Here is a 57,671-nt window from a genome sequence, read left to right on the forward strand (position 1 = left end):
GATCTGGCGAAAGCCGCTGCCGACCTGATTACGAAGCGGATCACCGACGTCCTGAAAACGCAGGACCGGTTTACGATTGCGTTGTCGGGCGGAAGCACACCGAAGGCACTGCATGAGCTGCTGGCGAAAGCGCCTTATGTCGAACAGATACCCTGGGCGCAGTTGCACGTATTTTGGGGCGATGAGCGCTATGTGCCCATCGACGACGAGCAAAGCAATGCCGGCATGGCTTACGACACCTTATTGGGGCACGTGTACACACCCGAAGAGCAGATTCACGTCTGGAAAACGGAGCTGGAGCCGGCCGAAGCCGCTGCTGACTACGACCGTGTGCTACACGAGTACTTCGGCGACACCGGCCCGACGTTCGACCTGGTGCTGCTGGGCATGGGTGACGATGGACACACCTTGTCGTTATTTCCCGGTACGGAGGTCGTTCATGAGCAAACGGCCTGGACGGCAGCTTATTTCCTGACAAAACAGGATATGTACCGACTGACGCTGACAGCACCCATCGTGAACCGGGCGAAGTGCGTACTCTTTCTGGTAGCAGGGCCGAAAAAGGCCGCACCGCTGAAGGAAGTACTCGAAGGCGATTATAACCCGGACGTGTATCCATCGCAGCAGATCAAGCCGACCGACGGCGAACTGATCTGGCTCGTCGACGAGAAAGCCGCTGCTGATCTTGAGTAACTAATATTTAAAAATAGATAATTTTAAGTAACCTGTCTGCTCCGCCGGTGTCATAATAGCTGGCAGAGCAGACTTTTCTTTTGTACTATTTTATTGTCATATAGAAAGATTATTCGGACCGACATTACCACACGATCATTATTTTTGAAGATTCTAAAATACACACATGTTCATAACGAATATATTGATACGACAGTTAATCGTTTTTTTGCTTTTAGTAACTACATGCGCTTCAATTACAGTTACCGCTCAATCCATTTCTGCCGATCGATACCGCATTGATGCAACGAATAAACTGATCCTTTGCAATAAATTGCCTGCCACCACGGGTACAAAGCCTCTATCGGTTACACTTGATCAGGTATATACCTTTCCCGATAGCATCACTGCCCTGAAACGGGGTGTCTTTTATTCCGTTGATCGTAATGGCGTTAGCTACTCGCTGATGTTCACGTCGCTACCCATGATAAACGTTCAGACGCGGGGAAGAGACATCGTGAGCAGCCCGGCTATCATGACGAAGCTGACAATCGCTGACACGACAGGTAAGACCCGACTAAAATGGTCAGCGGTATCGATTCGGGGGGCATATACCAGCACATTACCCAAAAAATCGTATAAAGTCGTCTTCTACACGGACTCAACGGGGAAAAGCACAAAAGACACTGCCCTGTTTGGTATGCGGGAAGATAGCGAATGGCTGTTGCTGGCCATGTATACTGAACCACTGCGCGTCAACAATGTAACGTCGTATGCACTTTGGCTGAAGATGCACAAACTCTACTATGCCAGTCAGGAGGCCGATGCCGTACCGGGCATTCGTACACGCTACGTCGACGTCTTTTTGAATGGCGTTTATACGGGTCTGTATCTGCTGACTGAACCGATAGACCGGAAACAGCTGAAGCTGAAAAAGACGAGCAGCAATGGTATGGTGCGCGGTGAACTGTATAAATCAGTGGATTGGACGGACGCAACCCTCTTCACGGGTGTGCCGTCGCTCAGTGATGCCAACCGCGACACCTGGGCTGGCTACGAACTCAAGTATCCCAACGATACAACGTTCTGGACGAATCTGTATGGGCTGACCAACTTTGTCGTCAACAGTACCGATGAGCAGTTTAAAAGCGGCCTGAATGCGCGCTGGCAGACCGATAACCTGATCGATTACTTTCTGTTTCTTAACTTGGTCAGGGCCGCTGATAACCGGGGGAAAAACCTGTACATCGCCCGTTATAAAGAGGACGAACCGTATATCTATGTTCCCTGGGACCTCGATGGTACGCTGGGCAACATGTGGGCTGGTTACCGGGACGACGTGACAACATATATCCTGAGCAATGGCTTGTATGAGAAGTTATTGCGGGTCAATCCCGGTTCGTTTAAAGAGCGCGCAAAAACGCGGTGGTTCGCTTTGCGGAAGAATATCTTCGACGCAGCAGCGCTCAAAGGCAGTTTAACTACAAATGTGCAGCGGCTGGTAAACGATGGAGCCTACAGCCGGGAGGGCCGGCTGTGGCCGACGCCAGATATAGCCGATGAAACTACATACGCCACAAACTGGATCGATCGACGATTAGCGTATCTGGATGGCTATTTTACTGAATTTCCTGATGTATGTTCAAACCAGGTGGCTCCGACGATCATGGCTACTTCGTCGACCGTCACGCAGGGACAGTCAGTTACGCTGACAGCCATCGGCTGTGCCTACACAACTACCTGGAATACCGGAGCGACAGGCAATACGCTTGTAACAGCTCCTGCACAGACTACTTCCTATACGGCCGTTTGTGTGCAAACGACGGCCACAAATTGTAAAAGCCCTGCGTCGACTCCTTTATTGGTTACAGTAGTGCCTGGCGATAGCACAACCGCTATGGCCGATCTATCGGTTATGCAATACAGCGATGCATCCGTTATGGCTATTGGGCAACGCGCTCGGCTTACGATCGGGCTGACTAATGACGGGCCGGCCACAGCCCGAAATGTCCGGTTGCAAAATAGGTTGCCGGCTGGTATTGGCTTCCTGTCGGTGGTAGAAGGCAGCGTAACGGTTAGTAACTCTGTCGTTGATATGGCCGTTGATAGTGTTAAAGCGGGGCAGACAATCTTGTTCACCTATGACGTGCAGCCGACTGTTGCCGCCACCTACAGAAACGCAGTGCAGGTACTAAGTAGCGGTACCCTTGATCCCGACAGTGAGCCTGGGAGCGGAACCGGTGATGGCGAAGATGACATGGCGTTGACGAGCATTCGAACAGCCGGAGAAAGTGCGTCGGTCAATGAATCGCCAAACCCATACCAGCATGCGTTGCCTGCGGTACAATCGAACCAGCCCAAACCAGACTCGGCTTCGGCAGATTTAAGCCTAAGACTGGCTGCTGATCGACTATACTGCCCCGTAAACGGACAGATAACGCTTACGATAGAGGTACACAACCGTGGTGGACTAGGGGCTACCGGCGTCGTTACTGAACTGACGTTACCCGACGGTCTTTCGTTTGTTAGCGGAGATGGCTTCGTTGCTGCTGGCAATAAATTAACCAACGCAGCTGTGTCGTTAGCCGCAGGAGAGAAACGTCAGCTCTCCTGCGTTGTGCAAGCCGCTGATGTAGGCCATAAGACAATAGCCGCCCAGATTCTTCAGGCAGATCAGCACGATCCCGATTCGACTCCGGGAAATGGTACTGCCAACGGTGAAGATGATGAAGATCAACTAAGCATTCGCGTTATGACTGGCGCAAATGCTTTGAACTAACTACCCTGGACTCGTCCATTTTTTGCTTGAGGTCGAATGTGATGGTCGGGAAGAACAGCGTAATCTGGTTGGCAGAAAACGCTTTTTTGATTGCTTTCATGCCTTCGCTGGACGCGGCCATAGGGCTTGTTTTGATCGGGTCGATCCAGAACCAGACGACAAACTGAATCGAATTGTCGCCAAAGGCTTTATAGTATAGATCGACGGGGCGTTCGGGCAGGACAAACGGCAATTGTCGAACAGCCTGCTGCGCCACTTGCTGTGTGCGGTCCAGGTCGTCGAGGTACGATACGTTGGCAGCCAGCTCGATTCGGCGCTGCCCGATCCGCGAGTAGTTGGTGATCGGTTTCTGGAAAACGTCTTTACTGGGAATCTCGACCGTTTGCCCCTGCCCGTTGTCGATCACGACCGACCGTAGTTTGATGTCGATAACCTTACCGGTATAGCCGTTCGTTTCAACGGTGTCGCCAACCTGAATCGGGCGGGCCAGCGCGATCATGGCCCCTGAAATGAAATTGGCCGTCAGGTCCTGAAAGGCGAACCCGACGGCGAGGGCCAGAATACCAGCCCCCGTCAGCAGGGAGGCCACCGTTTTGTCGAGTCCCAGTACGCCGAGTGCGATAAACAGGCCGACGGCCATTAGCAGGACCCGGGCCAGGGCACCCGCCAGGTTGATGAGGGAAACGTTGTGGCTGACCCGGTTCAAACCCCGTACACCCCAGCGGCTTACCCAGCGGGAGAGAAACGAAAAAACGATAAGAATGAGAATCGCCAGGCCGAGGTTGGGGATGAGTTTGATACCCGCCCGGCTCCAGTGCACTAGTTCTGCGTAAATCAGATCCGCAGCTTGTGAAAAATCCATAAGTAGTGAGGATGTACTGTCGAAGTAACCGACAGGCACTGGCTAGTGTTTTCCCCGAAAAGCAAGCCTGACTGGTCAGATTCGTACCAGAGTCGGGCAGGATTTGGTAGGCCGGGCGGCAACTTCGTCGTAATTTTGCGCGTTGACAAACTAAGTACCAACGTAGCTGTTATGACCACCACGTCGCCCGTTTACCTCGATAATGCTGCCACTACCAAACTCGATCCGGCCGTGCTGGAGGCCATGTTGCCCCTGATGACGGAGCAGTTTGGCAACCCTTCGTCGATTCACAGCCACGGGCGACAGGTCAGGACGGCGATCGAGAAAGCGCGCAAGACGGTGGCGTCGCTGCTCAACACCTCACCCGCTGAAATTTTCTTTACGTCAGGGGGGACCGAAGCCGACAACACGGCCATTCGGAGCAGTATCGACACCTTCGGACTGACCCACGCCATCACCTCGCCCCTCGAACACCATGCCGTCCTGCACACGCTGCAACATCTGGCGCAGGCAGGTACCATCCGGCTTAGTATGGTCGATATCGATGAGCAGGGGCACATCGACCTGAATCACCTGGAGAAACTCCTGCGCGAACACCGGATTGCGGGTGGTCCCTCGGCCCGGTCGCTGGTGTCGCTCATGCACGGTAACAACGAGATTGCCAACCTGCTGCCCATCGAACGGGTAGGGGAGTTGTGCCGCGCCTATGATGCTATCTTTCATTCGGATACGGTGCAGACGATGGGCCACTTCCGACACGATCTGCAAACCCTGCCGGTCGATTTTATCGTGGGGGCCGGTCACAAATTCCACGGTCCGAAAGGAGTTGGTTTTCTGTACGTCAACGCCGACACGAAAATTCACCCGTTCATCTACGGTGGCGCGCAGGAGCGTAACATGCGGGGGGGAACGGAGAACGTCTACGGCATCGTCGGCCTTGCTAAAGCCCTTGAGATTGCTTACGCTGAAATGGACCAGCATAAGCAGCACATCACCAGTCTGAAACGGCGCATGATCGAACGACTGCGCGAGGGACTGCCCGGCGTGTCGTTCAACGGCGACTCGGCCAATATCGACAGTAGCCTGTACACGGTATTGAACGTCAGCCTGCCGGCGTCGGAGTTGAACGACATGCTGCTGTTCAACCTCGATATCGCCCGAATTTCAGCCTCGGGTGGCTCGGCCTGTTCGAGCGGGTCCAATGTCGGGTCGCACGTGCTGGCTGCGCTGCCGGGCATCGATGCGAGTCGGGGCTACGTACGGTTCTCGTTCGGTAAATACAACACCACCGCCGAAATAGACTACGCTGTCGATACCCTGGTTGGCCTTTACCAGAAAGAACTGACGCTGTAACGGCCATCAGCCGCATCGCGTGTTGACTTCATTGGCAAATTGGCTTATATTGAACTGACAAGAACCGGGAAACAATGATCGCGACAAAATCGGGCGTGCAGGTGAAGAAGCCGCGTTTGACCGTACCCGAATACCTCATCTACGAAATATTGGACGGTAAGCCGATTCATTACAAAGGCTATCGGGAGGTATTGGCAGGCACAAAAACGTATGCAGAGATAATGGGATCGAGCACTTTGCAGTCATTTGTAATAGCATATATACAACGCTTGCTATTTACCCAATTGAGCGACGATACGTTCACTATTTTGTCGAGCGAAACAGGTATTCATCTTGATAAGCGCAGTAATCTAGCTGGCGATATTCTTATTTTCGACAACGCCACGTTGCCGATCGATGCTATCGATGAATTTTACGCGCAGGTACCGCCACGTGTTGTCATCGAAGTCGACATTACCGCCGATCCTACTGACATTGATACGGATAGCTATATTTTCCAGAAGACCCAGAAGTTGCTGAATTTTGGCGTCGAGAAAGTAATCTGGGTTACGACGCAGGCTAAGAAAGTCACTGTAGCCACACAAGACGCCGACTGGCAAATCAAGGACTGGCATAAAGACATTGACGTACTGAACGGCGTCCGTTTCAATATCGGGGCCTATCTCACGAAAAAAGGCTCTTCCTTCGCCTAAATGCTTGTCGGGTGGAATGCCAGCGTGCTGCTCTTATCTCACCAGACGGGACAGGCAGTAGCTGATACTTGCTCGATAGTCAGGCTCTCATGATTTAGTTTGCACTTTGGTCGTTGGTCGATACGAGAAGTATCCCAGTCAGGCAAAGCGAAAGTAATTTTCCTGCTCGTTCGACAAGTCAATCCCGATTTGACAGCAGGCTGATGGGATAATGAGCAAACTTACGATCGTCTGATAAAACCGTAAAGCCTGTGCTGGCTGCCTGAGCAATGATAATGCGGTCAAAAGGGTCGCGATGTTCTTCTACCAACTGAATTTCGTAAAATCGCTGGGCGTGGTCAGTCGTGATAGCTAGGACCTGCACTTGCAAATCGCTCAATGCTTGATCGATAAATGTTGATAATGGAGCCGTGGCCTTGATTTCCTTGGGCTTTGTTTCAAATAGCTGAGCGATCTCAATCAACGAAATCGCACTGATATACTTGGGGCTGCTACCCATGATTATCCGAGTTATTTTTCGGCTAATTTTCTCGGGTTTGCTGTAGGCGTTAAGGAAGATATGCGCATCCAGTAGATAACCCTTCATTCCTTCAAATCGTCATCAAACAGCGTATCCGACATAAAGAGTACAGCCTTACCGGTACCCATCTTGACTTTGGGTTTTCCGTCAGGTCGAGTGGTGGTCTGCTTTTTAGTAGCGACAGGCTTGTTATCCTGTACGGTATGGTTTGTACGGGTTTGCATGTGGATACGTTTACTGGGCAAAAATGTAACGAAAAAGCCAATAACTTAGTGCGTCTGTACGGGAATCTCTCCGTTGGCAGGCAGCAGCTGTCATCGTTATCGTTGGGCCACTTGGCTAAACAGACGTGTAAAGATTGATACTACTCAGCTTTTGGGGGATTCTACGTGTTACTTACCTTAACTGACTATGCTGCCTGTTGCCTTACTTCTGTCGGTAATTTTTGGTGCCATTGGCTTTATCGTAACGAAAGACAATGCGTCGTATCTGTTATCGGGGTATAACACGATGACTGAGCAGGAGCGGCAGGCCGTCGACATTACGGCGTACCTGCGGTTTTTCAGGCGGTTTCATTTCGTTCTGGCGGTATCATTATTGGCTGGTGCCTGTCTGTTACACTTGCTCAATGCCAACTGGGCCAGTCAGTTTGTGACGCTGTTTCCGCTGGTAGCTTACAGCTATTTCTCCGTTAAAACGGCTTCGTTTTACAGGGCAGTAGCAAAGTCAGCGTGGTCTACAAACTTGTTTGTAGGGGTGCTGGTCGTCGCGTCCATCAGCGTATTGAAGCTCAGCACGACCGCCTACGAAAGTAACCGACTGGTGCTGCATCAGCATCAACTGGAGATCACGGGCGATTACGGATTTAGCCTGAACCGACAGGCTGTTTACCGACAGCGGGTGGTGAATGAATTGCCTCCGATCGCGTATCGGGCCAACGGTTTTTCCGGCGGTGACTACGCCAAAGGACGTTTCAAGGTAAAAGGCGGTAAGTCCGTCTTTCTCTTCGTCAACAAAACGAAGCGCCCGTACCTGCTGCTTGAGACGGCCAAAGGCGATGTGTACTACAACCACGATACGCTGAATATGCAAACGGTGAGCGATGAGGTCGGGCGATGGCTGGTCGCGAAGCAATAAGATACGATAAGTGGAGCAACAACTGTAGCTGTAGTCGACTGAAACAGTGTATCAACAAACTGGGCCGGACACAATGTCCGGCCCAGTTTGTTAGTGAGAAAACCAACTGTCGGGTATGTCCTGCGGGGCGGAGCCGTTCAGACTGTATTTGAGTTTGAGCGTGAAGCCGCCACCCCCTTCGATAAAGTCGGCGGAGAACGGATGAGCGCCTTTGCTGAGGGCTACCTGCCCGCTTTTTTCGATGGGGAAATGGTTACCGTCATTGTCAACGACGAGCCGGTCGGCGATGTGCAGCACACCCCCGTCGTCGCAGGTGTAGAAGAAGCTGTAGACGCCGGTTTCTGGCACAGTCAGGTAACCCCGGTATTGCAGGCCGAAGCTGGGGGCGTTGACCGAGGACGGTACCAGAAGGTTAGTCGTCGTGAACGTGCTGTCGGCGGTCAGCGGCTGCATCTCGGCAACTTTGCGGAACGCTTTCTTGAAATAACGGACCTGTAACCCCGCTTTCGGAGCACTTACCGTAACCGGATTGGCATAAGCCTGTTGCTGGTAGCGCAGCGTATACACGTCGCCCCGCACCCCCGATGGCGTAAAGGCGGCTACGCTGACCGTCTGCGGTTTGTCGATCACCAGACCGTCGGGTAGGGTGGGCGACGTGGCCTGCGGTTGGTTGCCGTCGGTTGTGTAGCGGAGAATGTAGCTGTCGAGTGGTTTGCGAATACGGAGCGTGGCCTTGTCAACAAACACGTTTTCTTCGGCGAAGCCCGACAGGTCGGGCAGGCGGTAGTGAATGCCCAGTTGCTCCATCCGCAGAAGGTGGGGCAACAGCCGTTGCTGAAACGACGGATAGTCTTTCTTGCCTGTCCAGACGACTTCGGACAGCGCCGTCATGCGGGGCATGGTCATGTAGTCGACGCGGTTTTCCGTGGGAATGTATTCGGTCCAGGTGTTGGCCTGTGCGCCCAGAAACTGGTTGGCCCGTTGCGGGGTAACGCCCTCCGGTACGACCGCCAGCTTGTACACATTTTCGACCGACTGACTACCCGGCGGGCTGTCGAAGTAGAGCGTGCTGACGGGCGTCATGACGACGTCGTTCCCGTTGCGGGCCGCTTTCTGTGGCGCATCCTTGACCCAGCTGCGCCAGTACATGACGGCCGTCGACGGCTTCAGCCCCCCTTCGAGCGCATCGTCCCAGACCATGAGTTTCTTGCCTTTCGACTGCACAAAGCGCTCCATGCGGTGCACGAAGTAGCTTTGCAACTCCTCGACGTTTTTAATGCCTTCGCGCTTCATTAGCTCCTGACAGGCCGGTGTCTGCGACCAGGTCGACTTCTCGACTTCGTCGGCACCGATGTGCACGTACGGACTGGGAAACAGCGCAATTACTTCACTCAGCACCGTTTCCATAAACGTGTACGTCGGTTCGTTGCAGGGGCAGATGGGTACCGAAAACGTTTTGCCCCAACCCGATTGGCCGGTGCAGCTCAGCATCGGATAGGCGTTGATGGCCGCACTCAGGTGACCCGGCATATCGATTTCGGGGATGATCTCCACGTGTCGGGCGGCAGCGTACGCAATCAGGTCACGCATCTGGGCCTGCGTGTAGAAGCCACCGTACTGCGTTTTACCGTTCTGCTGCCGTAGGAATTGCTTGGGTAGATCGAAATCGGGGTTGGTCTGGGCGCGCTTCAGCACCACCGAATCCTGGTTGTTGTAGGTACGCCAGGCCCCTTCGCTCGTCAGCTTGGGGTACGCTTTGATCTCCAGTCGCCAGCCCTGATCGTCGGTGAGGTGGAGGTGGAATTTGTTGAATTTGTACAGCGCCAGCCGGTCGATGAACTCGCGTAGGTAGTCGATGGAAAAGAAATGGCGCGACACGTCGAGGTGCATGCCCCGCCAGTTGTAGGCAGGCTGATCCTGAATCGTAACAGCGGGTAGTGGTAGCGATGCAACGGTTGTGCCCGGCTTCTCCACGCTGACGGGCAGCAGTTGCCGGATCGTCTGTACGGCGCGGAACATCCCCACCGGCTGCGCGGCTTTCAGCGTCACCTGCTGCGGGGTAATGGTCAATGCGTACCCTTCGGCCGCCGTGACAGACGGGTCGTGCTGTAGTACGATTCGGGGGCCGCTACCCATGGTAGGCAGCGTTTTGCCCAGTCCACTTTCGAGTAGGGTTCGTAGTTGGCCCGCTTCGTTGCTGAAGCGTTTATCGGCGGAGACGACGGGGGTTTTCGCGGTGACGGTAAACTGACCTGTTGCCGGACGAAGCGCGGTCGGGTACGGAATGAGTGGGTAACGGGGCGACGTATCCTGCGCGTTGAGGCTAAGGGCTGTGAGCAGAATCGCGACTACAGTGATGATGGGTTTTTGCATGCTAACTCGTTTTGATGCGTTAGGTGGGAGGGAAGAGCCGTTACTCGGCGGTAACGGAGACGGCCTTGTCGGTTTTTCGGACCAGCCGGATCGTTGCCGGGAACGCCAGCCCGGGATCGTTCCGGCTGATGATTGTTTGCCGTACTGTACGGAGTGTGCGGTTGACTTTTCCGGTAAAAATCGGTTTCCCGGCGTACAGGACCGTTACGGGTTTGTCGAGGTTCATCATTCGGTCGTTCAGCCGGATTAGCAGCGTGTCGTAGTCGTTTTTCTCGATGCGGACCGTATTGCCGCTGTAAGCCGCGATGACTTCCCGGTTGGTCTTCGCCTGATCGGCCGGAACAGCCAGCCAGTAAAAGTCAGAGTGCGTCACGTCGTCCTGCTTCCAGACAACCTTGGTTGGGATGGGGTTGCGCCGGAACTGCATCATCCACGGCACGGCAACCGTATCTTCCCGCTGCATCCAGTGACTGCGTCCTTCGTGAAGCTGTACCAGGTGTTTGTAGCCGCCGGGGTCGGCAGCTTGCAGACTGTCGAGCAGTCGGCCCCAGCGTTCGGCAATTTTGTTGCGGTCGTACGCCTTGTCGAGCGCGCCCATATGCAGCGCGAAGCCGATGTTACGCAGGTTGACGGGCGTTACTTCGTTGGGGTGACCCGCCATCATGGATGCGGCCGCCCAGCGATCGGCCATGCGGGGAGCCAGCTGATACACGCCATCGCCCCCGGCCGAATAGCCCATGACGTACACCTTGTCGGGATTGACACCTTCCGCCAGCACAGCTGCCCGGATCAGTTCGTCGAACAGGCTGTCGATGTGCGCTTCGTGCCAGAGATTCCAGGTGTTGGTCGGGGCGCGGGGCGCTACGTAGACGCCTTCGGCCGGTTTGTACAGCCCGATCTGGTTTTTCCACTGTTGATCGTTGACATTGGCTGGTGCGTTCCCGCCCCCGTGCATCGAAATAAACAGACTGCGACCGTCGGCCGGTTTTGCGCCGAAGATGCGGTACTCGAATTTCAGGACCTGGTCGCCCTGCGTAATCGCTTTGTCGGTCCAGCATTGGCGAAGCCGGTCGGCCTGCTGCCGCTGTTGATCGGCTAACAGCAGCGTCGTTGCTTCCTCCGCGTCGCGTTTCGACAGCGGTTTCTGAACGACTGCCTTCGGCAGCGCCGGGCGTTTGTCGGCGGGCTGGGCCAGCCAGTTTTTCAGCGTGGCGACCGACTGTGCCTGCCCGGTCGCAACGGTAACCGCGACTGTTAGCAGGGCGTATAATGTCTGTTTCATGGCGGATCGGTCGGGCTTAATTGGCTGCGTTAGGCTGGTTGTTGACGGTGTAATTGGCGGGCGTCAGTTTCCAGCTGTTGTCGAAGAACCCGGCCATCCGCACACCCTGACTGCCCGTACGAACCATGTCCAGCCCGAAAATCATGAAATCCGGAAATCCACTGGCACCGGCAAAATACTGGTTGGCCGATGCCGCCCGCATGCCCTTGAGTCCCGTTCCGCCCACAACCGCGACGGAGGCCGTAGCTGATCCGTTGATAGGCCACACGAAGTAAGCCGCCAGATCGTCGCCCTGCCATTGCTGATCGCCCGCCCGGACCTGATTCCGTTCGAGCTGAATCGGGCAGTCGGCCAGCAGCGTTTTCCAGGCGGCATTGGTCGTCGCGTTGCCGAACAGTACTACCCCCCGGTTGGCGTATTTCGCCGGCGAATACTCCGTATCGGCGATGATGTCGACGGCCCCGTTGCCCCGGTAATACCAGGTTTCAGCATCGAAACGCGCCTTCTGCCAGGTCCAGTCGTTTTCATCTTTCGTGCCACGCGTACCGTAGACGAACACCATCCGGTTGGTAAACGCATCCTTGAACGTACCGTTCCGGTGGGGGCCTTTCTGGGTAAGCGCAGGACGTTGAACAGGACGCCAGCGGTTGCCATCGCGTCGGACATACAGCGTGTCGTGGGCACTACCGGTCGTGTGCGTCAGCGCGGGCTGACCGTCCAGCGTAATCGACACCGGCGCGTTCGGGCCAAATTCGTCCAGCGCCAGCTTCAGCAGGGCCACGTTCGTCGTCGTGCCGGTAATGGCTTTTCCGTCCCGCTTGAGTTGCATACGGCTGTAGACCAGCGGCCGCTCCTGCTGTTCGATAGCCGCCCAGCGGAACGACGACGAGATGCCGGGGTTGGCCGTGGTGAAATCGATGGTATTCACCGCCGAGTCGGGCAGGATGGTATGCCATTTGAAAAAGTCGAACAAGGGCTTCCAGTCGACGCTGTGATCGCCGAACCAGTGACTGCCACCGGGGTACTCGTAGTAGCTCATGTCGGGCTGCGACTCGCCCAGCAGTTTGCGCATCTGACGGGCGTAGGTTACGGGCACGGTCCGGTCGGCGTCGCCGTGAAAAACGTAGACACCCAGCGGTTTATAGTTACTCGTCAGCTTCAGCACGTCGCTCTGATTGCCCGACCGGAGCAGCATCTGTTCCAGCGGGTTGCTGCTGCTATCGGGAATAACGCCGTCGGCCGAGCCATATTCTTTCAACGTCGGGTAACCGGCGCAGGGCGCGATAGCGGCCCACTTGTCGGGGTATGTCGCGCCGAGAAACCAGGTGCCGTGTCCACCCATCGAGTGGCCGGTCAGGTACACGTGCTGCGGATCGGGTTTGAACTGATTTTTGGCAAGGGCCAGTACTTCCAGCGCATCGAGTCGACCCCAGTCTTCCCAGTTGAAGCCACGCGGCCGCCGGTTGGTCGCGGCTACCAGATTGCCCCAGTCTTTGGCTTTGTAGGCCCGTGCCTGTCCGCTCGCTTCAACGCCCGCACCATGCACCGACAGAAACAGTGCCGACGGTCCGTTGCCGGGCGACGACTGGGGCGTGACGGCGTAATATTGCAGGCTACCGTCGATCTGACTGACGAAGGTGCGGCTGTACGATTTGTCCGGGGCCACGCTCTCCACCGATACGCTGCCCTGATCCAGTGTTTTGCCGTTTTGGGTAAGTGTCAATTCACAGGCTTGCGGCCCTATGTTGCTGACGCCACTGCCATCGAACGTAAAAGTGACCTTCCGACTCGACAGCGCAGGGATAGCCGGCAACGGAGTGGTTTGCTGCCTGCCCGCCAGCCGACTGCTCAGTTGCAGGCCGGTCAGCGGTTTGGTCGATGTGTTGAGCACAACTACCGCACCCTGTAGCGCCGTGTTGGCTTCCCCCGTTCGAATGCTTGGCAGGGTTGGGTCGTCGGTGCGGAGCAGGGCCGGCTGGTTCGGAAAAGACAGGTTCGCCGATACCGAAACGCCCCGCACGTAGAGTTCGTTGAGCCCTTTCTTCAGCCGGACGGGGATGTGCAGGTAGCCCATGCTGTAGGCGTCGCCCATGTGCAGTTCGCCGTTGACGTACACGTTGCTGTTGCCCCGAATGTTCAGCAGCGCAACCTGCTCGCGCGGAGAGTCGTAGGTCAGGTAGGTATAGCCACCCCCGCCACCGATGCCGCCCCGCAGGCTACCGGCCACGACGCCCGGTCCGGCGGGTGCTCCGCCGTTGCCCCGGACGTTACCACGCAGTCGGAGTCGTTTCAGGCTGTCGGCGGTCACGGGAACCCACCGGATCTCGCGTCCCTGCTCATCGGTACCGAACACGGCTCCTTCGGCGGGTTTCTTCAACGCGTTGGTATACAGCTGATACGCCAGCGGGTCGGTGTAAATCGCTTCGCGTCCGTAGCGACTGCCGGTCAGGGCTACCAGCCCCTCCGTGAAGGTGTAGGCGGTGGGCGAGGTACTGGATGGACGAACCTGCGCCTGTGAATAAATGGTGCCGGAAAGGCCGAGAAGTAACGGAAGATAACGTTGTATCATACGGGTTGAGGAGGGTAATTCGAATGTATAGCCTGAGTGTGTAGCTTGGCGAGTAGGTGTAGCCTGGACGTCCACGTCCGGGTGGACGCGATAGCGGCCAGAAAGCTGCCGCCTTGAGTAATTGGCCTGACGGCCACCCGGACCTGGAGGTCCAGGCTACACTTACGCGCCAGGCTACACTTACTTCGTCAGCACACCCAATTCGGCGATAGATACCGTGGGTGAACTGTCTTCGGTCGTTTCCAGCGCGTCGAATTTCAGGTAACGGGCGGTTTGGGGCGCAGCGAACCGGACGGTTTGCAGCACGGGGCTGTTGTTGATGTTGCTGAACGCGCCCTGACTGACCGGTGCCGACCAGGTGTTGCCATCTTGGCTCACCGACACAGCGTAGCGGTAGACAATGCCTTCCTTTTTGCCATCCTGCCGGGGTAGATACGTAAAGCCGCGCAGAGGTAGCGATTCGCCCAGATCGACAACAACCGAGGTCGGGCCTTCGCCGGCTTTAGGTTGCCGCCAGAACGTGTTCGGATTCCCGTCGATCATAGCGTCCGCCTTTTTGTCGGATGAAACAACGCTCCACTTGGCTGAACTGATGTCGAAATCGGCCGTGACGGGGCTGCTCGCCTGCTTCATGTTGTTGATGAAGGCGCGGGCTTTCACCGTTCCGCCGGGTGCCAGCGCGAACGGCTTGCTGAAACGCGGGCTCTTCGCGGTTGGCTCCGAACCGTCGGTCGTGTAGGTGATAACCGGATCGGTGGTGCGGGGGCTAACGATATTGACCAGACCGTCTTTGCTGCGGCTGATAACCGGCGTTACGATCAGTTCGGGGGCGTTGTACACCTCGATGTTGCGGATGATCGGGCTGGCCAGCGACTCGTCGATGCTGACGCGCAGCTTGCTGGTCGTGACGGTTGGGAAACGCAGGATGCGCCGGTTGCCGATGGTCGTGCCGCTGGCAACGGGCTGGTAGGCCCCGTTCTGGAAAGCCGCTACCGAGAATTTCTTCACCCGTTGCCCCAGTTCGATGTATTCTTCGATCAGCAGGCGATTGAGCGTGGTCGGTTTGCCCAGGTCGATGTCGATAGTCGCCTGTTTGGTGCCCTCGGCAGCCGCCCAGTACGTGTCGCGCTTGCCGTCGAGCAGGTTGCTGGCGGCAAAGGTTGGTTTAGCCGCGAATGAACTGTTCGCCGACACCGTCTTGCCGCCCGCCAGATTGACCGTGGCTTTGTCGGTATACGCTTTCAGGTCCATCAGTCGTTTGGCGTCGTTTTCGTGCACCAGCCCCTGCCGGTCGACGGGTAGGTTGAGGAGCCAGTTGCCGTTACGGCCGATCGAACTGTAATAGATGTCGACCAGGTGTTCCAGCGATTTTACCTTGTCGTCTTCGCTGGCGTGGTAATACCAGCCCGGCCGGATCGAACAGTTGACTTCGGTGGGTACCCAGTCTTTGGCCCCCTGTTCGCCTTCGGTCAGTTCCCAGTACTTCGGATAACCCGGATACACCTTGTCGCGATCAATGGTACACCAGTTGGTTTCGCCCGCGTAGCCATCCTCGTTACCCACCCAACGAATGTCGGGGCCACCGTCACTGAAAATCACCGCGTTGGGTTGATACTGCCGTACCGTCGCGACGAAGCCCGGCCAGTCGTAGACCTGCTTCTTGCCGTTGGGACCTTCGCCGTTCGCGCCATCGAACCACACTTCGAATACGTCGCCATACTGGGTCAGTACTTCCTTGAGCGTGTTCTTGAAAATTTCGTTGTATTCGGGCGTGCCGTAGGCTGGGTGGTTGCGGTCCCAGGGCGACAGGTAGACGCCGAACTTCAGGCCATATTCCTTGCAGGCGGCCGACAGGTCTTTCAGCACGTCGCCTTTTCCATTCCGCCATTTGCTGTTTTTAACGGAGTGCTCGGTGTATTTCGATGGCCACAGGCAGAACCCGTCGTGGTGCTTGGCCGTGATGATGATACCTTCCATGCCCGCCTGTTTTGCCGTCCGGGCCCACTGCCGGCAGTCGAGTTGTGTAGGGTTGAAATCGTCCGGTTTTTCCGTACCATGGCCCCATTCCTCGTTCGTGAATGTGTTCATGTTGAAATGGACGAAGGCATAGTACTTCATCTTGTGCCACGCCAGCTGACGGGGGGATGGGGTGGCACCGTACGGGGCCGGGGTTTGCGCGGAAGCCAGCCACGACAGACCGAGCAGCAGGAAGCTAAACAGAAAACGCATGAATAGGCAGGGTGAGTAGAAATCGTAAAAGCTGGATAGGCCAACGTTTATATCGTATGTCGGTGAAAATCCATTGCCGAAAGATACTACTTTAAAAATTTTTAAAAACTATCTACGGCTGAAATGTATGTATCCAAGGCTGGTTTATAAAAATAAAAAGCCTGTCACCCAATAGAGTAACAGGCTCTTAAAGCGCCCGGGTAATTAATGACGCGGGCGGTGGGGGCGGGGTGGGGGTGTGCCCGTACCACTTTGTGGCGGTGTTGCCGTTCCCGCCTGCGGTGGCGTTGCCGTTCCGCTGTGTGGGCCAGTGGCTGTGCCGCTACGGGGTGGTCCGTCGTGGGGTGGGTGTGCGGTGCCACTATGCGGGGGCGTCGCGGTACCACTGTAGGGTGGGGTGCCCGTACCACTGTGCGGATGCGTGGCCGTGCCACTGTGTGGGCCACCGGCCGTACCGCTGCGTGGGTGGGTCGCGGTACCACTGTGGGGACCACCGGCGGTGCCGCTATGCGGACCGGTGGCTGTGCCACTCGTTACGCTGCCGTTACGCGCCGAGCCGGTCGTATCAGCAGGGGCTAACTCGCTACTTTTTGTGCAGGCATAGCCGAGTGCCAGCACGGTAATCAGAGATCCGATAACAACTACCTTTTTCATACGAATGACCAATGGGGAATAAGTTATAAAACACCCATTTGCCAGTACGTGAACTACAGCCGAAGTGTGGCAACCGTACTATGAAGTTACGAATACGTGATATTGAGTTAATGTGTTGGTTGTCAGATATTTATCAAACTGAATGGTAAGTATTTTTACGAAAAATTGTCGGCTGAACGCAAAAAAAACGGGGCTGCTACACGCGTTCCACGTGAGCAGCCCCGTTGCGTACTACTACCCTGGCGTATTAGTCGTTTTTCAGCGTCGCCAGAAAGCTTACCACGTCGCGGATTTCGCGCTTCGTGAGCAGGTAGGTCATCTGCGGCATACTCGACGGATCAGTCGTACGCTTGGCGATCTGACTCTTCGGAATCGTCATCGTCGGTTTGTCGCCCATCTTGACCTTGATGTCGGTGGCAGTCTCACCATCCAGCGTACCACTGACCGTTTTTCCGTTCTTCAGCTTGAGCGTCACCGACCCATAACCGGGGGCAATGCGGGCGCTGGGGTTGATAACGGCTTCCAGCAGCTGTTCCCGCGTCAGGCGGTTGGCAACCCCGTTGAGCCGTGGCCCGGCGTTACCACCCAGATCGTCGTAGGAATGGCAGCGGATACACTGGGCCGTCGGGTGGCGGAAAAACACGCGACGGCCTTTGTCGGGCTCACCGCCGAACAGACTGCCCTTGAACGTAGCCGCCAGCGCATCGGGCGAGAGCTTCGACGTCGTTGCCTTGTACTGACTAATCAACGGGGCGGAGTGGGTGCTATCGATGGCTTCTTCCAGTTCGAGCTGAATCTCCGGTGCCAGGGTTCCCTTGGCCAGCTTCCCCATCATCTGCGTGAAGATCGGCTGCGTGTACTTGACCGGCAGCTTACCCAGCGTCAGCAAAGCCGCCTGTTTTTCCTCGGCCGTGCGCGTGTCGATCACGTTTGTCAGCAGGCTGACCATGCGTTCGCTCGGCATGTTGCTTTTGGCGACCAGATCCAGCCCGGCAACGCGCACCGATTTATTGGCATCCGACAGGGCCTGTTCGATGGCTTTACTGAGTTGCGGATCATTGAGCGACGCCAGCGTGCGCAAAGCTGCGATACGGGCCTGTGCTTCCGAATCGCTGGTCAGTTGTGCCAGCAGTACCGGGCCTGCCGAAGTAATGCCCAGCGTCTGAATCGCTTTGATCGCGCTGAGTCGAACGGCCAGTTCGCCGTTGCTGGCCAGCTTCGTGTACAGGTCAGCCGTCTGCGTGCGCAGGGCAGCCGCGTCCCGTTTGACTTCGCCCCGGTAGCGACCATCGACCCGGTCGAGTACCGATGGGTTGGCCCAGGTACTCAGGGCATCGAGGGCTTCGGCCCGCATGGCCGCCGGATTGGCGTCGTTCTGCGCGTAAGCGATCAGATGCTGCATGGCGTCGGGCGTACCGACGCGCAGGTTGGCGTTGATGGCCCGGCGAATGAGCGGCTCGTTCGTAAACTTTGTCGTGACCAGCAGATTCCCCAGCGCAGGCTGCGCTTTCGGAATCGAGAAGTCGTCGTTAATGCCCCGGGCGGCTTCGGTTGCCACAAAAACATCGGAATCCGTCAGGAAACGGGCGATTTCGGGGCTTTCCATCCGGCGCAGGGCTACCACGGCGGCAATACGCAGGGCGCGCGATGGGCTGCTGCTCAGCGCGGCTACCGGCTCGACCTTGTCGATACGGGCCAGTGCCAGACTACCGGCATGCCGCAGGTACGCGTCGTCATCGTTGTTGGCTTCCAGCATCTTGATGATCGGCTGGATGGCGGGTTCGTACGCGATGCGCCCCAGGGCTTCGGCGGCAAAGAACCGCGCGCGGGCGTTGGCATCCATCAGCAACGGGATCAGTGCCTGCCCCGCGTCGGCGTAGCGGATGTCGCCCAGCCACTTGGCCGCCTGCGCCCGAATCTCGGCGTCGCTGTCTTTGAGCAGCGGCATGATGGCCTGGGCATATTGTTTGTCCTGCCGGGCCAGCTGAGCCAGTCCCCAGATGCCGTGGACCCGCGCCAGCTGATTCGCCGTCTGCTTCGTCGCGGCTGTCAGCACCTCAGCACCTTTCGCTTTCCGGTCGACCAGTTCAAACTGCGCTTTCTGCCGCACCCGCATGTCGGCGTTGTACAGCAGCTTACCCAGATCGGCTTCCGACCGACCGTTGAAATCGGCGGCCAGCAACAGTTTGGTTTCTTTACGCTCGGCAGAATTTGCCGCCGATTTGTCGTCCAGCTTCCAGATACGGCCGTAGTCTTTGGTGTCCCAGCCGTTGACCCAGTCGGCCACGTACATGGCTCCGTCCGGGCCGAAGTCGATACCGGTGGCCAGTACACCACCCAGAATCTTCTCCTGCTGCCCCAGTTCAAACGACGCACCTTTGGGCTTCAGCTTGAAGGCGTGAATGCCCGACTGCGCGGGGTTGCCGACAAACTCGGCGATGAAGAAGGTGTTTTTGTATTTGGGACTTAGCGCCGTACCGGGGTTGTACAGCATCCCCGCCGGACCGCTGACGAAGTTGGCCAGAGTAGGAGTAATGTAGGCCGCCTGTCCGTCGAAGCGGGGCAGGTACATCCGCTCGTCCATCCAGACTTTGTACGTGTTGTTTTTCGGATCGCGGTATTTGCCGTACTGCCAGTTGCTGCGCCAGCCCGTATCCGAGCCGTTGGTGATGTACACCAGCCGTTCTTTCTCACCCGCGTGGTCGCCGTCGTTGTCTTCGCTGATGAGGTTGCCGTATTCATCGAAGACAAATTCATGGGTATTCCGGACGCCGTGCGCAAAGACTTCAAAATCAGAGCCGTCGGGGTTGGCCCGAACAACGACGCCCGTGTTGGCGTAGTTCAGCGACTTGCCGTTGGCGTCTTTACCGCCGTTGAAGCCGATGTCGCCGATCTGCCAGTAAATCTTGCCGTCGGGGCCCATCTCGACACCCGACATGCCGTGACCGCTGAAGCCAACGTGGATGCCGTAGCCATGCGAGAGCGATTTCTTTTCGTCGGCAATGCCGTCGCCGTTGGTGTCGCGCAGCCGCCACAGGTCGGGGGCCACGGTGACGAACAGGTCTTTACCGTTGGCGAGTACACCCCCGGCTACGTCGGTGACCTCGTCGTTGAAGTCGTTAACAACCAACTGCGATTGATCGGCCACGCCATCACCGTTGGTGTCTTCAATGCGGTAGACGTTTTCCTTCTCGACGGTCATGTCGCGCCAGTCGTGCGAACCGTCGCCGTTGACGTCTTTCAGCCATTCGTTTTTCTTGCTGTTTTCGGGCGACAGAACGCGGTGCAGAAACGCCCGCTTGTCTTCGATGGTCTGCAACCGGTTCGACTCGATCTCCCAGTCCTGATGCCCCCGGATGTCGAATTCAGAGTTTTTCTGCCGGTTGGTCCGGGTGTAGTACAGGCGTCCGTTGTCGTCGATGTCGATACCGATTGGGTCGGCGACGAGCGAGTCGACGCCCCATACGGTGAGCGAGAGCCCTTCGGCCAGTTTGGGGCTAACGGTGGCTTCAATGGCTTTGGCCATCTGTACCGCTTTGGCCGGGTCGAGCCGCTTGATGGGTTCTTTAACCGGGTCGTTGGCCTGCTGATACCCGGCCAGCATAAGTACCGGAATCAGACCACCCAGCCATACCGACGTAGGCGTTACATAGGGACGGAAACGGGCCAGCTTATGGCTGATTTTCCAGTCAGGTTTGCGCATGATTGTTCGATTCGTGAGTCGGACAAACAAGGCAAATTGCCTTCTTTTTTACTGTATCCGTCGCTCAATGAGCTAAGTGCAGGTAAAACGAGTGGACTAAATCGTACAAACGATAGTGGTGTCAGATCGGAACCTGACACCACTGTTACCTTCTATGGGAATATGCTAGTCAGTTCAACGAATCGTCGCTGCTGTCGGATGAGGGAATGGAATCGATAGCCCGGTTCACCAGGTCTGTATCAGCGCCGTCGACGACGACTTTTCCGGTTTTCATGTCGACAGAAACCGTCACCTGCGCGTCAGGCTCAATGGCGAGAATGGCTTCGCGGATACGGTCCTCTACGTTTTTCTTGATTTGCTCTTCGGATGCGTCGGACGTTGGGTTCATGCGCTGGTTGGTTAAGAATTGAGGGTGACTACGATCAGGCGGTTTGTTCAGTGGCAACCCACCGCTGGGCAACTGTCAGCGTGTAGTCGACAAAGGAGCGAACCGTGCGCTCGTAGACTTCGTGACCGATAAACTGGCCGTCCACGTCAAGGTTTTTGTCCGTCTCGTGTGACTCGTACAGTTTGGGCGACACGATGGAGTAACTATTCGTGAAGCTAATCAGCTTATTGACAACCGTTCCCATGTCGAGCGCGGGCTGACGACCACCCCGGCCGTTGGAAATACCCGCCATCGCAAAGACCTTGTCGGTAAACAGATGCTTGAAAGCGGGCGTACCCAACTGATGAATGGCGTTGGTCGCCTGAGCGGGAGCTGTCCAATTGTATTCGGGCAGGGCAAAGACGATCAGGTCGGCGGCTGCCCAGGCAGTAGTTAGCTCCTGCTGGAAGGGGGTCAGCGCAGCGGGGTTCAGGTTGCCCTGTCCGACGAACGGTATGTCGTAGTGTTCGTAGGTGACGATCTGAACGGTATGTTGATTCGACTCGGTCAGCAGCTGACTTAGATACTTGACGAAGCGCAGTGAATTACTGTTGGGACGCGAGGAGGTGGCAATGAGTGCAATGTGCATGGCAAGTGGGTATCATACTTGCCTAACCAACCCAGTGTCGCACCGATTGGTTTCGGTTTATACGAATAGGCCGGGTGCCGGCTCTTTTTCAGCGTGTTGGCTGCAACGGTTATGGGACGAACGGGGTCATTGGCAGCAGACAGATGCACCAGCAAGACTCTATACCGATGAAGACGATAGCGCTACTCCTTACGTTTCTAACGTGTCAGGCTTACGGACAGGTACCCGGTAAGATACCGTCACCTGCTATAAAGCCGAATGGCAGCCCAGAGCGGAACCCGGTTAATCCCGGTCTGCACCAATGGTCTGACAGTACACTGCGCCAGTTGCCGGAACTTTTGCCTAATGCCGGGCGGGGCACATTCGATGATATGCCAGTGGCCCGACCGGGGCGGGGTGCTACCGTGCCAATGCCGACGAGCCGGCCCGACAACGCGTTTTACCGTTCCCCGAACGACCCGTCGGGCCTGGTCCGGGCAACGCTCGACAACATGCCGATCCACGGCTACGACACTACCGCCCGGCGATCAGCCACCATCCGTCGCGACAAGCCAAAGCGCTAATGTAGCCCAGACGTCTACGTCTGGAGGGCGCGCCAGCGACCAATAGGGTGTACTGACGTAGATGACCTGATGGTCTCCAGGCTTGAAGCGCGTGATGGTAACCAGCTGAGGCTCCTGCTGATATGATTGGCCTGACGGCCTCCAGACCAGGAGGTCTGGGCTACACTGTAAACCGTAGTACTACCGCAGGGCCTGGGCCAGATCGGCGATGAGGTCTTCGGCATGTTCGAGACCGATCGACAGGCGCAACAGGTTAGCGGGTGTCGATGAGGTTGGGCCTTCGACACTGGCCCGGTGTTCGATCAGGCTTTCGACCCCCCCCAGACTCGTTGCCCGGGTGAACAGTTTCAGCTTGCCAATGAACGCCAGTGCTTCAGCAGTTCCGCCGTTTACCTGCACCGACAGCATGGCCCCCGGTCCGTTCATCTGCTGGCCGATCAGCGCCCGATCGGGGTGATTGGCCAGGCCGGGATAATGCACTTTTTCGACGGAAGGGTGGCCATCGAGAAAGTCCGCGACGGCCTGCGCCGTGGCCATCTGCGCCCGCATCCGAACGCCCAGCGTTTTGATCCCCCGGCTGATGAGCCAGCAGTCGAAGGGTGAGGGGACGGCTCCCGACAGACTTTGCAGCGACCGGACCCGCTGCGTAAACTCATCATTCCGTTTGAAGACCAGCGCCCCGCCCAGCACGTCGGAGTGGCCGCTCAGGTACTTACTGGTCGAGTGCATCACGATATCGCAGTTCAGTTCCAGTGGGCGTTGCAGCACCGGCGTTGCCCAGGTGTTGTCGCAGACGCAGAGCGCCCCCGCATCGTGCGCCAGTCGGGACACTGTTAGTAAGTCCGTAATTGTCAGCAACGGGTTCGATGGTGTTTCGCACCAGACCAGCCGCGTGTTTTCGTGCATCGACTGTTTCACCGCGTCCAGATCGTCCATGTGTACCCGCGTGTAGGTCAGGCCCCAGGGATGAAATACCTGTTCGAGCAGGGCCGGCGTGCCATAGTAGGAATCCGTCGCGACCAGTACGTGATCGCCGGGGCTGAGCGCCTGCAACAGCGTCATGGTAGCCGCCTGCCCGGAGCCGAACGCCATGCCAACCGCACCACCTTCCAGCGTAGCCAGCGCCGTTTCGAGGGCTTCCCGGTTGGGGTTGTTCGGACGGCTATAGATATAGGAACCCGTCAGCTCGTTGGCTTCGTCGCGGGCAAAGGTCGTGGCGAGGTGGATGGGCGGAACGACGGCCCCCGTCGTGGGGTCGGACAGATGGGTAGCCCGGAGCGCAAGCGTGTCGAAATGCATAAGCAAGGCCAGCCGAAGCAGGCAGGTTGGTTCGTCAGAATACCGAAGTACCGCATTTTGGGTCGTAAATCCCAATAGGAGCAAGTCTCGCTTCCCGAGAGACATATGAGGGAATTATGGTACTGTTATTGATGTTTCGGTAACAAGACTGCTTTGCATGCTTCGTTTAGATACCTTTACACAACCGCTGACTGCGAAAACCGCTGCGCATCTGTTGCGCCGGGCTACGTTTGGCCCCACGCAGGCAGAGATCACGGCGTTTACGGGCCTGACGGCGGCTGAGGCTGTCAGTCGGCTTATCAGCAACGCCAATTATTCGCCCCCGCCCCCAATCGATCTGGACAGTACCGCGTCGACGGCCGGGCAGCCTTATCTCGACTTACCCTTCAACGGCGACCGTAATTTTGCGTTCGGGCATTACCTGCGCTATTGGTGGATGCGGCTGATGACCGATCAGAGTGCCCCGCCGAGCTTACTCGACAAACTGACGCTGTTCTGGCAAAACCACTTTGTTGCGACCCGTGACGTGATCGATGATTATCGCTTCGTCAACCGCTACCTGTTGCTGCTCCGGAACAACGCGCTGGGAAATTTCCGCACGCTGGTGACGCAGATCAGCAAGGACCCGGCCATGCTGCGCTTCCTGAATGGCAACGAGAATGAAGTCGGTAAGCCCAACGAAAACTACGCCCGTGAACTACAGGAGCTGTTTACGGTTGGCGCGGTCGACTTCGACGGGAACAAGAACTACACGGAAGATGACGTCAAGGCAGCCGCGCGGGTACTGACGGGCTGGAAATACACCAATTTCTGGAAAAACGGGTCGACCAGTTTCGATACTACGTTTACCAGCACCAAGCACGATACGACCAACAAAACGTTTTCGGTCAAATACAACAATACCGTCATTACGGGACGGACGGGTACGACGGCGGGCGACGCTGAACTGATCGATCTGGTTGCGATGCTGTTGAAACACCCGCAGACACCCCGCTTTATCTGCCGCAAGCTCTACCGCTGGTACGTCAACCCAAACGTGACGACCGAGGTAGAAAACGCGGTCATCATACCGTTGGCCCAGTTTTTTGCCAGCGACGCCAACAACTACGCGATCCAGCCCGTCGTCGAAAAGCTGCTGACCAGTCAGGCGTTTTTCGACGATACGAACATTGGGTCGATGATCAAGTCGCCGGCGGAACTGGCGATCGGGGCCATGCGGCTGTTCAACCAGCCCGTTCCCGACATGAACACCGACTATGTGGCGTTCAAAAAGTATTTCGACTTCATGTTCTGGCGGATGCGCGACATGCAGATGGCCTTGATCGACCAGCCGTCGGTGTTTGGCTACGAGCCGTATTATCAGACCGGTTACTCGCAAATCTGGATTAACACAACGACCCTCGCCCTGCGCAGCGATTATACCGATGCGTATATATGGCAGTGGTTGGAAATAAAAACGGGCTACAAGATGGGTATTGATGTCGTGGCCTGGGCGACGTCGTTGCAAACCAATTTTGCCGATGTGTCGGGAACGCCGGCCATCACCTGCGTCGACGTGCAGACGGCCTTTTCGAAAAACCTGTTCGCGCTGGACCTCTTCCAGAGTCAGAAAGACTTCCTGATCGACACGATTATGATGCAGGGCGTACCCCGTCAGTCGTGGGTCAACGAATGGAATGCCTACCGCACAAGCCCAACCAACACCAACCGGCGCAATGCCGTCAAATACCGCTTACAAAACCTCATGCGCTACATGCTCCGCATGGCCGAGTATCAACTGTTCTAATGAGCGAATGAGCGATTGAGTGAATGGGCGAATAGCTGCCGCAGAATAGTCACTCAATCACTCATTCACTCAATCACTCATTGATTTCATGAAACGTCGTGATTTTCTGGCGGCAGCCTCGGCGAGTGTGCTGCCTGTTTTTCTGGATGGCTTCGGCTTGAAAGCCTTGAATCGGCAGTCGGCGCTGGTGCAGGCACTGGGGCAAACGCAGGCGGCCTATTCCGACCGGGTGCTGGTGATCGTCTATCTCAACGGGGGAAATGACGGGTTGAATACCGTGATTCCCCTCGACCAGATGAGTCAGTACAATGCCTTGCGGAGTAACATCGCCATTCCGCAAGCGAAGGTGCTGACGCTCAACGGGAACGACAAGACAGGCCTGCACCCCGCTATGACCGGCCTGCGCAACCTGTACAACGACGGCAACCTGTCGATCGTCCACTCGGTGTCGTATCCCAACCCCGACCAGTCGCACTACCGTGCCACCGACATCTGGATGACCGGGGTGGAGGCCAACGTGACGGAGACAACGGGCTGGGCCGGGCGTTATCTGGAAAACCAGTTTCCGGGCTATCCGGTGGGGTACCCGAATGCCCAGATGGAAGACCCACTGGCAATTCAGATTGGCTACCTGACCTCGACGGCGCTGCTGGGCAGTCAGCAGTCGATGGGCATTGCACTGAGCGACCCCGACAGCTTTTATCAACTGGTTGGGGGAACGAGTGCAACCTCGCCCTCGGCGGGTGGGCTTCCGTGCTGCGACGCGGGCGATCTGATTGCGTACATCCGGAAGCAGCAGGCGCTGTCGGTAGGGTATGCCAGCGAAATCAAGCGGGCGGCCGATGCGGGAAAAAACCTGGCTACCTATCCTGATAGTACCGCCAGCAACGCGTTGGCCGAACAACTGAAAATCGTTGCCCGGCTGATTCACGGCGGCCTCAAGACCAAGATTTATTTTGTCTCCATGAGCGGTTTCGATACGCACTCCGGGCAGGTCGACAGTAGCGATACAACCATTGGCGACCATGCGACCCGGCTGGGGAAAGTATCGGCGGCCATCGCGGCCTTTCAACAGGATCTGACGTTGCAGGGGACAGCCGACCGGGTGGTGGGTATGACTTTTTCTGAATTCGGCCGACGCGCCAACTCCAACGCATCGCGCGGTACGGATCACGGCGTAGCGGCTCCCATGTTTGTATTCGGTACCAATGTCCGGCATCGTACGATCGGGCAGAATCCCGATCTGTCGAACCTGTCGGGACAGGCCAGCAATAAGGAAATTCCAATGCAGATTGATTTCCGGCGCGTATACACCGACATCCTGACCGACTGGTTCGGCACGGCTCAGACCACGACCAGTTCGCTGCTTTTTCGCCCGTTTCCGACCGTTTCGCTTTTCTCCGACATGGTCGAAACGGTCGCGTCGGGCGATTGGACCAACGCCGGTGTATGGACCGTCGGGCGCGTTCCGACGGCCAATGAATACGTACGCGTCAACGCGGGGCATACGGTCACGCTCCGGCAGTCGGTCGACGTGCGGAATCTGCGGCTCGATGGTAAACTCGTCACGGGCGGCTATACTGTTCGCATGACCGGGTAGCCAGTGCAGTTATGAATACGCTGCGTGTGCGATAACAGCCAAACAGTCGGCAACGATCGTCGGTTGTGCCTATAAACAGCTGGTTGCGTAAATGAATTGAAATGCGCACATTTACGGCCACTGTATGCATGCATACTGTCTACTTATGGAACCGACGACCTACCAATCCGTATCACTGACCACCGACGACGGCGTACTGACGCTTACTTTGTTAGGCCCCGGAAAAGGGAATGCCATGGGCCCCGAATTCTGGGAAGAACTGCCCAAAGCCATGACCGCTATCGACCAGATGGATGACGTTCGTTGCATCGTCATCCGAGGGAGTGGCGATCATTTTAGCTACGGGCTCGATCTACCGCAGATGATGCCGAAACTGAGCAGCATGACTGGTGCCGAACGCTCGGAGATTACGGCCCAGATCCGGCAGATGCAGTCGGGTTTCCAGAAAATTCACGAATCGCCACGGCCCGTCGTTGCCGCTGTCCACGGCTGGTGCATCGGTGGGGGGATCAACATGATCGCTGCGGCCGACATCCGTCTTTGCTCGCGCGACGCCAGGTTTAGCCTGCGCGAAGCCAAACTGGCCATGACTGCCGACATCGGTGGCCTGCAATTCCTGCCACCCATCATCGGGCAGGGCTTTACCCGCGAAATGGCGTTTACCGGAAACGACTACGATGCCGCTTTCGCCCAACGGATCGGCCTGGTCAACCACGTCTATGACACGCCCGACGCGCTTTTTGACGCTGCCGCGACACTCGCCCGTCAGATTGCGGAGAACTCGTCGTCGGCGGTGACGGGTGTAAAACAGGTCCTGAATCACAGCCTGAACAAGTCGGTCGAGGACGGGCTACAATACGTCGCCGAGCTGAATTCCGGTCAGCTTCAATCCGACGATTTCTCCGAAGCGATCAAAGCCACCCAGGAAAAACGACAGGCCCGCTTCAACAAAAAAATCAGCCGGGGCTATTGATGTTGAGTGATAGAATGATTGAATTGTTGAATGCTTTGCGTCAGCCTCATTCAATCATTCTATCCTTCGATCAATCACTCATTCCATCATTAACACCATGAATGCAACAGGAATGCTCCGGGATGGGGCTTTGCAGGGGAAAACCATTATCGTGACCGGGGGCGGTACGGGACTAGGTAAATCCATTACGCGGTATTTGCTGACGCTGGGGGCCAACGTGACGATCTGTAGCCGCCGGCAGTCGGTGATCGACGAAACAGCCGCCGAACTCACCACCGAACTTAGTTCGGTCGAGGAGGCCGGGCGGATACTGGCGGTGCCCTGTGACGTACGTAACCCGCAGGAGATTGAAACGGTGCTGGCCCAAACCATCGAGACGTTTGGCCGGGTCGATGGGTTGCTGAACAATTCGGCGGGCAATTTTATCAGCCCTACCGAGCGCCTGTCGTACAAAGCCTTCGACACGATTGTGGACATTGTGCTGCGCGGAACCTACTATTTCACGCTGGCCGTCGGCAAATACTGGATCGAGAACAAGATTCCCGGAACGGTACTCAACATCTCAACGACTTATGCGACAACGGGTTCGGGCTATGTAGTGCCGAGTGCGGTGGCAAAAGGGGGCGCGCTGATTATGACGAAGTCGCTGGCGGCCGAGTGGGGTAAATATGGTATCCGGGTCAATGCGATTGCGCCCGGCCCGTTCCCAACCAAAGGGGCCTGGGATCGACTGTTTCCCGAACCCCTCGCCAGCCTGATGGACCCGACGAGCCGCATCCCGCTCAACCGCGTCGGTGACCACGGCGAACTGGCCAATCTGGCGGCTTACCTGCTGTCGGATTATTCGGGCTATATCACCGGCGAAAGCATCACCATCGACGGGGGCGAAGTGCTGATGGCGGGCGAGTTCAGTCACCTCCGCGACGTAACCGACGAGCAGTGGGACGAAGTCGCCCGCAGCATCAAACAGGCCAACCGGGCCAGCAAAGGGTGATCTATTTGTAGAGACGCGACCCTTCGCGTCTCGGTACGCGTCAGCCGTCCGGTTTCTGAGACGCGAAGGGTCGCGTCTCTACAACGCTTTCTCATACGCCAGAAAGCGCAGGCCGGGGCGGAAACTAAGGCTGATCTCGCCGGCGTAGCGATAGCCCAGCTTGGGAAACAGCCGCTGCGTAATCTGGTTTTCGGAGTTCGTGTCGACGCGCAGAAAGCGAATGCCACGTTCGTGAGCGAGTTGTTCGGCCTGATTCAACAGGGCTACCGCCACGCCCTGCCCCCGGAAGGCTGGGTCGACTGCCAGCCGGTGGGTGACGATGGCCCGTTCGTTGAGATCGAGGCCAACCTGTGCGTATTCAGGCTCCTGGTCTTCCGTCAGCGCGGCCAGGCCGGCTATGGCCCCATCAATAAGTGCCAGCCACAGTTGCTGTCTGACAATATCATGCCCGAACACGGTGGCGTTGGGGTAGTGCTCGTCCCACTGAAAGTTACCGCTTTCATGCATGATTGGAATGATGCGCGAAAGCAGATTCAGCAGCGCCGGTATGTCATCGGCCGTAGCCAGTCGTAGGGTCATAGTGGTTTTCGGTATACAGTTTTCGGTTTATGGTGGTTATTGTGGCACGGTGCTCGCCCGGTTTGGGTAGTGATAATGTAGCGTGCAGCCACTGTAAACCGTAAACCAACTACCGTGTACCGTTAATTACAACTCCTCCTTCAGCATCTCCACGACCATCGCCAGTTCTTTGACGGTGGCTTCGGGGTCGCCGTTGTAGCCGATGGCGCGGTAGCGAACGCGGCCTTTACCGTCGATGACGACCTTCGTCGGAATGCCCTGCACCTTGTACGCATTGGCGACGCGCTGCTGGGCATCGATCGGCACAACGAAGGGATAGGTGTTGCGCTCCATAAACGAGTGTACCCGCTGCAACGGACCGCCTTCCCGCGTGTTGACGAACAGAAACCGGACGTTGGGGTCGCTCTGGAAGCGGGCCTGCGCCTGCTGCATGGCCGGAAACGACGCGATGCAGGGGCCACACCAGGTAGCCCAGAAATCGAGTACGACAACCTTACCCCGGCAGGCCGCCGACGAGATGGTACGCCCCTGCAGGTCTGTCATGGAGAAGGCAGGCGCGGGTTCGTTAATCATCACCGACCGTAACTCGTCGCGCAGGTCTTCGCGCAGGTCTGACTCCAGCTCGTGGACGTGCGTATCGGCGCTGGCCAGCGTTTGGCCGGGCTGTTTGGCGTACCAGTCGCGGTAGGCGGCTTTCAACCGGTTCGTCGCCAGACCGAGCTGAATGGCTTCTTCCGTTCGGGCCTGCGCCTGCGTGGCGTGGTTCGTTTGCAGGGCGCACAGGAAATACCGCTCGTTCAGGCGGGCGTCGCTGGACTCGATATCGTCTGGGCTGATAACGGTCTGGTAAGCGGGCCACGCGTCGGCGTGACGGCCCTGCTGTTCGAGCGTACGGGCGTAGGTGTTCTGCAACTGCCGATGCCGATTGGCTTTCTCTCTGGTCCATTGGCTGGCGGGAATGTTGGTGGGGCGGGGCTGAACGTCCAGATCAGCGAGGGCACGCTCGATAAGCAGCTCGGCCGTTGGTACGTCGCGTTTTTCATCGGCCATCTGAAACGCGATCGTGTTGAGCATCAGGACGTCGGTTTGCGTGGGGGGGAGCGTGTTGACCAGCGCCAGCATACCGCGAATGTCGTTATTCTTGTAGTAGCCGTCGGTCATCATCACGCTGAGCGCCGGCAGGTACGACGACGTCGGAAATTCCTTGGCAAACGCCTGATACATCGCCTTCTTTTTGGTCCAGTCAGCCTGATTTCGCACCGCCATGGCTCGATCTTTCTGCGCCAGTGACCCAGCGGGATCGGCCGTTTTCTGTTGCTCACGAACGGCGTTGGCCTTCGTAAAATCGCCCATGCTTTCGTAGAGCTGAGCCGCCGTTGTCAGTTCGGCCAGCGTTGGTTTGGGGCGCGATGCCAGATACGACCGGATGCCCGCGTCGACTTTGGGGCCGAAACCGGGCTTGCGCTGTTTGACCAGCGCGGCCAGATAATCGGACCAATAGAGCGGTCTCAGATCGGGATGTTCAGCGAGCTCGAGTTCATACAACTGCACGACTCGGTTTAGGTCTGAACGGGCGTCGGATTCGTAGAGAAAATGACTCCGCGTAAAGACCGACGCCTGTCCGCCCAGCGCGTGGGGCAGGGGACAGCCTTTATCGTCGCAGACCGGAATTGCGTACAACAGCCCCCGGTTCAGGTCGACCCGGCGCGGCTGCTGGGGATTACGAAACAGGAGCATCATCCCCGACACATTCGTGCGCGGCAGGGTTAGCTGCCCCACGTAATCAGCCCCCTGCCGAACCAGCTTGATACCCGCCGGCTGACTCAAACTCATCACGGCCGGCGCGCCGTAGCGGACGAACCGGGCTTCGATTAGACTATCCGTCGCCAGGGGGGTGCCTTGTGGCGTGTAGGTAAACGACACGACCTGCCCAACCTGCGGAGCAACAGGGGCATACCGAAACTGCGCCTGCGTCAGACCGGTTGCCCATACGAGCGGAAAAAGAAAAGCAAGGGTTTTCACCCCTCCAAAGTACGAACGACTGACGCAGAAGCCGCACCGATTGGCGTTAACTTAGTAAAAAAACGGCTGGATGAGCGTGCGCCAGCTTCGCATTTCAGTTGGCATACGGTTAGCCTTGGGCGTACTCCACCGATCCGGTACGACGGTGGTTCGATGGAGTAGCCCCGTGAACGTTAAACGGCACCTGGGGCGCGCGTAAGTACGGCTACGGGTATGGTTGCCAGTAGCGACTGTACGGGTAACGCCACAGTATTGCCATGCGCTGAATCCGTGAGGTTGTGATACCAGTCGCTAGCGGCCGACGAATTTGGCAGGGAAACCACAGTATCACCCCAGTCGACTGAGCGCGGATCAGTTTGCTGCGCCCGGCAAAGTTGCGCCATGTGCAGCGGCACAACGACAAGTGCCTGAATCGTCTCGTCGGTGCGGAGAAACGCCAGTATATGGTCAGCATAGCGTCCCTCGACCGTGAGCGGGGTGTAACTGCCGGTTGTGAACAGGCCGGCATGATTACGCCGAAGTTGCAGCAACTGATAGGTTAGCCACCGCTTGATGCGGCCACTGTACCGGTCTTCCCACAACGCATTCCAGCAGCTATCCGATCGGTTGTCGGCCTGCGCGAGTAGCACGTTCTGGTCGTCCTGGTACTGCGCATACGGTACAGGTCGGCGGTTGTCGGGATCGACCATGCTCAAATCCCAGCCTTCATTCCCCTGGTACAGGTCAGTGACACCGGGCAACGTGTATTTCAGCGTAACCTGCACCAGCGAATTGACGATGCCGAAATCAACTACCTTTTCGAATAGCGGCTGGAACGATGCCCAAAAATGGCCGCGCCTGGCGAGTAACTGCCTGACAAAGGAGGCCGTTGCCTGCTGATAGTCATCGTCGGTATGGCGCTTGGCTTCCGACAGGGCCTTCTCCATGAAGGCCTGCATCCGATCGGCAAAGTCGTCGCTGTCGCCGGGCATGGGGTGTGAGCCGATCAGCGACTGATAAATCAGGTACTCGTCTTCAAAGTCGGGCGCATCGCCGGTCTTTGCCTTTGCGTTGATGCGCTGCCAGTCGCGGACGGCCGCAAACCAGTCGTCGGCAATATCGGGTAATACCGCCAGCCGGGCGCGGGCGTCTTCCCCTCGCTTCGTGTCGTGGGTCGCCGTGGCGTTCATCGTCAGTGGCCAGTGCTGCTGTCGCTGCTGAATAAACCGGTGAAAATCAGCGGTTGATAGGCCGAAACGAGCAGGAGAGTCGCCAACTTCGTTATGACCGATAAAGCAGGTGTTCGTGTAAAATAGCGTGTCTTCGATGCCCTTCGCCATCAGTGGTCCCGCGTATTGCATACAGCGCTGGTAGAACAGGGCCACCTGCTGCGCCCGGCCGTTGTCAGTCGTATCCGCCTGATCGAACAACGTTTGCGCGAGCTGATCGACGGCCGCCGTCAGTTCGGGACGGGATTCACGAAGCTGATCGAAAATACGGCGGTGGGCGTCGGCTTCGGCAGCGTGCAGCGGAAACTGGGTGCCGAAATAACGATAGACCGGGAAGCGGATAAGCCATTCGCCGATAGCCAGTTTCAGCGAGCCAGCGGGAAGGGACGCTAGTTCGTCCTCCCGCACCAGACCGAGCGTTTGGTAATAGTTGGTCAGGTTAGTCAGCTCGCCACCCATTTGTTGATACAGCATGTATGCCTTCCGCCCGCGCATCTGATCGGACAGCGATGTGGTATCGCTCGTTTGATCGGCGTAGAACTGCTGAAACGCATCTGCCTGGCGACCGTCGGTCAGGAGATTATTGATGGCGGCCAGGAAGTCGTAGCCCGACGTGCCGGCAACGGGCCATTCGGCCGGCAGGTCTTCGTCGTCCTGTAGAATCTTCTCGACAATGATGTACGTGTCATCACCGACGGCCTGTCGTAGGCGATCGAGGTACGCGCGGGGAGCAAATAAGCCGTCGACGTGATCGATGCGCAGCCCGTCGATTACGCCCGTTTCCAGCAAGTCGAAGAACAACTGATGATAGGTAGTGAAGACAGTTTCATGCTGCATCATCAGGCAGATCAGGTCGCTGACGGTGAAAAAACGGCGGTAGTTGATCTGTTGATCCGCGTCTGTTGAGGGATGGAGCCGGTACTGCTGCTTATCCAGTAGGGCCAGCAACTGCGCCGAGTCGTCGTTTACACGTTGTAAACACTGCTGCACGTACGTACTGGTGACGGGATTGGCAGACAGGCTCATGAGCTGCTCGCGCCATTCGTCCCACGCCAGTGCGTACGACAGGGGCTCCTCCGTGCGGTGCAGGTCGTCGAGCTGGGTGAGTAACTGCCGGATCGCTTCGGGCGCGTCGACCGAGGATAGAACGGTCGCGTAGGAACCGGGCGTCAGCGGATAGGTGTTGCCGTCGACGCTGATCACGAACCGGTTGTCGTCAGTTGTCAGCGTCAGTTTTTGCTGGGCGATGCATTGTTCCGGCGTGTCGGTGAGGAAGGGAGCCATGATGCGCCCCTGAAACAGATCGCTGGCCAGGGCCGTGTCGAAATAGCGGGCGTAACGCGAGAGCGGGCCCTTTTCCAGCACGTCGGTCAGCCATGCGTTGTTGGGGTGAAAGGCCATGTGGTTGGGTACAATGTCCTGCAACCAGTACATATCGTTTTGATGCAGCCAGTCGGCTATTCGTTCCAGGTCGGCCCGCGTGCCGAGATCGGGAGCAATGCGCAAGGGGTCGACGCCGTCGTAGCCGTGTTCACTGCCGGGCGTCGCTTCAGTGATGGGCGACGCGTAGATTGTTTTGATGCCAAGTGCCTTGAGGTAAGGCAAAATGGCTTCCAGGTGGGAGAGTGTAAAGGAAGCGTTGAGTTGTACTCTATAGGTGGTAATCGGGTTTCGCATACTCGATTAACCGCCCCTACCGGCCATTGTTGATCTATTTGGTGAATTTTGGGGAAATGTGCCGTGGTGCCAGGGCAGGTTCGCCAGTCCTGACACCACAATCGTTATTCATTCCTGCTGTCGCAGACAGGCTACAGATCGTCAGCGTGATTGAGGTAGAGTAAAAATGATTCCGGTTGAACCAATACCTCGACATCGCCGGGCATTTGCGCCGGCCCGGCTGCTGGCCCACCCCAGATCGGATCGGCCGAATCGAAACGCTTCTGCCAGGGTGTATCGCTGACGGGTAGACAAATGGGCTGTACCGCACGCGAAAAATTCATCAGGCAGGCTATCCGCCGGTGTTCATGCCAGCGTTGCAGCACCAGCGTCTGGGTATCGTCGTGGAAAGTGACGAGCACGTTTTTTCGGTTCGGAAACCGCAACACAGACGTTTTGCGCAGGGCAATCAGTGCCTTGTAGTAGCGAAACATGGTCTGATGATGCATTTCGCCGAGTAACGACCATTGCAGCTTCGACTGCTGGAACGTGGCTTCGGCCTGTGGGTCCGGCGCGGGAACGGCCGTCTGAAAAGCCGCAAATTCGCGTTGCCTGCCCTGCCGGACGGCGTCGATCAGGGCGGGATCGGAGTGGCTGACGAAGTACAGGAAGGGGTGCTGCTCGCTCCACTCTTCGCCCATAAACAGCATCGGCAGGTACGAGCTTGTCAGCACGGCCCCTGCCATCAGCCGCTGCATGGCCTCACTCACCAGCTGACTGGGTCGTTCGCCCAGCATCCGGTTGCCAATCTGATCGTGGTTTTGCGAAAAGACGACAAATTGTCTGCCGGGCAGGTCGGTGGTGGGGGTGCCAACGATTTTGGCGCGCCGGGGCATGTAGGTACCATCGTAGACATAGGCATCGCAGTACGATTTTGCCAGGTGTTTAATGCCGTCATAGTCTGCGTAGTACCCGTGCTGTTCGCCCCCCGCCGTGACGCGCAGGGCGTGGTGAAACTCGTCGTTCCACTGGGCGTCCATGCCGTAGCCACCCTCGGACAGGGGCTTGATAAACCGCGTCTCGTTCTGGTCGGATTCGATAACCAGGTAATGCTGCCGCCCGGTTTGTGCCATCAGCTGATCGACGTGCAGGCGAATGTCGCGGAGGATATGCGATTCACTTTCATCGCGGATGGCATGCACCGCATCGAGCCGGAGCGCGTCGATGTGAAAGTCGCGAAACCACATCAGCACGTTCTCGATCACATACTGCCGGACGCCTTCGCTGTCAGGACCGTCGAAATTGATGGCGTCGCCCCAGGGCGTCCGGTGGCGGTTGGTGAAGTAAGGACCGTAGCTGGAGAAATAATTGCCCTCCGGTCCCATGTGGTTGTACACCACATCGAGCACCACCGCCAGCCCCCGCGCATGACAGGCGTCGACCAGTAGCTGTAGCCCCTGCGCCCCGCCGTAGGAATGCTGTACGGCAAACGGACACACGCCGTCGTAACCCCAGTTGCGGTCGCCCGGAAACTGCGCAACCGGCATCAGTTCGATGGCGTTTACGCCGAGGTCAACGAGATGGTCGAGCCGGGCCGCAACGCCGGCAAACGTGCCCTCCGGGCTGAAAGTGCCGGTGTGCAGTTCGTAGAACAGGTAATCGTCGAGGTCGGGATTCTGCCAGGCCTGATCGGTCCAGGAAAAAACGGTCGGATCAAACGCCTGCGAAGGGCCGTGCACGCCCTGTGGCTGCGCCAGCGATGCCGGGTCGGGCAGGCGTCGGCCGTCGAGCGCGATCTGGTACAGGTCGCCGGGGCGGAGCTGACGGGTTGTCGTATGCCAGCAACCGTTCGTGGCCGGCTCCAGCGGGAGTGTCTCGCCCGTAGTATTCAGTACTAACTGGACCGTGGTCGCCGTGGGGCCCCAGACCTGTACGGTGGCCGTCTTATCTGGCCCGAACGATACGCCCAGTGTCCGCCGGGCGATGGGTACTTCTGTCATAGGGTTGTATTCGGTATGCGGTATGGGGTTTACGGTATACGGTTTTCAGTTTTCGGGCGCGTGTGTAGCCTGGACCTCCAGGTCCGGGTGCCCGTCAGGGCAACTACGCAGGCGGTAGCCAATTGGTCGCTTCGCGCCCACCCGGACGTGGACGTCCAGGCTACACACGCGCCGGCCAACTACGTAAGACTGACCTTGAACCGTATACTGAAAACCGAAAATTATGAAACCGCTACCGGCTCGGCATGTTTGATCGATTTGGAAACAGCCCAGAGTCCGAGCATGGTAATCAGGCCGTTCAGTAGCAATCGCTCGAAGCCAAACTGGTAGCCACCGAACCAGGCTGCCGAGTTCTGATTGATGATGAACGTGAGTACCGGTGAGGCCAGACAAATCCACGGAACGAAGCGGTCGACGACGGGGCGCTGACTGAAAATGCCGAAGGCGTACAGGCCCAGCAGCGGGCCGTAGGTGTAGCCCGCGATGTCGAAAACGGCCGTGATGACCTCCTTGCTGTTGAGTTGCCGAAACAAGATAATGACCACGTAAAACAACAGTGAGAAACCGATGTGAACGATGTGTTTGATACGGGCGCGTTCGGCTTCGGGCCGGGTTTCAACGTTCATGAAATCGATGCAGAACGACGTTGTCAGGGCTGTCAGGGCTGAATCGGCGCTGGCGTAGGTCGCGGCCGTTATGCCCAGCAGAAACGTGATGCCTACCAGCGGGCCGAGGTGATTCAGCGCCAGAAGGGGGTATAGGTCGTCGGTGCGTTCGGGAATGGCGATGCCTTCGCGACCGGCGTAGATGTAGAGCAATACGCCCAGGCACATAAACAGAAAGGTGACGATAACCATCGTAATCGTAAACCAGAACATGTTTTTCTGCGCGTCGCCGATGTTTTTGCAGGTCAGGTTTTTCTGCATCAGGTCCTGATCCAGCCCCGTCATTACGATGGCAATAAAAATCCCCGAAATAAACTGCTTGTAGAAATTCTTGGGGTCGTTGGCGTCCCAGAAGAAAATGGTCGAGTTGGGGCTGGCTTTGATCGATCCGATCAGTTCGCCGAACGAAAAATGCAGCTCCCGCGAAATCAGTACGATCGTCAGCACGACGGCCGACACCAGGAAGATGGTTTGCAGCGAATCGGTCAGGATAATCGTTTTGACGCCCCCCTTGAAGGTGTACACCCAGATCAGGCCAATAGTGATTAGTACGGAGACTTCAAAGGGAATGCCCAATGCGTTGAAAATCGCCAGTTGCAGCACGTTAGCCGCCACATACAGGCGAACGGCCGATCCAACCGTTCGGGCGAGCAGGAAAAAGCCTGCGCCCGTCTTGTACGCCCAGTAGCCGAAGCGCTTTTCGAGGTAACCGTAAATGGAAATCAGGTTAAGCCGGTAGTAGAGCGGCATCAGTACCGTACCGATGACGAGGTAGCCGATGATGTAGCCCAGCACGACCTGAAAATAAGAAAATCCGATCTTACCGACCGCGCCCGGCACCGAGATAAACGTGACTCCCGACAGCGATGTGCCGATCATCCCGAAGGCCACCAGCCACCAGGGTGATTGCCGGTTGGCGGTGAAAAACGTGGTCGTATCGGCCCCACGGGCGGTATAAAACGAAACGGCGACCAGCAGCCCAAAATAAGCGATCAGAATGAGCAGCGCGAGAGTGGGATTCATGGGCAATAAAGCAACTTTATACGGGCGAAAACGGTTAGTTTAACAGATCGTTATGCGTTTCGTAAACTGCCCGGTTTGGCGTAAATTTGCTAAATAAACACGATTTTAGGTCCCATGCAACCTTTTGAAGAAAGCGAAGTAGCCCTGCTGGAAGCCGTAGTTGAAACCGACGTTCATAACCTGGTCGTTTTCAATGACGACGTCAATACATTCGATCACGTGATCGACACGCTGATGGATGTATGCGCCCATACGCCCGAACAAGCCGAGCAATGTACGCTCCTGATTCACTACAAGGGTAAATGCACCGTCAAAAACGGTTCGTGGGATGAGTTGGTACCGATGCGCAACGAGATCTGCCGACGCGGCATCAGCGCAGAGGTGTTGAATTAAAGGGCGAAAGAGTGAATGAGTGAAAGAGCGACTGATGCGCTACCCACTCCAGCACTCGTTCGCTCGTTTCCGGCCTGTCATCCAGTCGGAGCAATGGCGAGGTGAGCAAAACAACTGCTGTTGTTGAAAATCGCTCTTTCGCTCTTTCATTCTTTCGCTCATTGTTAATGGAATATCCATCGAAGTTAATAGAAGACGCAGTCAACGAAGTGGCTAAACTGCCGGGTATCGGTAAGAAGACAGCCCTTCGGCTCGTACTTCACCTGCTCAAACGCGATGAAGAGCAGACCGAGACGCTGGCGACGAGTCTGAAAGCCATGCGGACGGGGGTGCAGTATTGTCGGAAATGCCACAACCTGTCGGACAACGAGTTGTGTTCGATCTGTGCCAGCAGCAAACGCGATCAGTCGATCATCTGCGTGGTGGAAGATACCCGTGACGTACTGGCGATTGAAAATACGGCGCAGTTCAAAGGGCTGTACCACGTGCTGGGCGGTATCATCTCGCCCGTCGAAGGAGTTGGCCCTAGCGACCTGCAAATCGATTCGCTCGTCGACCGGCTGAAAGGGGCGGAAGCGGAGCAGGTCAAGGAGATCATTCTGGCGATCAGCCCGACGATGGAGGGCGACACAACGGCGTTTTACCTGCAAAAACGGCTGCGGCCGTTCAAACTGAAAATCTCGACCATCGCGCGGGGAGTACCCATCGGGGGCGACCTCGAATACGCCGACGAAGTAACACTCGGTCGCAGTATCCTCAGCCGTATCGCCTACGATTAGGAGGGTTGGACAGGATTACATGATTAACAGGATTGCGCCGGGTTTCAACCCGGCGTTTTTGCTGTGAGGTCGGGTAAGCCGCCAAGATCGAGGTACGTTTCGACAGGATCACAGCCGGGCCGCGCCATGGTGGCCGCCGGAAGGATTCACGGGTTTTGCGCCGGGTTTCAACCCGGCGTTTTTTAGGGTTAACGAAAAATCAATCCCGTAAATCCGGTCATCCTGTCCAACCCCATCTAAAAACCCGTTTCTTTGCGGGCAGCGAACAACGGTCGCCAAGGCCGGTTGTTCATCTGAACGTTATTTGTTGCCTATAAACCAACATTCGCATGAATCGCTCTGAATTTTTGAAACTGGCGTTCGGTGCTTCGGCCGGACTGATGGCATTCCGCTCGTTTGGCATTACGCCAGCGCAGACGGAAGGTCCGTTCAAACTACCCCCGCTGCCTTATGAGTTTGCCGCGCTCGAACCCCACATCGACAAAATGACGATGGAGATTCACCATGATAAACACCACAAAGCCTACGTCGATAACCTGAACAAAGCTGTGGCCGGCACCGACATGGCGAAGATGGACATCGACGCCCTGGTGAAAAGCATAAGCAGCAGTACACCAGCCGCCGTCCGTAACAATGGGGGTGGCCACTGGAACCACAGCTTTTTCTGGACGATTCTCAGTCCGAAAGGGGGCGGTGCGCCTAAAGGTGCGTTGGCCGAAGCCATCAACAAGAAATTTGGCTCGTTCGACAAGTTTAAGGAAGAGTGGGCCAAAGCTGCCGGTTCGCGCTTTGGGTCGGGCTGGGTGTGGCTCATCAAGTCGGGCGATGGCGTTGAAATCGTCACGACGCCCAACCAGGACAACCCGCTGATGGCATTGGCCGAGAAAAAAGGTACTCCGCTGATGGGTCTCGACGTGTGGGAGCATGCCTACTACCTGAAGTACCAGAACAAGCGCCCCGAATACGTAACGGCTGCCTGGAACGTGTACGACTGGGACAAAATCGCCAAAAATTACGCAGGATAAAAAAAGTTATAAGGTCGTAAAGTCGTAGAGTTGTAAAGTTGCTACCGCATCAGTCCATCCGGCGTCAGCCAGGACTTGCCAGCAACTTTACAACTCTACGACTTTATAACTTTTTATATTTGTAAAAATTAGATTAGTCTATGTTAAGCGAAGAATTATATGACGAGATCCCGTCGCTGGATCTTGCCGATTTTACGTCCGGCGACCCTGACCGCAAAGCCCGCTTCGTACAGGAGTTGGGCCGCGCGTTCAACCAGATCGGCTTCGTAGCGATTAAAAACCACGGCCTTACCGACGAACTGACAAACCGGCTGTACGCGTCGGCAAAAGAATTTTTTCAGGCGCCCGACGAGATCAAAAAGAAGTACGAACGGCCCGACCTGAACGGGCAGCGGGGCTATATCGGCAAGGGTAAAGAAACGGCCAAGGGGTTCAAAGTGGCTGACCTGAAGGAGTTTTATCATGTCGGTCAGCCCGATCCAATCGGTGATATGCCGGGTAACGTATTTCCCGATGAGTACCCAGCCTTCACCGAAGCCACGCTGACTACCTACCAGACGCTCGAAAAAGCGGGTCGGTCGCTGCTGCGGGCCATCGCGCTGTACCTCGAACTACCCGAGACGTATTTCGACGACAAAGTACAGAACGGCGACAGCATTCTGCGGGCACTGCATTATTTCCCCCTCGATCCCGACACGACCCCGGACGGTGCCGTACGGGCTGCGGCACACGGTGATATCAACCTGATTACGCTACTGATGGGCGCTTCGGCTGATGGGCTGGAAGTACTGCGTCGCGATGGGAAATGGATTGGTATTACGGCCCTGCCCGATCAGATCATCGTCAACGTCGGCGATATGCTCGATCGGCTGACCAACCACAAGCTGAAATCGACGATTCATCAGGTGGTGAACCCCCCGCGTGAGAAGATGAATCAGTCGCGGTACTCGATTCCGTTCTTCATGCACCCCCGCGCCGACATGAACCTGAGCAGCCTGCCCAGTTGCATCGATGCGCAGCATCCTAAATTGTACGTCGATATGACGGCGGGCGAATTTCTGAACGAACGCCTGATGGAACTGGGCCTGAAAAAAGCCTGATCGTATCTAGCCTGCGCCGAAGTTGAGTACACTTCGGCGCATTCTTTTTGGCTGCTCTATGGCCTATCCTGTACCGCCGATTGCTCCGGTTCGCCGGATTCGTTACATCATTTTTCTGAAAGACGTTCTGATTCTGGCCCTGACTACGTTTGGTGGCCCACAGGTGCATTTTGCCATGTTGTACGAACGCTTTGTCAAGAAGCGTCGCTACATCACCGAATCTGAATTGCTGGAGTTGAACGCCCTCTGCCAGATTCTGCCCGGTCCCACGTCTACGCAAACGATTACGGCGGTCGGGTTTAAAATCGGTGGTCCTAACCTGGCATATCTGACGCTGCTTATCTGGGTGTTGCCGGGCGTAAGCATCATGACGGCCTTCGGGATGGCTATCTATTACCTGGAGCAGCACAATCTGTCGTTACAATTTGCGCGGTTTATCCAGCCGATGGCCGTGGGGTTTCTGATCGTGGCCGGGTATCGCATCGGGCAGAAAGTGATCAAAAACCGCACAGGGGTCATGCTGGCGATGATTGCGGCTGTGGCGGCTTACCTGTTTCGTTCGCCCTACGTGACCCCCCTGGTCATCATTATGGGTGGGCTAACTACCGGACTGGCGTACCAGAAGCAGGAGCGGATGGAAAAGCAGCCCCTGCGGATCGACTGGTCGAACTTCATTCTGTGGCTGGGGGTGCTGATCGTAGCCGCTATCTGCGGGGCGCTGACCCAGTCGCTGCCGGTGCGTCTGTTCGAGAATTTTTACCGTAACGGCAGTCTGGTCTTTGGCGGGGGACAAGTGCTGACACCGATTCTGTACAACGAGTTTGTCGCGTTCAAGCACTATCTGTCGCGCGAGGAATTTCTATCGGGGCTAGGGCTGGTGCAGGCGGTGCCGGGACCGGTCTTTTCGTTTGCGTCCTACATTGGTGCCTTATCCATGCGCGATGCCGGACCGCACGGCCAAATCTGGGGTAGCTTCGTTGCGACGGCGGGCATCTTTCTACCGGGTGCTTTCCTGATCTTCTTTGTTTACCGGTTCTGGGAGCAACTCAAACGCTACCGTGTCGTGCGGGCGTCGCTGGACGGAATCAACGCGGCCAGTAGTGGGCTGACGGCTGCGGCTGCTGTCGTCCTTTTTCAACCAATGGTACCCCACTGGCCCTCCGTCGCTGTGGTGCTGATTACGATGGGCTTGCTGCTCTATACCCGTACGCCACCTTTCGTGCTTATTCTAGGTGGATTGCTGGCCGGGGTTGTGCTGTAACAACCGTACATTCTAATGATAAATTAAGCGCGCTATGTGCTGAAAAGGAGTTACTTGACGAACTAAACATAGAATCGCCATGAAATACCGCCTGCTTTTCGGTTTGCTCTGCTTAAGTATCACGTTGGCGTCCGGTCAGTCGACGTCGAAAATCTATCTGGTCAGGAACGGTACCGTAACACTAGCTGGCGTTAGGTTTTACACCACGCTGGATAAAAACAAACCAATCGTAGTCAAAAACAACGCGTATACCGTTATCGAAACCGATGCCGACAGTCTGGGTATACTGCCAGACGGACCATACGAAGCATCGTCTGCCAGTGATGATGAATACGGACAGGCCGTCCGCAAGGCCGTTTATATCCCGCTCGAAAAAGGAAAAACGTACTATTTCAAGGTAGGCCGAATCTACCAGAGTCAGTTTTTTGACGTAAATGACTTATCGGCACAGGCATTCAAGTTGTTTGTTGGTATTAACCGAATCGATGGAACGCCACAATACTATTTCTTGGGTAAATCTGGAAATAGTTCGAATAAATTACCGTAGTCGGCGGAGTCGGGTGGTTTGTTCGAAGTATTGTTTACACGCACCAGCTACCCCGTAGTGGCCAAAACGTGCACCGGATGGTATCGTGTCCTGTCAAGTCAACCGCATATGTCGGCAAAATCTGGTTTTTTTATATTGACTACATTTTTCGCAATCGCGGTTGGCTTGTGGCTATATGTTCGTCATCGACCCGGTACGCACATTCGTGTTGACAGAGTAGCCAACCGCCAGCAGTTTGCCGTGCCGTATACGTCCCGATTGGGTGCTGTAGACCCGCCTGCCCCTGTTCATGTTCGTGGCTACCTGGACGGAAAAGCCGTTATTTATCAGGACCGGAATACTACACTGAACAGCAGCGGATTACCCGTATGGCGACACACCGCGCTGCATGGATTGGACCCATACCTGCTTCGGCTAGGACCCGGTAAAATCGATACGACCATTGTTTTCAGTACTGGTTCAACAGACTTCTCGCTGATCTACCAGCCGCTAACGGCTAAAAACGGAGAGTTGACGATCGACGTAGATTACTGACTGTTCGACTCAGGCCGTTATGTACCAGCGCCGAAGCCGATTGATCTTCACCGTGAGCAGGCTGATCTGTTCCCAACTGACAAGTGTACGGACCGACTCGCCGACGAACAGGGCCAACTGTAGAATAACCTCCTGTAAAGCCGGTAGTCCCTGTTGTTTGATGGCGTCGAACTGACCGTTGGAAATCAGATAGCCGTACTGAAACTAATCGTGTCGGTCGATGAGCACCATAACCCGCCCCCACGATACAGCAAGTCGTTTTCATGCCGGTTCTTGGTTATCGGTATACGGTTTTCGGTTTACGGTAGGGGGTGGGGCTGTTAAATTCTTGATTTGATACTACCAGAAGCCAAATTTCCTTCGGCTAACCATACCCCCCGCCCCCTGAAGGGGGTGAAATTTGCAAGCAAACTACTCCCCCTTCAGGGGGGCGGGGGGTAAACAGGCTAGAACTTAACAGCCCTGGGTGGGGGTATTGTGTAGCCTGACGGCTACCGGTCGTAGATGATAGCTTTATTGGCCGCTGTCGCGTCCACCAGACCTGGGGGGTTGGGCTACACACTACAGCCTCTGTGAACTGAAAACCGTATACCGAAAACGTTACAACTGATCGGACAGAAACTGTCGGACGGTCTGATAGGGGCGTTGCGCTGTCGCCTTACCGTTAACGGGTTTGTCGGCTGCGGAGCCGGTAGCCGACTCGGCGGGGCGGGGTGGCCGGTTGGTCGTGGCCAGCAGTCGTTCCCGCTGAAGTTGTCGCTGTTCATCATCCGTGAGCGTACTCCGAACGGCAGTGCCCTGCCCGTAGCCGTCGTTGAAGTTGCCGATGCGACTGTCGGTTTGCGCCAGTTTCAGTTCGGCCAGCAGATGAGTCAAATCCGCTGTCTGTGTTTGAATCCTGGTCTTTAGTTCGGCCAGATTGGGCAGCAGGTCGAGGTTGTGCTGCAACACGTTCTGCTGCGTGCGTTGTTCGGCCAGCTCACTGTCCAGCGGAGCCATTTCCTTGTCCATTCGCCGTAGCCGACGCCGGTATTTGCCCAATCGGATGTCAGCCTGTAGCCAGCGAAACCAGAACGCCGACAGAACGGGCAGCGCAATACCCAGACAGACGGCCCCCGCCAGCGCAAACAGAATACCACTCAGTACGAACGACAGCAGCGCCCAGGGGCTGTTGACCAGTGCCAGATTCAGTTCGCTCGATTCCGCCAGTTGCTTCTCGATCTGATTCATCACCGAGGGCGACAGGGTTGGCGTTGCGGCTAATGGATCATTACCCAACTGCAACTGCCTGACCGACTTGTTGATGGCCGCCTTCAACTGATCGGTGCGGTAAGCTTCGTACCGAAACCAGCCCAGCACGGCCAGGGTCAGTACGGCGAACACGGCCAGCGCCATCTTGAATCGTTCGTAGCGGCCCCGGTTCTGCGTCGGATTTTCCTGATACGGTTGTTCGATGAGCCGGTCGTAGGCGGGCTTGAGCAGTATCGATACCATCGCCAGCCCCACCGCAAAGGCCCAGGCCTCGTCGGAGTTGCGGATGTTGAGCGCGTAGGCAACGATCTCGTGAGAGATAATCAGGTCGCCGGCCAGAAAGGAGATACCGGCTACCAGAAAGAGCAGCCCGGCCAGCAGCGAATAGTCGGGGGCGGCTTTGGTCCGTCGCGCCTGAAGCGCATCGCGGGCGTCCAGTATCGCCTGCCGGTCGGCCTCACGCTTACTGACCTGCCTGTTCAACCGGTCGACCTGTAGCGCGTGGGTCTGTAAATCGGCGTAGGCCGTCCGGTGAGCATCGGTGGCTTCGGCAAATTGACGTTCTGTGGTCGCCAGTTCAGTCCGCTTTTCGGTAATCCGTTCGTTCAGCCAGTCGGTGCTGATCTGACTCGACAGGTACCCTTCGTAGTGGTCGCGGTCGACGCCGTCGACACCACTGCTATAGCCATGCTGATAATCAGGCTTGTTGATTGGTTCCATTCGGTTATGGGTTTACAGTACTCCGTGTACAGTTTTCGGCGTGCGACTGGCAACGGCCAGCCAGTGAACGGATCGTGCCTGCTGCGGAATCGTGTGATTCCGTGACGGACCGCACCACAGTGGCCACCGTGTGACGAACCAGCATATGTCGACTACCGTAAACTGTATACTTAACTAAACAATACCGTACGTTGCGCTTCCGTCAGGCGGTTATGGAGGCTACGAGCCAGCGTAAACTCGCTTAGAAACAACTGAATCAGCGCGTCGCACTGGGCGTTATGCCGGGTGAGTTCGGTTTCCTGCTGATTAAGCAACGTTGTTAACTGGGCTTTCTGTGCCCGCAAGGCGTTGATTTCCTGTTGACAGACAGCAACTTGCTGCGTGAGTGAGTCGATCAGTGGTAACGACGTGTGCCGGCTTGCCCTGAGCGAAAAGCCGCGTAACCCGTTGGCAATCAACCGTCCGGCAGTGGGCAGGAGAGCCAACAGCACGACTGATAACAGTACTGCCTGCCCAACTGATTGCGTACTGAGCGCAGCGGTCAGGACAAAGCCTGCTACGATCAGGGGTAGTCCCAGTGTGTTGAGTAGCCAGCCAACGAACCGTTCCCGGTCGGGTTCCGCAGGCTGACTAAACGGACCGGCGATACCCGCCAGACAAACCCCCAGGCTAATGAATACACTGCCATATACCGGTTGCGTTGTCTGGTCGATCAGAAAAAAAGCGCCGGTACCCGTTCCCACACCCAGCGCCAGCGCAAGGACCGAACGGGCCGGGTTGGGAGCCGTTAGGTGTTGTTTATACAGCGTGTCGATCCGGTGCTGCTCGTCCCGCTGCCGATTCTCCTGCTGGGCTAACTGCTCGTTCAGTTCGGTAAGCTGAGTCCGTAACTGATTAATAGCCTGACTAATGGGCGTTGTCTGCCGGGCTATGTAGGCGCGGATGACAGCCAGTTTATCGTCGGGATCAGCGTCTGACATGCCATACAGTACACCTTCGTCGCGCAGCGTTTCTTCATCGGTGAGCCAGGCGGGTAAGGCCTCTGCAGGTTCCTGACCCGATAAAGCCGGAAGGATCGGTGTGGTCATGGGGACCTGTACTGGGGTGGTGAGCGGGACAGAATGGGGCGCGGGCGGGGTGGAACGGAATACCGCCCGCAACTGGTTGAGAAAAAGCATAATCAGAACTGGTAACCGGATTGGCAGAAGTGCTCGTACGAAGGCGTCCCCCAAAAATGTACAGCAATGGCGTGATGACGTGTGAACGAACGCTGTCTACCTACAGTAAACGCTCACAGATCGGTCTGACGTTGCAAATAAGCGGATTTTCGCCAGAAATAGATGCTACCACCGTCGTGACTACGCCGTAACGACGGGTTTGACCAGCCAGCGGAAGAGTGACCAGGCGATGAGCATCAAGCTAAAAAAGAGTACACTCAGTGTCGGATTATACCAGATGATCGCCAATAGACAGACAACCGACAGAGTAAGCGCCAGCATGGGTACGAAGGGATAACCGGGTGTCTGGAAGGGGCGGGGTAGATCCGGCTCCGTTTGGCGCAGGCGGAATAGACTCAACAGGCTGCTGATATACATGACCAGTGCGCCAATGACCGACAGCGTGATGATCTGCCCCGTCGTACCGGAGAACAGCGCGGCCAGTCCAACCAGCCCGCCGGCAATCAGCGACCAGTGTGGTGTCTGGAAGCGGGTGTTTACGTCGGCCAGAAAGCGGGGCAGGTAGCCCGCCCGCGCCAGCGCGAACAGTTGCCGGGAATAGCCTAGTGTGTTAGCGTGAAAGGACGCGATCAGGCCAAACAGCCCCAGTCCGGCGAATAGCTTCGACCACGGATTTTGTCGTCCCAGCGCTACGGCCAGCGTTTCGGGTAGGGGGTAGTCTATGGTACTAAGCTGTCGCCAGTCGCCGACGCCCGCGCAGAGCAGCATGGTAGCCAGCGCCAGCACCACCAGTGTAGCGATACTGAGCAGATAACCACGGGGAATCGTTTTGTTGGGGTCGCGCACTTCTTCGGCAACCATCGCTACGCCTTCAATGGCCAGGTAAAACCAGATGGCAAAGGGAATAGCCGCGAAAATACCCCCTATGCCAAACTCTTCGTTATGGGCCAGCACGTTTTCGGTGCGGTAGGCAGGCGCGACCAGCACCAGAAAAAACAGTAGTTCGGCCACCGACAGAAAGGTAATGATGACCGAAAAATTGGCCGACTCGCGAATACCGAGCAGGTTGATGCCGATGAATACGACGTATGACCCTACCGCCACCCACAGTACGGGCAGGGCAGGGTTGAGGAAATGGGCATACGCGCCCAGCGCAGCTGCGATAGCTGGTGGGGCCATTAGAAAATCGATCAGCGTAGCAAAGCCCGCCACAAACCCACCCGTGGGACCGAACGCCCGCAGCGCATACGCAAACGGACCGCCCGCGTCGGGAATGGCGGCTGTCAGTTCAGTGTAGCTGAAAATAAACGCGAGGTACAGCACCGTGACCAGCAGTGTCGCCCAGAAAAAACCGACCGTTCCGGCCACGGCCCAGCCGTAATTCCAGCCGAAATATTCACCCGAAATCACCATGCCCACAGCGATAGCCCATAGCTGTGTGGTAGTGATGGCTTTCTTGAGACTGTTGGACTGAGTCATGCGCGGGTGGTTTTAAACACGGAGGTACGGAGGAAAACACGGAGCGTACAGAGAAAGCAGCTAATACTCTGTGCGCTCTGTGGCTCCCTCCGCGTCTCTGTGTTTAGAAAAAAATGTTCCTTCGTCTACGGTGATGACGTAAGCCCGGCCACCGGCCCGCTCGATGGCGTCGGCCACCTGTTCGGGCTGCACAGGCGCGTAAACGAACATGCAGCCACCCCCGCCGGAGCCATTGATTTTACCACCCAGTGCACCGGCGTTTAACGCGGCATCGAGCATCCGGTCAATTTTGGGCGTCGAGATGCGCTGGGCATCCCGCAGGTTGGTCTGGTGGTCGTTGAGCAGCTTGCCAAAGCGACTGTGATCGAATGGCTCGGCCGGGTTGCTGAGTAGCGTTAGCGCGTCGCGCAGAATGTCGCGGTTGGCCAGGTTACCTTTCAGCAGGATATACTCGTCTTTCGTCAGTATATCCTTGTATTCGGTTGCCTGCGTTAACTCCGTCGTGTGCAGCGAGAAGGTCGGATCGAGGGCACTCAGTCGTTTGACGATGTCGAGCATCCCGAACTTGACCCGGCTCAAAATGCCGATTGTATCTTTCGGTTCGCGCGAATCGCCGAGCACGAACGTGCCCAACGGCGGTGTCAGCGTTTGCAGGGCAATCGCCGGTGTCGATTCCAGGTAAATCAGCTGACCGACTGCTGTCGAGTAGTGATCCATCATGCCGCCGGGCTCGCCAAACTCCAGCACTTCGGCCGTGTAGGCCAGTTCGGCAATCCGTTTGGGGGATAATGTAACCGGCTGATCGGCCAGGTGCGTCAGCAGATTGATCCAGCTGACCAGCAAAGCCGACGAACTCGACGTGCCCGAATTGATGGGGATTGTACCGCGAACCGTGCCCGTGATGCCCCGACTAAATGAATAGCCTTCCCGCAGCAGGATGTTTACCGCCGACCGAAAATAGTCGCGCTCGCTGAGGTAAGGCAGTGGTTGACCGGTAAAGGGAATAGCCACATGGCCGCCAATATCGGGCAGATCAAGCCGAAAACCCGGTTGGTCGTCGGGCTGGGCGGTGATGGCAATTCGGCGGGAGATGGCGGCTGCAATGACCGGCAGCCCCAGATAGTCCTGATGCTCACCGAACAGGCAGATGCGCCCCGGCGTCGACGCGGTTACAGCTACGGGCATTGAAACAGGTTCGTGGTTTGTCGTTGGTGGTTCGTGGTTTATCGAGAATAGCGCAGACCGTATGAACTACGAACCATCAACGACAAACCACGAACCAAGACTACCAGCTATTGCGCTTGTGACCCGATACGGCGTAGTACAGAATGAAGCCGAACAGGGGAAGCAACATAGCGTAAGCGATTTGTGGGCTATAGGTATCGGTCAGGTAGCCGTGAACCAGCGGCAGGAGCGCACCACCGGAGATACCCATGATAAGCAGGGCAGACCCAATTTTGGTGAAACGACCCAGCCGGTTCAGGGCCAGCGGCCACAGGGCAGGCCAGATCGGCGCCAGACCGAAGCCGAGCAGTGCCACGCACAATACTGATGTAAAACCACTGGTCAACAGGGTGGCTGTCGTTAGTACCAGACCGTAAGCAGCGCCGAAGCGCAGGGCTGTTTGCTGCGAAACGTAACGCGGAATCAGGAAAATACCCAACAGATAACCCGCCAGCAGGCCATAGAGTGTGTAGGTCGTGAAATACTTAGCTTCAGCATTGTCGAAACCTAAGGCTTTGCCATAGTTGATGATCGTATCGCCGGCGATAACCTCGGCACCCACGTAGCAAAATAGCGCCAGTACGCCCAGCACAAGGTTAGGAAACTGCCAGACACTGTCGTGCGTGGCTACGTCATTCGGTGTGTCGTTCTGTTCTTCCGATACTTCGGGCAGGTTTGAGAAGCGAATTAGAACGGCAACGGCAACGAGCACGCCCGTCAGAAACAAATACGGGGTAACTAACCGGGCCAGTGACTCCGCACCCGTTAAGTTTTCACTCCCCGACAGCAGCAAATGGCCGAAGATAAGCTGACTGCCAATGCCCGCCAGTTTGTTGGCAATACCCAGGAAGCTGATCCGTTGCGCTGCGCTCTCACGAGGTCCGATAATCGTCGCGTATGGATTGGATGCCGTCTGGAGAACCGTCATGCCGATGCCGATCAGAAACAGACCCAACAGAAACAGCGGGTAGGATACGGCTTTGGCTGCTGGTACAAAGATCAGCGTTCCCACAGCCATGACAATCAGCCCCAGCGACATCCCGTTCTTGAAGCCCGTCCGCTTGAGTACGGCCGATGACGGAATTGCCATTAGCGTGTACGAAATAAAGAAGGCGAATGCAACCAGGTTCGAGCCGACTGTACTTAGGCTAAACGCTTCCTTGAAAAAGGCAATGAGTACGCTGTTGAGCCAGGTAAGAAAACCAAATATGGAAAACAGAGCCGCTATAATTAGCAGCGGACCGATGTACGAACTGGTTTTAGGGGGAGGAGCCGTGGGTGTCATGCAGGAGTAACGGGATGGGCAGCTAAGCTGAGCAGAAGAATATTTTTAAATTATTTTACAAATAAGCCAAATCTGTCGCATTCCTGCAAATCGGCCGTCAGAAAGCATCGTTCAGCGCAAAAATGGGTTTGTTACTTTTCCACTTTCCCCGGGTAAAGTCAGGAATGTCGACGGCTTTACTGCCCCCGGCGATACTTTGCTCCGACAGGGGGCTGATGGCGCTCCAGGCGGCTGCATCGTACACGTCGATAGGAACGGGTCCTTTGGCTTTTACGGCCTCGATAAAGCCGCGCAACACGAAAAAATCAATACCACCGTGTCCGCTATGTTCAGCCGTTTGGGCATGCCGTTTCCAAAGCGGGTGATCGTACTTATCCTGGTAAGCCGCAAACGGCTCCCACGTATGGGCTTTCGGGGTGATGCCTTCCAGATAGATCATGTCATTGTCGTCCATCCAGATGCCCTGCGTACCCTGCGCCCGGAAGCCCAGCGAGTAGGGGCGGGGCGAATTGGTGTCGTGAATGATGACGATGTTTTCCCCGTTGGCACATTCGATCATTGTCGTAACGACGTCGCCGAGCTTGAAATTGACTTTGGCGTTCGGATGATTTTCGCCACCATGATCGACGACGTACTTGTGCAGCCCCCGACTTTTGGTGGCCATGCTTGTCAGCCGCACAAACTGATTGCCCCGGTTGATGTTGAGCCAGTGCGCGACCGGTCCCAGTCCGTGCGTGGGGTAGAGGTCGCCGTTGCGGTCGACCGAGTGTTGCGTGCGCCAGCGGGCTTCCGAATAGCCTTTCGCGCCGAATTCTGCGCCGACGCCGTGGCCCTTGCCGTCGTTGAATTTAATGTTGCGCAGGTCGTGCTGATAGCCACAGTGGGCGTAGGTCATTTCGCCGAACAGCCCCTGCCGGACCATGTTCAGCACGGCCAGTACGTCGCGCCGGTAGCAAACGTTTTCCAGCATCATGCAGGGCATACCCGTCTTTTCCGATGCGTTGACCAGATCCCAGGACTCCTGGAGTGTCACGGTCGCCGACACTTCCACCGCAGCGTATTTCCCCGCTTTCATCGTCGCCACGGCCATCGGTACGTGCCATTCCCAGGGCGTGGCAATTACGACGCCATCCAGATCGTCGCGTTTCAGCATCTGCTCGAAGGCTTTGTCGCCCTTACTGTAGGCTTCCGGTAATGGTCGACCGGCTTTTTTGATCAGCTCATTGGTCGCGGCAATACTGGCCGGGTCAAGGTCGCAGATCGCCGGGATAACGACGTCGTCGCGGAAGAGCGCCTGTTGCACATGGTTTCGCCCCCGAAGGCCGACGCCGATAAAACCAAGTCGTACCGTAGCTTTCGGTGCTTTCGCGCCGGTAAGGAATGTCGGGAAAACCGTAGCTGCGGCACCGGTCAGGGCGGTGGTTTTGATAAACTCGCGACGGGTTGGCTGATTCATAACGAAGCGATAAGTAAGGTTTGGTGAATCCGGGTGTGCACGCGTAAAACAAGACGCAGCAATATAGCCTTATTTCGCTGGTTTTTCCAGCTCAGGTCCTCTGATCACAACGGTAGAGTGTGTTGCCAATTCGGCGTCGTTGGGCCATTCGTTGAAGACATCCCGTTCTTCTTCTTCGATGGCCCGGTATACGCTGGGTGGATTTACGAACGCGCGGATTTCGAATGCCTGTCCAATGTTCAGTGGATCGAGACCACCAATAAATACCTGACCACGCCAGGTTCCGTCTTTCTTCACCGGGATGGGTGGTTGCACGTAGCATTTGCCCCCCAGTGTCACCGGACGAACGACGACCCAGACCGTATCGGCATTCGCTACACGGCCCGCTACAAACGGACGTCGGGGAACGGTCTGTCCGTGCAACGGGTACGAAATTGTCAGCTTACTCGGCGCTATCCTGGCAGGTGTCTGATGCAGCATTGTGTAGCTACCGGCGACCGCAATCAGTGTGAACATGCCGATAACGATGTACCACCAGACCCGATTACGACCAGTGTGTTTTGCCGGATACGGTGCTGACTCATCGCCGGTCGGAATAGGCCGTCCGTGGGCATACGATCGGCATGTGTTCAGAATTTTTCGGCCCGGCACGTACGTGCTATCTGTGAAGAGCAGGGCTAATGTATTTGTGCTGGGAATATGGATAGTCGTGTTTGTCCGGTCTAGCCCCCGGATTACGTAAAACTCTTCTTCGAAAGAAGACCGAAGCGGTTCATAGTTGGCGCGGTTAGTATTGTAATCGAATTGGGGAAATCGGTCGTGGTCACGCGTAGTATAAGCATGGTATGTACGCTTTATATCCTCGCGAAGGGCAATTATATCAGGATCAGTAGGTGTTTGTAGCGCATTTTCCATACAGTGAAAAAACGGTAAGATAACGGTAATGGACAGAAAGCAACTGAAGCAGAAACGTAAAGCAGCGGTAAGGTAAACGAGAAATGGGAAAGAGGTACATTCTGGGGGGGGAGTATTTTTGTAAAGCTGCCAGCAGATAAAAATAGGGCTGCTTTGTGGCAACTTCTATCCACACCCGTATAGTCTAGTAATGACAATGCCCACCGGAAGCGGTGGGCATTGTCATGTGCGTACGGAAATTAATCCGCTACTGATGGGGAGGGGATGGGTTGGTTCGGCTGGCGCCACCACGCCCGGCGCGGGTAGGTGCCACCCAGGCTGAACGGTTCGCCGATTTGTGGGGTCACGAGTGGCAAGGGTGTTTTGGCAATCTGCGCTTCCAGTCGATTGATAGGTTCATCCCAGGCATGAATCGACAGCGCAAATTTGCCCCAGTGTACGGGTAATAGCAGCTTGGTGTTCAGGTCGTGCGCGGCCTGGGCGGTTTGCTCGGGAAACATGTGGATGTTCGGCCAGTCTTTGCCGTACTGCCCGCATTCAAGCATGGCTAAATCGAACGGGCCGAATTTCTCGCCGATGATCTTGAACTGCCTGTCGTAGCCCGAGTCGCCACCGATAAATAGCCGGTAGCCGTTCAGGTCCAGTGCGAAAGATGACCAAAGGGTGTTGCCACGGGTCAGACCCCGTCCCGAAAAGTGGCGCGCGGGTGTCGCCGTCAGGCGAATACTGTCGCTGATAGTATTACTTTCCCACCAGTCCAACTCCACAATCTGCTCGGGGGTATATCCCCATCGTTCGAGGTGAGCCCCCACGCCAAGTCCCGTGTAAACTTTCTTTACCTTGGGTAACAACTTCGGTATCGTTACGGCATCGAGGTGGTCGTAGTGGTCGTGGGTCAGAATCAGCAGGTCAATCGGTGGCATGTCGTCGGCGCTGTAGACGTTCGTACCGGGGAACGCTTTGCTGAAAAACGAGACCGGGGCCGTGTAGCCGCTAAAAACCGGATCGACCAGAATCGTTGTGCCGTTCGACTTGATGAGGTAGGACGAATGACCAAACCAGACGACGGTGGGCGTACTGTCGGGCAGTGCGCTTAGATCGGTACGAACGGTCGGGAGCGGGCGGGGCGGAACGTTATCGGCGGGCTTGTCGAAAAAGTCGCGGGCCATATCCAGCATCGACGCATCCTTACGCATGACGTCGGTGGGTTCGATGTTCTGGAACGAACCCGCCCGGTACTGCGGTGAGCGTTTGATGCGGGCGAGCCGGTCGCCAGAAGGATTACTGCCAAACGGCGCCGAGTTGATGAAAAGAAAGGCCGCTAGAGCCAGAACAGCCAGAATGATGACGATGGTAAGCATGAATCGGCGGAATGAGGACATGACCGACTAACTGGTCTGAAACGCCATCGGTTCCGGGTTCAGCCGGAACCGATGGGTTATACCGGGCGTTACCCTAATATACCGACCCGTCGTCCGTCCGACAGCCGGGGCGCGAACCGAAGCCGTCAACAATCTGTTGCGGTTGAGTTGACAATACAAGGGGTATTCCGTGCTACATACCCCGGCAGGCGATTGTGTAGTGCACAACCTTTGCGCGGACAGTCGGTTGTATGACAGAAATTGACGTATTGATTATGACCGACGCTCCTCCCGTGGATAACACCACCGTGGATGCTCCCCAGGCGGCTACCGTCCGCGCCGAAATGCCCCGCGTGGCGGTATTTCGAAAAGAGCATTTCAACGCAGCCCATCGCCTGCACAATCCCAATTGGTCCGACGAGAAAAACACGCGGGTATACGGGAAATGCAATAACCCCAACTACCACGGTCACAACTACGAACTGATCGTGCGGGTAGTTGGGCCGATCGACGCCGAAACGGGTTACGTGCTGGATATGAAGGTATTGGGTGACCTGATTAAAGCGCAGGTGACTGATCGCTTCGACCACAAAAACCTGAATCTCGACACGGCCGAGTTTGCTGATCTGAATCCGTCCGCCGAAAACATCGCCATCGTTATTTACAACCGGCTACGAAGCCATTTACCGGAGACATTAGACCTCTCCATCAAACTGTATGAAACCGAACGGAACTTCGTCGAATACCCCGCGTAACGGCGTCCATCGTGATGGGCTGTACCGCGACGCGCCAGACTATAACGGTCAGCCTGCCGATCAGCTGCTGGCCGACGAAATCGGCGATGTTCACGGTGCGGCTGCCCTCGATACGCCCATGCGTCCCGATGCGTTCGCCCTGGACGACGATACCAAAATCGACCTGATCGAAGAACATTTCCGGGAGATCATGAACATTCTGGGGCTCGACCTGACCGATGATAGTCTGAAAGGCTCTCCCCGGCGCGTGGCCAAGATGTACGTGAAGGAAATCTTCCGGGGACTCAATCCCGATAATAAACCGGCCCCAACGCTGTTCGACAACAAGTTTCGGTACAACGAAATGCTGGTCGAGAAAGACATTACGGTGCAAACCTACTGCGAGCATCATTTCGTACCGATTCTGGGCAAAGCGCACGTGGCGTATATCTCCAGCGGTAAAGTGATCGGTCTGTCGAAGCTGAACCGGATTGTCGAATACTACTGCAAACGGCCTCAGGTACAGGAACGACTCACGATGCAGATCGCTGACGAGCTGAAGCGCGTACTGGAAACCGACGACGTAGCCGTGCTTATCGACGCCAAACACCTGTGTGTGTCGACCCGGGGGGTGCAGGATATCAATTCATCCACGATTACGTCGTCGTATAGTGGCAAGTTTGCTGACGACGCAACCCGGCAGGAACTACTGCGGTATATAGGGTAGTTCTTTGGGAGTTGTGGAGTCGTAACGTTGCAGGGTTGTAAAGTTGCTATCGCACGCGTTACCGGCCGGATGGGCTGACGCGCCAGTAACTTTACAACCCTGCAACGTTACGACTTTAAAACTTTTGGTGCACACAATGTTTTTATCGCTAAAAACGTCAGCGTAATGAACGGTAAAAACATACTTATCGTCGGTGCCAGCTCAGGCATCGGCCACGCATTGGCCCAGCAGCTACAGGCTGCCGGAGCAACCCTTTTTACGGCCGGCCGGCAACAGCCCGAGGGCATCGAGTCGACACACATGACCTGGGATGTCAGCCAGACGGCGGCTACGGACGCCCTGACCAGTCTGCCCGATACGCTGCATGGACTCGTCTACTGCCCCGGTACCATTAACCTCAAACCGTTTCAGCGACTCGAACCCGCCGACTACCGGTCTGACCTGGAAATCAATGTGCTGGGGGCCATCGCGGCCATTCATACCTCGCTCACGGCGCTCAAATCAGCGAAAGGAGCCAGCGTCGTACTATTCAGCACGGTAGCTGCCAAATTGGGTATGGGCCTGCATTCGTCGGTATCGGTGGCCAAATCGGCCGTCGAGGGACTGACGAAATCGCTGGCTGCCGAGTTTGCTCCACTAAAGATTCGCGTCAACGCCGTGGCTCCTTCACTGACGGATACGCCACTGGCGCAGAACCTACTCAGTACCGACGAACGGCGCGACGCTGCCAACAAACGCCATCCGCTGAGCCGGGTTGGCACCCCCGACGACATTGCCAGTATGGCCGCTTACCTGCTCGACGACAAAGCGGGCTGGATAACCGGGCAGGTTATCGGTGTCGACGGCGGGATGGGAAGTTTGAAATAAGAAGGTACAGTAGGGAATTGACCATTGTTCTTTTACAGCTATTTTTTGTCATCCCGACAATAGGAAGGATCTTCGGCAAAAGGAGGTTATTCACCTACTACCGAAGATTCCTCCTGTCGTTGGGATGATAGAAAACTTTACCAACAAATCACATTAAACAATCACAAAAGAAAAGGGGCTTCCAGCAACGGAAGCCCCTTTTCTTTTGTGGTACGAATCAGCTTACTCCGGCTTGCCGTCGACCATGCGCCGAATGCCGAGTGGGTTGGCGTTCTGCAGAGCGAGTGGCAATAATTCGTTGGGGAAGCTTTGGTACGAGATGGGCCGGACGAAGCGCAGAATAGCCCCCGTGCCGACCGAGGTGGTCCGACCGCCGTCTGTCGTAGCCGGGAACGGTCCGCCGTGGGTCATGGCTTCGCACACTTCCACGCCGGTCGGGAAGCCGCCAAAAAGTACCCGTCCGGCCTTGGCCTGTAAAAGATCGATCCAGTTGATCGACGACTGTTTCAACTCGGCCGTTGTCGCGTAGATCGTAGCCGTCAGCTGTCCTTCCAGCTGATTCAGACAGTCGCGTAGCTCGGCTTCGGTATCGCACACAACGACCAGCGAACTCGGCCCGAATACTT

The 57,671-nt window shown here is 56.5% G+C and carries 46 protein-coding genes (2 of these 46 cut by a window edge); 20 read left to right on the top strand and 26 right to left on the bottom strand.

The features are described 5' to 3' along the window. Nucleotides 1–693, top strand: the 3' portion of a protein-coding gene (gene pgl / locus CLV58_RS18845) for a 6-phosphogluconolactonase (protein WP_106139376.1). It extends 30 nt beyond the left edge of the window; only the last 693 of its 723 coding nucleotides appear in the window; the start codon falls outside the window, past its left edge; the stop codon is at nt 691–693. Nucleotides 694–1,006: 313 nt separating this feature from the next. Continuing rightward, nucleotides 1,007–3,451: a CotH kinase family protein gene (locus CLV58_RS18850; protein ID WP_170108739.1), complete on the top strand. Its 2,445-nt coding sequence runs from the start codon at nt 1,007–1,009 to the stop codon at nt 3,449–3,451. On the opposite strand, the gene CLV58_RS18855 is transcribed toward CLV58_RS18850, so the two are convergent. Further along, nucleotides 3,423–4,313: a mechanosensitive ion channel family protein gene (locus CLV58_RS18855; protein ID WP_106139378.1), complete on the bottom strand. Its 891-nt coding sequence runs from the start codon at nt 4,311–4,313 to the stop codon at nt 3,423–3,425. The two genes, CLV58_RS18850 and CLV58_RS18855, sit on opposite strands and share 29 nt — an antisense overlap. A gap of 171 nt (nt 4,314–4,484) precedes the next feature. Between CLV58_RS18855 and CLV58_RS18860 the strand changes: the two genes are divergently transcribed. Together CLV58_RS18860 and CLV58_RS18865 are read left to right on the top strand one after the other, a co-directional pair. Then, on the top strand, nt 4,485–5,666 hold the full coding sequence (locus CLV58_RS18860; RefSeq protein WP_106139379.1) for a cysteine desulfurase family protein: 1,182 nt from the start codon (nt 4,485–4,487) through the stop codon (nt 5,664–5,666). A 74-nt stretch (nt 5,667–5,740) separates the two neighbouring features. After that, on the top strand, nt 5,741–6,358 hold the full coding sequence (locus CLV58_RS18865; protein ID WP_106139380.1) for a PDDEXK family nuclease: 618 nt from the start codon (nt 5,741–5,743) through the stop codon (nt 6,356–6,358). Between the two features lie 178 nt (nt 6,359–6,536). Here CLV58_RS18865 and CLV58_RS18870 read toward each other — a convergent pair whose 3' ends face one another. After that, a complete protein-coding gene (locus CLV58_RS18870; protein ID WP_106139381.1) occupies nt 6,537–6,944 on the bottom strand; it encodes a type II toxin-antitoxin system VapC family toxin in 408 nt (135 codons plus the stop codon). Continuing rightward, on the bottom strand, nt 6,941–7,102 hold the full coding sequence (locus tag CLV58_RS28435) for a hypothetical protein (RefSeq protein WP_170108740.1): 162 nt from the start codon (nt 7,100–7,102) through the stop codon (nt 6,941–6,943). The genes CLV58_RS18870 and CLV58_RS28435 overlap by 4 nt, the downstream gene beginning before the upstream one ends. A gap of 187 nt (nt 7,103–7,289) precedes the next feature. On the opposite strand from CLV58_RS28435, the gene CLV58_RS18875 reads away from it, so the two are divergent. Beyond that, complete coding sequence (locus CLV58_RS18875; protein WP_106139382.1) at nt 7,290–8,015, top strand: DUF3784 domain-containing protein; 726 nt, start codon at nt 7,290–7,292, stop codon at nt 8,013–8,015. A gap of 90 nt (nt 8,016–8,105) precedes the next feature. Here CLV58_RS18875 and CLV58_RS18880 read toward each other — a convergent pair whose 3' ends face one another. The 8 genes from CLV58_RS18880 to CLV58_RS18910 all read right to left on the bottom strand — a co-directional run bounded on the left by CLV58_RS18880 (nt 8,106) and on the right by CLV58_RS18910 (nt 21,841). Then, a complete protein-coding gene (locus CLV58_RS18880; RefSeq protein WP_106139383.1) occupies nt 8,106–10,388 on the bottom strand; it encodes a family 20 glycosylhydrolase in 2,283 nt (760 codons plus the stop codon). Between the two features lie 40 nt (nt 10,389–10,428). Then, nucleotides 10,429–11,670 (bottom strand): alpha/beta hydrolase family protein, encoded by a 1,242-nt coding sequence (locus CLV58_RS18885; protein WP_106139384.1) that lies wholly within the window; start codon nt 11,668–11,670, stop codon nt 10,429–10,431. 16 nt (nt 11,671–11,686) lie between these two features. Next, a complete protein-coding gene (locus CLV58_RS18890) occupies nt 11,687–14,239 on the bottom strand; it encodes a carboxylesterase family protein (RefSeq protein WP_106139385.1) in 2,553 nt (850 codons plus the stop codon). 180 nt (nt 14,240–14,419) lie between these two features. Further along, nucleotides 14,420–16,468, bottom strand: a complete 2,049-nt coding sequence (locus tag CLV58_RS18895; protein ID WP_106139386.1) for an alpha-L-fucosidase — start codon at nt 16,466–16,468, stop codon at nt 14,420–14,422. Between the two features lie 204 nt (nt 16,469–16,672). Further along, nucleotides 16,673–17,122 (bottom strand): hypothetical protein, encoded by a 450-nt coding sequence (locus CLV58_RS28085; protein ID WP_146141474.1) that lies wholly within the window; start codon nt 17,120–17,122, stop codon nt 16,673–16,675. 247 nt (nt 17,123–17,369) lie between these two features. Beyond that, complete coding sequence (locus CLV58_RS18900; RefSeq protein ID WP_245882385.1) at nt 17,370–20,726, bottom strand: DUF7133 domain-containing protein; 3,357 nt, start codon at nt 20,724–20,726, stop codon at nt 17,370–17,372. A gap of 268 nt (nt 20,727–20,994) precedes the next feature. Further along, nucleotides 20,995–21,213 (bottom strand): hypothetical protein, encoded by a 219-nt coding sequence (locus tag CLV58_RS18905; protein WP_106139388.1) that lies wholly within the window; start codon nt 21,211–21,213, stop codon nt 20,995–20,997. A gap of 34 nt (nt 21,214–21,247) precedes the next feature. Continuing rightward, entirely contained in the window at nt 21,248–21,841 is a 594-nt protein-coding gene (locus CLV58_RS18910; RefSeq protein WP_106139389.1) for an NAD(P)H-dependent oxidoreductase, read from the bottom strand. A gap of 167 nt (nt 21,842–22,008) precedes the next feature. Between CLV58_RS18910 and CLV58_RS28090 the strand changes: the two genes are divergently transcribed. Further along, on the top strand, nt 22,009–22,404 hold the full coding sequence (locus tag CLV58_RS28090) for a hypothetical protein (RefSeq protein ID WP_146141475.1): 396 nt from the start codon (nt 22,009–22,011) through the stop codon (nt 22,402–22,404). Between the two features lie 180 nt (nt 22,405–22,584). Here the strand turns inward: CLV58_RS28090 and CLV58_RS18915 are convergent, their stop codons facing one another. Further along, complete coding sequence (locus CLV58_RS18915; protein ID WP_106139390.1) at nt 22,585–23,703, bottom strand: trans-sulfuration enzyme family protein; 1,119 nt, start codon at nt 23,701–23,703, stop codon at nt 22,585–22,587. Nucleotides 23,704–23,860: 157 nt separating this feature from the next. Here CLV58_RS18915 and CLV58_RS18920 point away from each other — a divergent pair, with 157 nt between their 5' ends. The 4 genes from CLV58_RS18920 (at nt 23,861) to CLV58_RS18935 (ending at nt 29,056) form a co-directional block, all read left to right on the top strand. Beyond that, nucleotides 23,861–25,489, top strand: coding sequence for a DUF1800 domain-containing protein (locus CLV58_RS18920; RefSeq protein WP_106139391.1), 1,629 nt, complete (start codon nt 23,861–23,863; stop codon nt 25,487–25,489). Nucleotides 25,490–25,577: 88 nt separating this feature from the next. Then, on the top strand, nt 25,578–27,089 hold the full coding sequence (locus tag CLV58_RS18925; RefSeq protein ID WP_106139392.1) for a DUF1501 domain-containing protein: 1,512 nt from the start codon (nt 25,578–25,580) through the stop codon (nt 27,087–27,089). A gap of 145 nt (nt 27,090–27,234) precedes the next feature. Then, complete coding sequence (locus CLV58_RS18930; protein WP_106139393.1) at nt 27,235–28,062, top strand: crotonase/enoyl-CoA hydratase family protein; 828 nt, start codon at nt 27,235–27,237, stop codon at nt 28,060–28,062. Nucleotides 28,063–28,159: 97 nt separating this feature from the next. Continuing rightward, complete coding sequence (locus CLV58_RS18935) at nt 28,160–29,056, top strand: SDR family oxidoreductase (protein WP_245882383.1); 897 nt, start codon at nt 28,160–28,162, stop codon at nt 29,054–29,056. Between the two features lie 78 nt (nt 29,057–29,134). On the opposite strand, the gene CLV58_RS18940 is transcribed toward CLV58_RS18935, so the two are convergent. From CLV58_RS18940 to CLV58_RS18960, 5 genes are all read right to left on the bottom strand, one after another. Next, nucleotides 29,135–29,635 carry a GNAT family N-acetyltransferase gene (locus CLV58_RS18940; protein WP_106139395.1) on the bottom strand — a complete coding sequence of 167 codons (501 nt, stop codon included), beginning with the start codon at nt 29,633–29,635 and terminating at the stop codon, nt 29,135–29,137. 126 nt (nt 29,636–29,761) lie between these two features. Then, nucleotides 29,762–31,657: a TlpA family protein disulfide reductase gene (locus tag CLV58_RS18945; protein ID WP_106139396.1), complete on the bottom strand. Its 1,896-nt coding sequence runs from the start codon at nt 31,655–31,657 to the stop codon at nt 29,762–29,764. Nucleotides 31,658–31,830: 173 nt separating this feature from the next. Continuing rightward, entirely contained in the window at nt 31,831–34,542 is a 2,712-nt protein-coding gene (gene treY, locus CLV58_RS18950) for a malto-oligosyltrehalose synthase (protein ID WP_106139397.1), read from the bottom strand. Nucleotides 34,543–34,673: 131 nt separating this feature from the next. Further along, nucleotides 34,674–36,521, bottom strand: a complete 1,848-nt coding sequence (gene treZ, locus CLV58_RS18955; protein ID WP_106139398.1) for a malto-oligosyltrehalose trehalohydrolase — start codon at nt 36,519–36,521, stop codon at nt 34,674–34,676. Nucleotides 36,522–36,742: 221 nt separating this feature from the next. After that, entirely contained in the window at nt 36,743–38,209 is a 1,467-nt protein-coding gene (locus tag CLV58_RS18960; protein ID WP_106139399.1) for a sodium:solute symporter, read from the bottom strand. 114 nt (nt 38,210–38,323) lie between these two features. Here CLV58_RS18960 and CLV58_RS18965 point away from each other — a divergent pair, with 114 nt between their 5' ends. The 7 genes from CLV58_RS18965 to CLV58_RS18995 all read left to right on the top strand — a co-directional run bounded on the left by CLV58_RS18965 (nt 38,324) and on the right by CLV58_RS18995 (nt 43,848). Further along, complete coding sequence (locus CLV58_RS18965) at nt 38,324–38,602, top strand: ATP-dependent Clp protease adaptor ClpS (protein WP_106139400.1); 279 nt, start codon at nt 38,324–38,326, stop codon at nt 38,600–38,602. Between the two features lie 167 nt (nt 38,603–38,769). Beyond that, nucleotides 38,770–39,381, top strand: coding sequence for a recombination mediator RecR (recR, locus tag CLV58_RS18970; protein ID WP_106139401.1), 612 nt, complete (start codon nt 38,770–38,772; stop codon nt 39,379–39,381). 329 nt (nt 39,382–39,710) lie between these two features. Continuing rightward, complete coding sequence (locus CLV58_RS18975; protein WP_106139402.1) at nt 39,711–40,406, top strand: superoxide dismutase; 696 nt, start codon at nt 39,711–39,713, stop codon at nt 40,404–40,406. A gap of 140 nt (nt 40,407–40,546) precedes the next feature. Next, the gene (locus CLV58_RS18980; protein ID WP_106139403.1) at nt 40,547–41,506 is read left to right on the top strand and encodes an isopenicillin N synthase family dioxygenase; all 960 of its coding nucleotides are present in this window, start codon (nt 40,547–40,549) and stop codon (nt 41,504–41,506) included. 58 nt (nt 41,507–41,564) lie between these two features. Next, nucleotides 41,565–42,767: a chromate efflux transporter gene (gene chrA / locus CLV58_RS18985; protein ID WP_106139404.1), complete on the top strand. Its 1,203-nt coding sequence runs from the start codon at nt 41,565–41,567 to the stop codon at nt 42,765–42,767. A gap of 79 nt (nt 42,768–42,846) precedes the next feature. Then, a complete protein-coding gene (locus CLV58_RS18990; protein ID WP_106139405.1) occupies nt 42,847–43,314 on the top strand; it encodes a hypothetical protein in 468 nt (155 codons plus the stop codon). A gap of 135 nt (nt 43,315–43,449) precedes the next feature. Next, nucleotides 43,450–43,848, top strand: a complete 399-nt coding sequence (locus CLV58_RS18995) for a hypothetical protein (protein WP_146141476.1) — start codon at nt 43,450–43,452, stop codon at nt 43,846–43,848. Nucleotides 43,849–44,448: 600 nt separating this feature from the next. Here CLV58_RS18995 and CLV58_RS19000 read toward each other — a convergent pair. The 8 genes from CLV58_RS19000 to CLV58_RS19035 all read right to left on the bottom strand — a co-directional run bounded on the left by CLV58_RS19000 (nt 44,449) and on the right by CLV58_RS19035 (nt 54,717). Further along, the gene (locus CLV58_RS19000) at nt 44,449–45,819 is read right to left on the bottom strand and encodes a hypothetical protein (protein WP_106139407.1); all 1,371 of its coding nucleotides are present in this window, start codon (nt 45,817–45,819) and stop codon (nt 44,449–44,451) included. 170 nt (nt 45,820–45,989) lie between these two features. Further along, nucleotides 45,990–46,997, bottom strand: a complete 1,008-nt coding sequence (locus CLV58_RS19005) for a hypothetical protein (RefSeq protein WP_146141477.1) — start codon at nt 46,995–46,997, stop codon at nt 45,990–45,992. 180 nt (nt 46,998–47,177) lie between these two features. Next, nucleotides 47,178–48,476: an ethanolamine permease gene (gene eat / locus CLV58_RS19010; RefSeq protein ID WP_106139409.1), complete on the bottom strand. Its 1,299-nt coding sequence runs from the start codon at nt 48,474–48,476 to the stop codon at nt 47,178–47,180. Between the two features lie 60 nt (nt 48,477–48,536). Further along, on the bottom strand, nt 48,537–49,661 hold the full coding sequence (locus tag CLV58_RS19015; RefSeq protein ID WP_106139410.1) for a mevalonate kinase family protein: 1,125 nt from the start codon (nt 49,659–49,661) through the stop codon (nt 48,537–48,539). Between the two features lie 100 nt (nt 49,662–49,761). Next, the gene (gene gluP, locus CLV58_RS19020) at nt 49,762–50,985 is read right to left on the bottom strand and encodes a glucose/galactose MFS transporter (protein ID WP_106139411.1); all 1,224 of its coding nucleotides are present in this window, start codon (nt 50,983–50,985) and stop codon (nt 49,762–49,764) included. Nucleotides 50,986–51,082: 97 nt separating this feature from the next. Beyond that, nucleotides 51,083–52,441 carry a Gfo/Idh/MocA family protein gene (locus CLV58_RS19025; protein WP_106139412.1) on the bottom strand — a complete coding sequence of 453 codons (1,359 nt, stop codon included), beginning with the start codon at nt 52,439–52,441 and terminating at the stop codon, nt 51,083–51,085. Between the two features lie 69 nt (nt 52,442–52,510). Beyond that, nucleotides 52,511–53,356, bottom strand: coding sequence for a hypothetical protein (locus CLV58_RS19030; protein ID WP_106139413.1), 846 nt, complete (start codon nt 53,354–53,356; stop codon nt 52,511–52,513). 239 nt (nt 53,357–53,595) lie between these two features. Continuing rightward, a complete protein-coding gene (locus CLV58_RS19035; protein WP_245882384.1) occupies nt 53,596–54,717 on the bottom strand; it encodes an MBL fold metallo-hydrolase in 1,122 nt (373 codons plus the stop codon). 344 nt (nt 54,718–55,061) lie between these two features. Here CLV58_RS19035 and CLV58_RS19040 point away from each other — a divergent pair, with 344 nt between their 5' ends. From CLV58_RS19040 to CLV58_RS19050, 3 genes are all read left to right on the top strand, one after another. Next, nucleotides 55,062–55,472: a 6-pyruvoyl trahydropterin synthase family protein gene (locus CLV58_RS19040; protein WP_106139426.1), complete on the top strand. Its 411-nt coding sequence runs from the start codon at nt 55,062–55,064 to the stop codon at nt 55,470–55,472. Beyond that, the gene (gene folE / locus CLV58_RS19045; RefSeq protein ID WP_106139415.1) at nt 55,435–56,178 is read left to right on the top strand and encodes a GTP cyclohydrolase I FolE; all 744 of its coding nucleotides are present in this window, start codon (nt 55,435–55,437) and stop codon (nt 56,176–56,178) included. The genes CLV58_RS19040 and folE overlap by 38 nt, the downstream gene beginning before the upstream one ends. A 165-nt stretch (nt 56,179–56,343) precedes the next feature. Further along, a complete protein-coding gene (locus CLV58_RS19050) occupies nt 56,344–57,045 on the top strand; it encodes an SDR family NAD(P)-dependent oxidoreductase (protein WP_106139416.1) in 702 nt (233 codons plus the stop codon). A 222-nt stretch (nt 57,046–57,267) separates the two neighbouring features. Here CLV58_RS19050 and CLV58_RS19055 read toward each other — a convergent pair whose 3' ends face one another. Further along, nucleotides 57,268–57,671, bottom strand: the final stretch of a protein-coding gene (locus CLV58_RS19055; RefSeq protein WP_106139417.1) for an aldehyde dehydrogenase (NADP(+)). 1,207 nt of this gene lie beyond the right edge of the window; only the last 404 of its 1,611 coding nucleotides appear in the window; the start codon falls outside the window, past its right edge — the gene reads right to left on this strand; it ends in the stop codon at nt 57,268–57,270.

The sequence above is a fragment of the Spirosoma oryzae genome (assembly GCF_003002825.1).
Taxonomy (GTDB): domain Bacteria; phylum Bacteroidota; class Bacteroidia; order Cytophagales; family Spirosomataceae; genus Spirosoma; species Spirosoma oryzae.

What these genes read in the sequence shown, in the direction of transcription:
- CLV58_RS18855 (WP_106139378.1), bottom strand. Translation starts at nt 4,313, where the DNA reads ATGGATTTTTCACAAGCTGCGGATCTGATTTACGCAGAACTAGTGCAC.
- CLV58_RS18860 (WP_106139379.1), top strand. Translation starts at nt 4,485, where the DNA reads ATGACCACCACGTCGCCCGTTTACCTCGATAATGCTGCCACTACCAAA.
- CLV58_RS18865 (WP_106139380.1), top strand. Translation starts at nt 5,741, where the DNA reads ATGATCGCGACAAAATCGGGCGTGCAGGTGAAGAAGCCGCGTTTGACC.
- CLV58_RS18870 (WP_106139381.1), bottom strand. Translation starts at nt 6,944, where the DNA reads ATGAAGGGTTATCTACTGGATGCGCATATCTTCCTTAACGCCTACAGC.
- CLV58_RS28435 (WP_170108740.1), bottom strand. Translation starts at nt 7,102, where the DNA reads ATGCAAACCCGTACAAACCATACCGTACAGGATAACAAGCCTGTCGCT.
- CLV58_RS18875 (WP_106139382.1), top strand. Translation starts at nt 7,290, where the DNA reads ATGCTGCCTGTTGCCTTACTTCTGTCGGTAATTTTTGGTGCCATTGGC.
- CLV58_RS18880 (WP_106139383.1), bottom strand. Translation starts at nt 10,388, where the DNA reads ATGCAAAAACCCATCATCACTGTAGTCGCGATTCTGCTCACAGCCCTT.
- CLV58_RS18885 (WP_106139384.1), bottom strand. Translation starts at nt 11,670, where the DNA reads ATGAAACAGACATTATACGCCCTGCTAACAGTCGCGGTTACCGTTGCG.
- CLV58_RS18890 (WP_106139385.1), bottom strand. Translation starts at nt 14,239, where the DNA reads ATGATACAACGTTATCTTCCGTTACTTCTCGGCCTTTCCGGCACCATT.
- CLV58_RS18895 (WP_106139386.1), bottom strand. Translation starts at nt 16,468, where the DNA reads ATGCGTTTTCTGTTTAGCTTCCTGCTGCTCGGTCTGTCGTGGCTGGCT.
- CLV58_RS28085 (WP_146141474.1), bottom strand. Translation starts at nt 17,122, where the DNA reads ATGAAAAAGGTAGTTGTTATCGGATCTCTGATTACCGTGCTGGCACTC.
- CLV58_RS18900 (WP_245882385.1), bottom strand. Translation starts at nt 20,726, where the DNA reads ATGCTGGCCGGGTATCAGCAGGCCAACGACCCGGTTAAAGAACCCATC.
- CLV58_RS18905 (WP_106139388.1), bottom strand. Translation starts at nt 21,213, where the DNA reads ATGAACCCAACGTCCGACGCATCCGAAGAGCAAATCAAGAAAAACGTA.
- CLV58_RS18910 (WP_106139389.1), bottom strand. Translation starts at nt 21,841, where the DNA reads ATGCACATTGCACTCATTGCCACCTCCTCGCGTCCCAACAGTAATTCA.
- CLV58_RS28090 (WP_146141475.1), top strand. Translation starts at nt 22,009, where the DNA reads ATGAAGACGATAGCGCTACTCCTTACGTTTCTAACGTGTCAGGCTTAC.
- CLV58_RS18915 (WP_106139390.1), bottom strand. Translation starts at nt 23,703, where the DNA reads ATGCATTTCGACACGCTTGCGCTCCGGGCTACCCATCTGTCCGACCCC.
- CLV58_RS18920 (WP_106139391.1), top strand. Translation starts at nt 23,861, where the DNA reads ATGCTTCGTTTAGATACCTTTACACAACCGCTGACTGCGAAAACCGCT.
- CLV58_RS18925 (WP_106139392.1), top strand. Translation starts at nt 25,578, where the DNA reads ATGAAACGTCGTGATTTTCTGGCGGCAGCCTCGGCGAGTGTGCTGCCT.
- CLV58_RS18930 (WP_106139393.1), top strand. Translation starts at nt 27,235, where the DNA reads ATGGAACCGACGACCTACCAATCCGTATCACTGACCACCGACGACGGC.
- CLV58_RS18935 (WP_245882383.1), top strand. Translation starts at nt 28,160, where the DNA reads ATGAATGCAACAGGAATGCTCCGGGATGGGGCTTTGCAGGGGAAAACC.
- CLV58_RS18940 (WP_106139395.1), bottom strand. Translation starts at nt 29,635, where the DNA reads ATGACCCTACGACTGGCTACGGCCGATGACATACCGGCGCTGCTGAAT.
- treY (WP_106139397.1), bottom strand. Translation starts at nt 34,542, where the DNA reads ATGCGAAACCCGATTACCACCTATAGAGTACAACTCAACGCTTCCTTT.
- treZ (WP_106139398.1), bottom strand. Translation starts at nt 36,521, where the DNA reads ATGACAGAAGTACCCATCGCCCGGCGGACACTGGGCGTATCGTTCGGG.
- CLV58_RS18960 (WP_106139399.1), bottom strand. Translation starts at nt 38,209, where the DNA reads ATGAATCCCACTCTCGCGCTGCTCATTCTGATCGCTTATTTTGGGCTG.
- CLV58_RS18965 (WP_106139400.1), top strand. Translation starts at nt 38,324, where the DNA reads ATGCAACCTTTTGAAGAAAGCGAAGTAGCCCTGCTGGAAGCCGTAGTT.
- recR (WP_106139401.1), top strand. Translation starts at nt 38,770, where the DNA reads ATGGAATATCCATCGAAGTTAATAGAAGACGCAGTCAACGAAGTGGCT.
- CLV58_RS18975 (WP_106139402.1), top strand. Translation starts at nt 39,711, where the DNA reads ATGAATCGCTCTGAATTTTTGAAACTGGCGTTCGGTGCTTCGGCCGGA.
- CLV58_RS18980 (WP_106139403.1), top strand. Translation starts at nt 40,547, where the DNA reads ATGTTAAGCGAAGAATTATATGACGAGATCCCGTCGCTGGATCTTGCC.
- chrA (WP_106139404.1), top strand. Translation starts at nt 41,565, where the DNA reads ATGGCCTATCCTGTACCGCCGATTGCTCCGGTTCGCCGGATTCGTTAC.
- CLV58_RS18990 (WP_106139405.1), top strand. Translation starts at nt 42,847, where the DNA reads ATGAAATACCGCCTGCTTTTCGGTTTGCTCTGCTTAAGTATCACGTTG.
- CLV58_RS19000 (WP_106139407.1), bottom strand. Translation starts at nt 45,819, where the DNA reads ATGGAACCAATCAACAAGCCTGATTATCAGCATGGCTATAGCAGTGGT.
- CLV58_RS19005 (WP_146141477.1), bottom strand. Translation starts at nt 46,997, where the DNA reads ATGCTTTTTCTCAACCAGTTGCGGGCGGTATTCCGTTCCACCCCGCCC.
- eat (WP_106139409.1), bottom strand. Translation starts at nt 48,476, where the DNA reads ATGACTCAGTCCAACAGTCTCAAGAAAGCCATCACTACCACACAGCTA.
- CLV58_RS19015 (WP_106139410.1), bottom strand. Translation starts at nt 49,661, where the DNA reads ATGCCCGTAGCTGTAACCGCGTCGACGCCGGGGCGCATCTGCCTGTTC.
- gluP (WP_106139411.1), bottom strand. Translation starts at nt 50,985, where the DNA reads ATGACACCCACGGCTCCTCCCCCTAAAACCAGTTCGTACATCGGTCCG.
- CLV58_RS19025 (WP_106139412.1), bottom strand. Translation starts at nt 52,441, where the DNA reads ATGAATCAGCCAACCCGTCGCGAGTTTATCAAAACCACCGCCCTGACC.
- CLV58_RS19030 (WP_106139413.1), bottom strand. Translation starts at nt 53,356, where the DNA reads ATGGAAAATGCGCTACAAACACCTACTGATCCTGATATAATTGCCCTT.
- CLV58_RS19035 (WP_245882384.1), bottom strand. Translation starts at nt 54,717, where the DNA reads ATGCTTACCATCGTCATCATTCTGGCTGTTCTGGCTCTAGCGGCCTTT.
- CLV58_RS19040 (WP_106139426.1), top strand. Translation starts at nt 55,062, where the DNA reads ATGCCCCGCGTGGCGGTATTTCGAAAAGAGCATTTCAACGCAGCCCAT.
- folE (WP_106139415.1), top strand. Translation starts at nt 55,435, where the DNA reads ATGAAACCGAACGGAACTTCGTCGAATACCCCGCGTAACGGCGTCCAT.
- CLV58_RS19050 (WP_106139416.1), top strand. Translation starts at nt 56,344, where the DNA reads ATGAACGGTAAAAACATACTTATCGTCGGTGCCAGCTCAGGCATCGGC.